The 57,671-nt window shown below is 72.5% G+C and carries 51 protein-coding genes (1 of these 51 running past the window's edge); 23 read left to right on the top strand and 28 right to left on the bottom strand.

Annotated features, from left to right (window positions below; all coding sequences use genetic code 11):
* Both BL253_RS19915 and BL253_RS19910 read left to right on the top strand, forming a co-directional pair.
* Positions 1-302, top strand: the final stretch of a protein-coding gene (locus tag BL253_RS19915; RefSeq protein ID WP_076818641.1) for an NYN domain-containing protein. 1,009 nt of this gene lie to the left of the window's left edge; the window shows 302 of its 1,311 coding nt (coding positions 1,010-1,311); its start codon lies off the left edge, out of view; the stop codon is at positions 300-302.
* An 83-nt stretch (positions 303-385) separates the two neighbouring features.
* On the top strand, positions 386-733 hold the full coding sequence (locus BL253_RS19910) for a hypothetical protein (protein ID WP_076818688.1): 348 nt from the start codon (positions 386-388) through the stop codon (positions 731-733).
* 54 nt (positions 734-787) lie between these two features.
* Here BL253_RS19910 and BL253_RS19905 read toward each other — a convergent pair whose 3' ends face one another.
* Positions 788-1,183: an HIT family protein gene (locus BL253_RS19905; protein WP_076818640.1), complete on the bottom strand. Its 396-nt coding sequence runs from the start codon at positions 1,181-1,183 to the stop codon at positions 788-790.
* 119 nt (positions 1,184-1,302) lie between these two features.
* Here BL253_RS19905 and BL253_RS19900 point away from each other — a divergent pair, with 119 nt between their 5' ends.
* The gene (locus BL253_RS19900; protein ID WP_076818639.1) at positions 1,303-1,716 is read left to right on the top strand and encodes a VOC family protein; all 414 of its coding nucleotides are present in this window, start codon (positions 1,303-1,305) and stop codon (positions 1,714-1,716) included.
* 60 nt (positions 1,717-1,776) lie between these two features.
* On the opposite strand, the gene BL253_RS19895 is transcribed toward BL253_RS19900, so the two are convergent.
* Positions 1,777-2,820 carry a DUF3592 domain-containing protein gene (locus BL253_RS19895; RefSeq protein WP_076818638.1) on the bottom strand — a complete coding sequence of 348 codons (1,044 nt, stop codon included), beginning with the start codon at positions 2,818-2,820 and terminating at the stop codon, positions 1,777-1,779.
* 216 nt (positions 2,821-3,036) lie between these two features.
* On the opposite strand from BL253_RS19895, the gene BL253_RS19890 reads away from it, so the two are divergent.
* A complete protein-coding gene (locus BL253_RS19890) occupies positions 3,037-4,854 on the top strand; it encodes a DEDD exonuclease domain-containing protein (protein WP_076818637.1) in 1,818 nt (605 codons plus the stop codon).
* 65 nt (positions 4,855-4,919) lie between these two features.
* Here the strand turns inward: BL253_RS19890 and BL253_RS19885 are convergent, their stop codons facing one another.
* The gene (locus BL253_RS19885) at positions 4,920-5,411 is read right to left on the bottom strand and encodes a hypothetical protein (RefSeq protein WP_076818636.1); all 492 of its coding nucleotides are present in this window, start codon (positions 5,409-5,411) and stop codon (positions 4,920-4,922) included.
* A gap of 399 nt (positions 5,412-5,810) precedes the next feature.
* On the opposite strand from BL253_RS19885, the gene BL253_RS19880 reads away from it, so the two are divergent.
* Positions 5,811-6,638: a hypothetical protein gene (locus tag BL253_RS19880; RefSeq protein WP_081438475.1), complete on the top strand. Its 828-nt coding sequence runs from the start codon at positions 5,811-5,813 to the stop codon at positions 6,636-6,638.
* Positions 6,639-6,890: 252 nt separating this feature from the next.
* On the opposite strand, the gene qcrB is transcribed toward BL253_RS19880, so the two are convergent.
* The 7 genes from qcrB to BL253_RS19845 form a co-directional block, all read right to left on the bottom strand.
* Positions 6,891-8,522 carry a cytochrome bc1 complex cytochrome b subunit gene (qcrB, locus tag BL253_RS19875; protein WP_076818635.1) on the bottom strand — a complete coding sequence of 544 codons (1,632 nt, stop codon included), beginning with the start codon at positions 8,520-8,522 and terminating at the stop codon, positions 6,891-6,893.
* The gene (qcrA, locus tag BL253_RS19870; RefSeq protein WP_076818634.1) at positions 8,519-9,664 is read right to left on the bottom strand and encodes a cytochrome bc1 complex Rieske iron-sulfur subunit; all 1,146 of its coding nucleotides are present in this window, start codon (positions 9,662-9,664) and stop codon (positions 8,519-8,521) included. The genes qcrB and qcrA overlap by 4 nt, the downstream gene beginning before the upstream one ends.
* Positions 9,661-10,752 (bottom strand): cytochrome bc1 complex diheme cytochrome c subunit, encoded by a 1,092-nt coding sequence (gene qcrC / locus BL253_RS19865; protein ID WP_420801691.1) that lies wholly within the window; start codon positions 10,750-10,752, stop codon positions 9,661-9,663. Before qcrC ends, qcrA begins: the two co-directional genes overlap by 4 nt.
* Positions 10,753-10,757: 5 nt before the next feature.
* Positions 10,758-11,342 carry an aa3-type cytochrome oxidase subunit III gene (ctaE, locus tag BL253_RS19860; protein ID WP_338013730.1) on the bottom strand — a complete coding sequence of 195 codons (585 nt, stop codon included), beginning with the start codon at positions 11,340-11,342 and terminating at the stop codon, positions 10,758-10,760.
* A 1,015-nt stretch (positions 11,343-12,357) separates the two neighbouring features.
* On the bottom strand, positions 12,358-12,954 hold the full coding sequence (locus tag BL253_RS19855; RefSeq protein WP_076818631.1) for a DUF3501 family protein: 597 nt from the start codon (positions 12,952-12,954) through the stop codon (positions 12,358-12,360).
* Positions 12,955-13,223: 269 nt separating this feature from the next.
* Positions 13,224-13,658, bottom strand: coding sequence for a rubrerythrin family protein (locus tag BL253_RS19850; RefSeq protein ID WP_076818630.1), 435 nt, complete (start codon positions 13,656-13,658; stop codon positions 13,224-13,226).
* A gap of 66 nt (positions 13,659-13,724) precedes the next feature.
* Positions 13,725-14,165 carry a Fur family transcriptional regulator gene (locus BL253_RS19845; RefSeq protein WP_076818629.1) on the bottom strand — a complete coding sequence of 147 codons (441 nt, stop codon included), beginning with the start codon at positions 14,163-14,165 and terminating at the stop codon, positions 13,725-13,727.
* A 407-nt stretch (positions 14,166-14,572) separates the two neighbouring features.
* Here BL253_RS19845 and BL253_RS19840 point away from each other — a divergent pair, with 407 nt between their 5' ends.
* The 3 genes from BL253_RS19840 to BL253_RS19830 are packed head-to-tail and all read left to right on the top strand — an operon-like array spanning position 14,573 to position 16,504.
* The gene (locus BL253_RS19840; RefSeq protein ID WP_076818628.1) at positions 14,573-15,010 is read left to right on the top strand and encodes a response regulator; all 438 of its coding nucleotides are present in this window, start codon (positions 14,573-14,575) and stop codon (positions 15,008-15,010) included.
* The gene (gene trpD / locus BL253_RS19835) at positions 15,007-16,098 is read left to right on the top strand and encodes an anthranilate phosphoribosyltransferase (protein ID WP_076818627.1); all 1,092 of its coding nucleotides are present in this window, start codon (positions 15,007-15,009) and stop codon (positions 16,096-16,098) included. Before BL253_RS19840 ends, trpD begins: the two co-directional genes overlap by 4 nt.
* A gap of 10 nt (positions 16,099-16,108) precedes the next feature.
* Positions 16,109-16,504, top strand: a complete 396-nt coding sequence (locus BL253_RS19830; protein WP_076818626.1) for a type II toxin-antitoxin system PemK/MazF family toxin — start codon at positions 16,109-16,111, stop codon at positions 16,502-16,504.
* Positions 16,505-16,696: 192 nt separating this feature from the next.
* Here the strand turns inward: BL253_RS19830 and BL253_RS19825 are convergent, their stop codons facing one another.
* Genes BL253_RS19825 through ctaC form a run of 3 tightly spaced genes read right to left on the bottom strand, consistent with a single transcriptional unit; the run spans position 16,697 to position 19,905 of the window.
* Complete coding sequence (locus tag BL253_RS19825) at positions 16,697-17,098, bottom strand: cytochrome c oxidase subunit 4 (protein WP_076818625.1); 402 nt, start codon at positions 17,096-17,098, stop codon at positions 16,697-16,699.
* A gap of 12 nt (positions 17,099-17,110) precedes the next feature.
* Entirely contained in the window at positions 17,111-18,808 is a 1,698-nt protein-coding gene (gene ctaD / locus BL253_RS19820) for an aa3-type cytochrome oxidase subunit I (protein WP_076818624.1), read from the bottom strand.
* Positions 18,805-19,905, bottom strand: coding sequence for an aa3-type cytochrome oxidase subunit II (ctaC, locus tag BL253_RS19815; RefSeq protein ID WP_076818623.1), 1,101 nt, complete (start codon positions 19,903-19,905; stop codon positions 18,805-18,807). The genes ctaD and ctaC overlap by 4 nt, the downstream gene beginning before the upstream one ends.
* 379 nt (positions 19,906-20,284) lie before the next feature.
* Here ctaC and BL253_RS19810 point away from each other — a divergent pair, with 379 nt between their 5' ends.
* Positions 20,285-21,484 (top strand): cysteine desulfurase family protein, encoded by a 1,200-nt coding sequence (locus BL253_RS19810; protein WP_076818622.1) that lies wholly within the window; start codon positions 20,285-20,287, stop codon positions 21,482-21,484.
* Between the two features lie 139 nt (positions 21,485-21,623).
* Positions 21,624-21,884, top strand: coding sequence for a sulfurtransferase TusA family protein (locus tag BL253_RS19805; protein ID WP_076818621.1), 261 nt, complete (start codon positions 21,624-21,626; stop codon positions 21,882-21,884).
* Between the two features lie 160 nt (positions 21,885-22,044).
* Here the strand turns inward: BL253_RS19805 and BL253_RS19800 are convergent, their stop codons facing one another.
* Together BL253_RS19800 and erpA are read right to left on the bottom strand one after the other, a co-directional pair.
* A complete protein-coding gene (locus tag BL253_RS19800) occupies positions 22,045-23,028 on the bottom strand; it encodes a carbohydrate kinase family protein (protein ID WP_076818620.1) in 984 nt (327 codons plus the stop codon).
* A 386-nt stretch (positions 23,029-23,414) separates the two neighbouring features.
* Positions 23,415-23,780 carry an iron-sulfur cluster insertion protein ErpA gene (gene erpA, locus BL253_RS19795; protein WP_076818619.1) on the bottom strand — a complete coding sequence of 122 codons (366 nt, stop codon included), beginning with the start codon at positions 23,778-23,780 and terminating at the stop codon, positions 23,415-23,417.
* A 750-nt stretch (positions 23,781-24,530) separates the two neighbouring features.
* On the opposite strand from erpA, the gene nadA reads away from it, so the two are divergent.
* The 3 genes from nadA (at position 24,531) to BL253_RS19780 (ending at position 27,448) form a co-directional block, all read left to right on the top strand.
* On the top strand, positions 24,531-25,721 hold the full coding sequence (gene nadA, locus BL253_RS19790) for a quinolinate synthase NadA (protein ID WP_076818618.1): 1,191 nt from the start codon (positions 24,531-24,533) through the stop codon (positions 25,719-25,721).
* Positions 25,721-26,347, top strand: a complete 627-nt coding sequence (locus tag BL253_RS19785; protein ID WP_076818617.1) for a DUF3043 domain-containing protein — start codon at positions 25,721-25,723, stop codon at positions 26,345-26,347. The genes nadA and BL253_RS19785 overlap by 1 nt, the downstream gene beginning before the upstream one ends.
* Before the next feature lie 138 nt (positions 26,348-26,485).
* Positions 26,486-27,448, top strand: a complete 963-nt coding sequence (locus BL253_RS19780) for an aldo/keto reductase family protein (RefSeq protein WP_076818616.1) — start codon at positions 26,486-26,488, stop codon at positions 27,446-27,448.
* Between the two features lie 148 nt (positions 27,449-27,596).
* Here the strand turns inward: BL253_RS19780 and BL253_RS19775 are convergent, their stop codons facing one another.
* From BL253_RS19775 to BL253_RS19765, 3 genes are all read right to left on the bottom strand, one after another.
* Positions 27,597-28,166: a TetR/AcrR family transcriptional regulator gene (locus BL253_RS19775; RefSeq protein WP_076818615.1), complete on the bottom strand. Its 570-nt coding sequence runs from the start codon at positions 28,164-28,166 to the stop codon at positions 27,597-27,599.
* A gap of 35 nt (positions 28,167-28,201) precedes the next feature.
* On the bottom strand, positions 28,202-28,750 hold the full coding sequence (locus BL253_RS19770; RefSeq protein ID WP_076818614.1) for a nitroreductase/quinone reductase family protein: 549 nt from the start codon (positions 28,748-28,750) through the stop codon (positions 28,202-28,204).
* Positions 28,751-28,908: 158 nt separating this feature from the next.
* Positions 28,909-29,121, bottom strand: coding sequence for a hypothetical protein (locus tag BL253_RS19765; protein ID WP_076818613.1), 213 nt, complete (start codon positions 29,119-29,121; stop codon positions 28,909-28,911).
* Between the two features lie 348 nt (positions 29,122-29,469).
* On the opposite strand from BL253_RS19765, the gene BL253_RS42955 reads away from it, so the two are divergent.
* The 3 genes from BL253_RS42955 to BL253_RS19750 all read left to right on the top strand — a co-directional run bounded on the left by BL253_RS42955 (position 29,470) and on the right by BL253_RS19750 (position 31,038).
* Entirely contained in the window at positions 29,470-29,622 is a 153-nt protein-coding gene (locus BL253_RS42955; protein WP_198543247.1) for a hypothetical protein, read from the top strand.
* A 166-nt stretch (positions 29,623-29,788) separates the two neighbouring features.
* Positions 29,789-30,400, top strand: a complete 612-nt coding sequence (locus BL253_RS19760; RefSeq protein WP_338013729.1) for an MBL fold metallo-hydrolase — start codon at positions 29,789-29,791, stop codon at positions 30,398-30,400.
* A 413-nt stretch (positions 30,401-30,813) separates the two neighbouring features.
* Positions 30,814-31,038, top strand: a complete 225-nt coding sequence (locus BL253_RS19750) for a hypothetical protein (RefSeq protein WP_076818610.1) — start codon at positions 30,814-30,816, stop codon at positions 31,036-31,038.
* A gap of 17 nt (positions 31,039-31,055) precedes the next feature.
* Here the strand turns inward: BL253_RS19750 and BL253_RS19745 are convergent, their stop codons facing one another.
* Positions 31,056-35,735, bottom strand: coding sequence for an NB-ARC domain-containing protein (locus BL253_RS19745; protein ID WP_076818609.1), 4,680 nt, complete (start codon positions 35,733-35,735; stop codon positions 31,056-31,058).
* Positions 35,736-35,904: 169 nt separating this feature from the next.
* Between BL253_RS19745 and BL253_RS19740 the strand changes: the two genes are divergently transcribed.
* Both BL253_RS19740 and BL253_RS19735 read left to right on the top strand, forming a co-directional pair.
* A complete protein-coding gene (locus BL253_RS19740; RefSeq protein WP_076818608.1) occupies positions 35,905-37,113 on the top strand; it encodes a nicotinate-nucleotide--dimethylbenzimidazole phosphoribosyltransferase in 1,209 nt (402 codons plus the stop codon).
* Between the two features lie 10 nt (positions 37,114-37,123).
* The gene (locus tag BL253_RS19735) at positions 37,124-38,041 is read left to right on the top strand and encodes an adenosylcobinamide-GDP ribazoletransferase (protein ID WP_076818607.1); all 918 of its coding nucleotides are present in this window, start codon (positions 37,124-37,126) and stop codon (positions 38,039-38,041) included.
* Between the two features lie 51 nt (positions 38,042-38,092).
* On the opposite strand, the gene BL253_RS19730 is transcribed toward BL253_RS19735, so the two are convergent.
* Positions 38,093-39,643, bottom strand: coding sequence for a leucyl aminopeptidase (locus tag BL253_RS19730; protein ID WP_076818606.1), 1,551 nt, complete (start codon positions 39,641-39,643; stop codon positions 38,093-38,095).
* Between the two features lie 76 nt (positions 39,644-39,719).
* Here BL253_RS19730 and gcvT point away from each other — a divergent pair, with 76 nt between their 5' ends.
* The 3 genes from gcvT (at position 39,720) to BL253_RS19715 (ending at position 44,322) form a co-directional block, all read left to right on the top strand.
* On the top strand, positions 39,720-40,862 hold the full coding sequence (gcvT, locus tag BL253_RS19725) for a glycine cleavage system aminomethyltransferase GcvT (protein WP_076818605.1): 1,143 nt from the start codon (positions 39,720-39,722) through the stop codon (positions 40,860-40,862).
* 285 nt (positions 40,863-41,147) lie between these two features.
* A complete protein-coding gene (lpdA, locus tag BL253_RS19720; RefSeq protein WP_076818604.1) occupies positions 41,148-42,536 on the top strand; it encodes a dihydrolipoyl dehydrogenase in 1,389 nt (462 codons plus the stop codon).
* A gap of 301 nt (positions 42,537-42,837) precedes the next feature.
* Complete coding sequence (locus BL253_RS19715) at positions 42,838-44,322, top strand: 2-oxo acid dehydrogenase subunit E2 (protein WP_076818603.1); 1,485 nt, start codon at positions 42,838-42,840, stop codon at positions 44,320-44,322.
* 120 nt (positions 44,323-44,442) lie between these two features.
* Here BL253_RS19715 and BL253_RS19710 read toward each other — a convergent pair whose 3' ends face one another.
* The 8 genes from BL253_RS19710 to BL253_RS19675 all read right to left on the bottom strand — a co-directional run bounded on the left by BL253_RS19710 (position 44,443) and on the right by BL253_RS19675 (position 53,356).
* Positions 44,443-44,940: a hypothetical protein gene (locus BL253_RS19710; protein WP_076818602.1), complete on the bottom strand. Its 498-nt coding sequence runs from the start codon at positions 44,938-44,940 to the stop codon at positions 44,443-44,445.
* Positions 44,941-44,947: 7 nt separating this feature from the next.
* Complete coding sequence (locus tag BL253_RS19705; protein WP_476644116.1) at positions 44,948-45,700, bottom strand: ABC transporter ATP-binding protein; 753 nt, start codon at positions 45,698-45,700, stop codon at positions 44,948-44,950.
* Positions 45,697-46,440: an ABC transporter ATP-binding protein gene (locus BL253_RS19700; protein ID WP_076818601.1), complete on the bottom strand. Its 744-nt coding sequence runs from the start codon at positions 46,438-46,440 to the stop codon at positions 45,697-45,699. Before BL253_RS19700 ends, BL253_RS19705 begins: the two co-directional genes overlap by 4 nt.
* The gene (locus tag BL253_RS19695; RefSeq protein WP_076818600.1) at positions 46,427-48,754 is read right to left on the bottom strand and encodes a branched-chain amino acid ABC transporter permease; all 2,328 of its coding nucleotides are present in this window, start codon (positions 48,752-48,754) and stop codon (positions 46,427-46,429) included. Before BL253_RS19695 ends, BL253_RS19700 begins: the two co-directional genes overlap by 14 nt.
* Before the next feature lie 103 nt (positions 48,755-48,857).
* A complete protein-coding gene (locus tag BL253_RS19690; protein WP_076818599.1) occupies positions 48,858-50,276 on the bottom strand; it encodes an ABC transporter substrate-binding protein in 1,419 nt (472 codons plus the stop codon).
* Positions 50,277-50,865: 589 nt separating this feature from the next.
* Positions 50,866-51,822 carry a lipoyl synthase gene (gene lipA / locus BL253_RS19685; protein ID WP_076818598.1) on the bottom strand — a complete coding sequence of 319 codons (957 nt, stop codon included), beginning with the start codon at positions 51,820-51,822 and terminating at the stop codon, positions 50,866-50,868.
* The gene (gene lipB / locus BL253_RS19680; protein WP_241834955.1) at positions 51,819-52,496 is read right to left on the bottom strand and encodes a lipoyl(octanoyl) transferase LipB; all 678 of its coding nucleotides are present in this window, start codon (positions 52,494-52,496) and stop codon (positions 51,819-51,821) included. The genes lipA and lipB overlap by 4 nt, the downstream gene beginning before the upstream one ends.
* A gap of 128 nt (positions 52,497-52,624) precedes the next feature.
* On the bottom strand, positions 52,625-53,356 hold the full coding sequence (locus BL253_RS19675) for a Type 1 glutamine amidotransferase-like domain-containing protein (protein ID WP_096336045.1): 732 nt from the start codon (positions 53,354-53,356) through the stop codon (positions 52,625-52,627).
* 321 nt (positions 53,357-53,677) lie between these two features.
* Between BL253_RS19675 and BL253_RS19670 the strand changes: the two genes are divergently transcribed.
* Together BL253_RS19670 and BL253_RS19665 are read left to right on the top strand one after the other, a co-directional pair.
* On the top strand, positions 53,678-55,654 hold the full coding sequence (locus BL253_RS19670) for a protein kinase family protein (protein WP_158230381.1): 1,977 nt from the start codon (positions 53,678-53,680) through the stop codon (positions 55,652-55,654).
* Positions 55,655-56,679: 1,025 nt separating this feature from the next.
* A partial coding sequence (locus BL253_RS19665) for a sigma-70 family RNA polymerase sigma factor (protein WP_076818595.1) occupies positions 56,680-57,671 on the top strand: 992 nt, incomplete at its 3' end.

Genomic DNA, 57,671 nt, shown 5'->3' with positions numbered 1-57,671 from the left:
GGCTGCTGTCCGGCCTCGGCCCGCTCGCCGGCCGGGCGTCGGATGCCGAGGTCACCGTGGTCTTCGACGCGACGGCGGTCGCCAGCCGCCCGGTCGGGGTGACGGCGCCACGCGGGGTACGGGTGCTGTTCAGCCGGCTGGGCGAGCTCGCCGACGAGGAGATCGTCCGGCTGGTCCGCGCCGAGCCCTCCGGCCGTCCCGTGGTCGTCGTGACCTCGGACCGTGAGGTCGCCGAGACCTGCGCCGCCGCCGGTGCCCGCGCGGTTCCCTCCGCCGCCCTCCTCGCCCGCCTGGAGCGCTGAGCCGACACCCACGGCGCGAAAAACTGTCGGACCACGCGTCTACGGTCAGCGATGACACAGTGTGAGCGACAGAGGTGAGCGCGATGCTGATCGACTGTGATTCGTGCGTGGCGCGTGGGGACGCGTGTAAGGACTGTGTGCTGTCGGTGCTGCTGGCACCGCCGCCGGTCGTGGAGTGGGACGAGGACGAGCGCCGAGCGCTCGCGCTGCTGGCCGACGCGGGCCTGTTGCCGAGGCTCCGGCTGGTGACACCGCTGGACGTCGTGCCGGCTGACGGCGGCACGGCGCCGGATGTCCCGACGGCACAGCAGCCGGCGCAGCCGATGATTCCGCTGCCCGAGCCGTTCGCGGTCGGCCCGCGCCAGCGATCCCGCCCGGCGCGCCGCCCCGATGCCGCCGGCCCCCGCCGCCGCTCCCGCAGGGCCGGCTGACCGCTCCTCGCGTCGCCGCGTTTCTGGCGGCGCCGTGGACGTAGGCGCCGCGGGTCAGGCGAGCGCGGCCCTGATCCGTTCGGCGGCCTCGTCCAGCGCCTCGGGCGTCGGGCTGGAATCCGCGAGGCCGAAGTCCAGCTGCTTCTCGCTGTCGATCGGGATCAGGTGCACGTGCACATGCGGCACCTCCAGCCCCGCGATGATCGCCGCGACCCGACGAGGCTGGAAGGCGTCCTGGATCGCCCGGCCCACCTTGGCCGCCGCGCTCCACAGTTCCCGCTGTTCCGCGTCCGGCAGGTCGATCCAGTGGTCGATCTCGAGGCGCGGCACGACGAGCGTGTGGCCCGGCCGGATCGGGGAGATGGTCAGGAACGCGACCGTGTGCTCGTCCTCATAGACGAACCGACCCGGCAGCTCTCCGTTGATGATCCGGGTGAAGATAGTCGGCATGGCCAGGACCCTACCGACCCAGGTAGGCCACGAGATCCAGCGGGACGCGGCCCGCCGGCAGGCTCGGACCAGTGACCGTTTCACAACACGCCGGCCACCGATGAACCAAGGCACCCGCAATGCGGCATCATGCGCGAGTGGCCAGGTTTGAGACGCACGGGCTGAGGGTAGCCCGGGTCGGGGTTGATTGTGTGGATGTCGACCGAATGATCCGGTTCTGGTCCAGAGCGCTGGGTTATGAGGTAACCCTTCGCGGCGCTGAGACCGCCGAGCTGCGTCACCCGGCGAGCGCGGGGCCGAAGCTGCTGCTGCGCCAGGTCCGCAAGCTCGGGCCAGCTCGCAACCGCCTCCAGCTCGATCTCTACGCGGTCGACGCCGAGCGCGTCGCCAGCTGGCTTGCCACCCTGGGCGCCCGGCGAGTACGCCGCCTGGAGGCCGTCGGCGAGGCCGGCTACCTCCTCGCCGATCCCGAGGGCAACGAGTTCCGCGTCATCACCGCCGGCCCCGCGGCCTTCACCCGCCCGTTCGCGTAGCCGCGGCCGCGGCCCCGGCGTAGCCGCACCCACGCCAGCCGGACGGCGCGGACCGACCTTCTAAGGCCAGGGCGGCGCACCGCCGTGACCGGCCCAGATGTTGACGACAAAGGCACCCCCCACGACCCCGAACGCCAGCGCGCCGGCGGCGATGACGCCGATGGAACAGCCCGCGGCGACGGCAGTCATCGTCGCGAACGTGGCGCATACGGCGGCGCCGACGAAAGCGAAGAAGGCCGCTCGATTCCACCGGGCCGACCAGGTGCGCGTCGTCGCCGGCTCGAGCACGAAGGACTCGGGCAACCGGGAACGTGTCGGCCCGAGAGGCACGAGGCGGGTGCCGTCGGCCAGCTGGACCACGACGGGCCCGATCAGCCAGCCAGATCTCGTCAGGTCACCAAACATGATCACAGGGGAACCAGGCGACAGGCTGGCGGCGGCCGGATGCCACATCACCCGCTGCCAGCTGACCGCCCGCTCCGTCATGTCGTACTGGTTGACGACCGGCCCGACCAACTGGATCCAGAGCTCCACTCCAGCGGGAATGAAGAACCGATGGAACTCGACTCGTGTGAAGAAGGACCAGTCAAGATCCCGCTGGCCCACGTACGCGGCCGCGGCCATGGGTCTCGGGGACTGGCGGGACACGATGAGGAACCGCGCGCCGATCACGGTCCACCAGCCGAGAACGGGAACCAGGCCGACGAGAGCAAGGAACCGGAGGTGACCGTTCGCCGTGGCGGACTCCCCCGGTAGCGCGGGATAGGCCCGCGCGTTCGGTCGCCGCGGGTCGTACAGGACAGGGAAGCGGTCGCCCGGGTGGTACTCGGCGCGCGTCGAGAAGTTCTGTACATGCGTGTCGCCGTCGGTGTCGGACCAGCGAACCCGGGCGGACAACTCTTTCCCATGATGGTGAGCGTCGATGACGGTCCCCTCGGCGAGCGTCACCGCGCGGGCGCGCTGGTCCCGCTCCCCGTGGTACCCCCAGGTCATCAGGCAGAAGATGACCGTGACGGCGTAGAGCGCGCTGGCGAGTGCCACGAGCGCGGCGATCGCCTCGGGCTGCTCACGGTCGGCCCGGGAGTCCATGAAGGTGGCTGGCATCCGTGCCTCCCGGCGCTGGGCGTCGTGATCGGACCGCCGACCAGCCTTCCCGGCACACCACGCATCAAGGTAGCCACCCCGCCGATCCGGGACAACGGGCGATGTGCCGTGCGACGCGGGAGCACAGCGGCGTGCGACCCGACCGATGCAGGGCCCGGAGTGTCGGACCTGGTCACCGGTTCGTGGAGTGTCGGACCTGGTGACTAGGTTCGCGGTGTGTCACCTGAGCCTTCGGCGCCAGCCCCGGCCGGCGGGCGGCAGGGCARCTTCGACGAGCTGGGCCGGCCGCTGCGGGACGTCACGTTCGTCGTGTTCGACCTGGAGACGACCGGTACCGGGCCGGCGGACTCCGAGATCACCGAGTTCGGCGCGGTGAAGGTCCGCGGCGGCGAGGTGATCGCCGAGTTCGCCACACTGGTGCGCACGTCGAACGCGGTGCCGCCGCTGATCACCGTGCTGACCGGGATCACCGACGCGATGCTCGCGACGGCGCCCGCGCTGGCCGAGGTGCTGCCCGCGTTCCTGGAGTTCATCCGCGGCTCGGTGCTCGTCGCGCACAACGCCGGCTTCGACCTGAGCTTCCTCAAGGCGGCCTGCGAACGCGTCGGCTACCCCGTCCCCGCCTGGGAGCACCTGGACACCGTCAGGCTGGCCCGCCGGGTCATCACCCGCGACGAGAGCCCCGACAACAAGCTGTCCTCGCTCGCACGGCTCTTCGGCGCCCGCCACGAGCCGTGCCACCGCGCGCTCGCCGACGCCCGCGCCACGGTGGACGTCCTGCACGGCCTGTTCGAGCGGCTCGGCAACCTCGGCGTACGGACGCTGGAGGACGTCCACGAGTACAGCAGCCGTGTCTCCCCCGCCCAGCGGCGCAAGCGCACGCTCGCCGACGACCTCCCGACCGGCCCCGGGGTGTACCTGTTCCGCGACGGCACCGGCCGGGTGCTCTACGTCGGCAAGTCGGCCTCGATACGCGCCCGGGTGCGCACTTACTTCACCGCGAGCGAGACGCGCACCCGGATGGCCGAGATGGTCGCCGCCGCGGAGCGGGTGGACGCGATCGAGTGCGCGCACACGCTGGAGGCGGAGGTACGCGAGCTGCGCCTGATCGCCCAGCACAAACCGCCCTACAACCGCCGCTCCCGGTTCCCGGAACGCGCGGTGTTCCTGCGCCTCACCGACGAGCCGTTCCCCCGGCTGTCCAGAGTGCGCCAGGTGCGCGCCGACGGCGGGACCTACCTCGGCCCCTTCGCCGGCTCCGGCGGAGCGGAGCTCGCCGCCGACGGCCTGCTGGAGGCGGTCGCGCTGCGCCGCTGCGGTGGGCGCCTCTCGCCGCGCCAGACGAGCCCCGCCTGCGCGCTCGCCGACCTGGGCAAGTGCGGCGCGCCCTGCGACGGGCGCCAGTCCCTGGAGGAGTACGCCGCGGTCGTGGCCGACGCCAGGGAGGCGATGGCGGGCGACCCGACGGTCGTCGCCGCCGCCGCGCGGGCACGGATCTCCGTGCTCGCCGCGCAGACCCGGTTCGAGGAGGCGGCCGTGGCCAGAGACCGGATGGTCGCGTTCGTCCGGGCCTCCGCCCGTCAGCAGCGGCTGACAGCGTTGGGTGTCGTGCCTGAGCTGGTGGGCGCCGTGCCCACCGCCGACCGTGGCTGGGACCTGGCCGTCATCCGGTACGGCCGGCTCGCCGCGGCCGCGACCGTCGCGCGAGGCGTCGACCCGCGCCCCTGGGTGGACGCGGTCGTCGCCACCGCCGAGACCGTCCGCCCCGGCCCCGGCCCGACCCCGGCGGCGAGCGCTGAGGAGATGGAGCGGATCGAGCGCTGGCTCGCCACCCCAGGCGCCCGGCTCGTCCAGCTCACCGGCACCTGGGCCTGGCCCGCCGCCGGCGCCGCCAGGGCCGCCGCCGAGCTCCCCCAGCCGCCGCGGACCGACCGCGGGGAGGCCGCCCAGCGCACCGCCCACCGCCCAGGCGAGCCCCGCCGCCCCAGCGAGCCCCACCGCGCTGCGCGCGCACCCGCCCCCGAAGACGGCTGAGAGGCGTCTCTCGAGTGGTCGCCACGGTTCGGCGTCCACCGCCCCCTTCCGAGACGTCACCAGATTCAGGACTCATCGGGCCCGATGTCTTCCAGGATCAGACGGCCACGTCGCCTCTCGCGATCGCCACGAGCCGCGAAGCGCCAAATCGCCCCGATCGCTTCCGCGCGGGCTGAACCAGTGACGAAGGTCAGAACCGCGTCAAGCACATCGACAGCAAGGAAGTCGACAGCCCGCTCGACGGGGCTGTCAACGCGCGCGCTCACCGCGGATATGACATCCCGCAGCGCGTCCTGAGTCGCTTCGACCACCGCGGGGTCCGCGAATGTAGGAGGTGAAGCACCCGCGGCCAGTTGGGATAGAAGTTCCCACGACTCCCGCACGCCGGCCCCCGAGGCGGTGAGAAGCCCGTCGACGACACGTTCGACCAAGATCGCGGCCCCGCTCTGAAGAACCTGGTTCGGCAGGAACCGCGCCTCCAGCAGCAGGCGCAGCCGGCCGGCCTCGCCTGCTGATCGAGCGCGCTGCATCCGCGCGATGAGATCTTCCATGGTCATCCCAGCCCTCCGAGGTCATCCGGCCAGTCCTCTGAGCTCATCCGTTTGGAACCTCAGCGGGGAATCCGTCCTTCATGTGGAGAGATACCAGTTGTCCACAGGGAGGTGGCCCTGCGTGGACGGGACGATCAACTGGAACGATCGTCTCGGTGTGCCCAGAAGATCAGCTCAACCAGTCTCGGCGGCGATGGGGCTCGTCGGGCGGGTGGCTAAGGGGCAGAGCGGGATGGTGACCCACGCGCAAGCGATGAGACAGGTCTGACTCGGCGGGAGATCCGGACATTCGTTCGCCGGGGCTGGTGGGAGCGTCCGGTACGCGGCGCCTACGTAGTCAGGTCGATCGCCGACCGGCTCGATCCGCCCGGCCATCCCAGCCAGTGCGCCTGGCTGCGTCCACGGGTGCTGGCCGCCCTCGCCACCCACCCGGATGCCATCGTCTGTGGCATCACGGCTGCTCGGCTGCTCGGCTTCGGCTCGGTCGTCGACGCGGCCGACGACGAGCCAGTACACCTGCTGGTCCCTGACCGCGGGAGCCGGCGTTCGGCGCGCGGAGTTGTCCTCAAGCCACGGCGCGGCGCGCTGTCGCCCGACGACATTGTCGTCATGTCAGACATACCGATGACCTCGCCGGCCCTGACGCTGGCGGATCTGGTCCTCGCCGCTGACACCCGGGAGGACGCGGTGAGCCTCATGGACGCGGCCCTGCGGTCCGGGACCCTGACCGACGTGACGCTGGCACGCGCCGCGAGCGCGTGGCGACCCGGATGTCGGCGGGTCGGCGCCTGGTGGGCCTTGGCCGACGGACGGTCGGAGTCCGTGCTGGAGACGCTCACCCGGCTTCTGCTGGTCGATCACGACCTCGCACCCGAGGAGCTGCAATATCTGGTCCGGGACGACGACAACAGGTTTGTAGCTCGGGTGGACCTTGCATACCCAAGCGACCGGGTCGCCGTAGAAGCGGATGGGGCACGATTCCACGGCCACGCCACGAGAGTTCGTTCATCCGGCTCGATTCCACCCCGCTCTGGAACAGCCCAGGGCAGCGTTCCCCATGATCCGGAGCCGCTCTTCCGCGACCGCCGCCGCCAGAACGCGCTCACCAGGCTCGGCTGGAAGATCGTGCGCGTCACCTGGGCCGACGTGACAGACCGGCCACCAGAGGTGGTCCACGACGTCCAAGGCGCCCTCCGAACCCTGCCCCCTGGCCCCGGCCAGGCGCTGCAGTGATTCCTGTCAGACGTCCGGGGCACCACGAGCACCCTTCCGCGCCCCGGACGTCTGACAGGACGCGGGAGAGCGGGATACGCGTGGCTGGGGCGGCGGGGGCACAGACCGGAAGAGGGCAGGGGCGAGGTCAGGAAGAGGAGTCGAGGTGGGGAAGGGCTTGAGGTTGAGGCAGGGGGTGGGGGTAGGTGGGAAAGCTGAAGGGGACGCGCTCGGGTGAGCGCGTCCCCTTCAGGGTGGGTCAGGTTCGGCCGGTCAGTGGCGAGGGCCGCCTACCGGTTCCTCGCCGCTCTCGGCCTTCTCCTCGGTGAAGAAGCCGGTGACGGCCTTGCGGGCGCGGGTGGTGATGCCACCCTTCGCGTGCCCGTTGCCGTTGCCGTTGCCGTGACCTGGGGCCGGCAGCTCGAAGCGGTGCGTCGGCACCAGCGGGTAGTCGGGCACCGGGTCCGGCTTGGGCCGGTGGTCCTCGACGAACTCGCCGGTCGGCAGCTGCCGGATGATGCCTGTCTCGATGCCGTGGTGGGCGATGTCGTGGTCCCGTTTGTTGAGCGCGATGCAGATCATCTTGGTGACCTTGTACGCGATCGGCGGGACGATGATGATCCCGACTCGGCCGGCCCAGGTCATCGCGTTCAGCGAGATGCTGAACGTCTTCGCGATGACGTCGTTACCACCCGAGATCAGCAGCACCACGTAGAAGCTGATCGACATGGCGCCGATCGCGGTGCGGGTCGGCGCCTCTCTCGGCCGCTGCAGCAGGTTGTGCGACTCGCGGTCCCCGGTGAACTTCGACTCCAGCCAGGGCCACAGCGCCAGCAGCGTGAACAGGATGCCGGGGAGGATCACCGTTGGCCAGAACACGGYGGCCACCGTGTGCCCGAGCCCGCGGAACTCCCAGGGCGGCATGAGACGGGTCGAGCCGTCCAGGAAGCCGATGTAGAAGTCCGGCTGGGACGCCGAGCTGACCTTCGACGGGTCGTACGGGCCGAACACCCAGATCGGGTTGATCTGCGCGAGGCCGCCCAGCAGCGCCAGCATCGCGAAGACCATCATGAAGAACCCGCCGGACTTCACCGCGAACACCGGGAACACCCGGTGGCCGATGACGTTGTCCTCGGTCTTGCCCGGGCCGGGGAAGTCGGTGTGCTTCTGGTACCAGAGGATGCCCAGGTGCGCGCCGACGAGCGCGAGCAGGAGCCCGGGTATCAGCAGGATGTGCGCGACGTAGAGCCGCGGCAGGAAGTCCGTGCCCGGCCACTCGCCGTTGAACACGAGGAACGACGCCCAGGTGCCGGCCACCGGGATCGACTGGGCGATCGACGAGGCGATCCGCAGACCGGTGCCGGACAGCAGGTCGTCCGGCAGCGAGTAGCCGGCGAAACCCTCGAAGATGCCCATGACCAGCAGGCCGACGCCGATCAGCCAGTTGACCTCGCGCGGCTTGYGGTAGGCGCCGGTGAAGAACACCCGGAACAGGTGGACCATCATCGCCGCGACGAACAGCAGCGCCGCCCAGTGGTGGATCTGGCGRAACACCAGCCCGGCCCGGGTGTCGAAGCTGATGTCCAGCGTCGACGCGTACGCCCGGCTCATCTCCACGCCCTTGAGCGGGACGTACGAGCCGTTGTAGATGACCTCGGTGTTGCTCGGGTCGAAGAACAGCGTCAGGTAGATCCCGGTCAGCAGCAGGATGATGAAGCTGTAGAGCGCGATCTCACCGATCATGAAGGACCAGTGGTCAGGGAAGACCTTGTTCAGGTTCTCCCGCAGCGCTCGCTGGGTGTGGAACCGCTCGTCCGCCGCCCGGTTGAGCTTGCGGACCGGGCTCGGCCGCTTCTCGAACTTCGGGGCGGCCGCGGGCGAACCGTCCGGCCCGGTAGTCGTCATGAGCGCTCCCAGAACGCGGGCCCGATCGGCTCAGTGTAGTCGCCGTTCTTGGCGATGAGGTAGCCCTCACCGTCGACGCCGAGCGCGAGCTGCGGCAGCGACCGGCTGGCCGGGCCGAAGATGGCGCGGCAGCCGTCCGGCACGTCGAAAACCGACTGGTGGCACGGGCAGAGCAGGTGATGGGTCTGCTGCTCGTAGAGGCTGACCGGGCAGCCGGCGTGCGAGCAGATCTTCGAGTAGGCGACCAGGCCCGCCAGGTCCCAGTTCTCCCGGCCCGGCCGGGGCTTGTTGATGCCCGGCTCGAGGCGGACAAGGATCGTGGCGCTGTCGGCCTTGGCGTGCAGGTCAAGCTGGGGCTCGAACCGGGTGGTGCCCCCGGCGTCCTTGACGGGCACCGCCGGGAAGACGGTCTCGATGCCGCCGATGGAGACGTCGCCGAGCTTGACGAACCGTCCCTCGCCGGTGACCATCCGCGCGCCCTTCACCCAGTGGGTGTGGTCGAGCTTCTTGYCCGGCTTGGCGTTCGTGAGGTTGAGCAGCGGCACCACCGCGAGGCCGCCGAGCACGGCGCCGGCGCCGAGCAGGCTGCGGCGCACCAGCTTGAACCGGCCGAGGCCCATGGCGTCGAAGCCGAGCGCCACCTCCTCCTCGAGGACCGCCGTCTCCTCGTCGGTGCTCTTGAAGGAGTGCCGGTCCTGGACGGCCTGCTCGTGCGGCATCAGCCGCTTGGCCCAGAGGATCATGCCGACGCCGAGGCCTCCGACGGCGAGCGCGATCCCGAGGCCCAGGCACGGGGTGTAGTACGCCTTGTGCTTGTCGCCCACGAAGTTCGCGACGATGAAGCCGAGCGTGCCGATCACCGAGACGGTGAACCAGAGGGCAATCAACCGCTCGGCGCGCCGCTCGGCGCGCCGGTCGACGTCCTCGGCCCGCGGTGGCCGGTGCGCGACGCCCGCGTGCCGCCAGGAGGTGTGCTCCTCCAACTGGGTGGAGTCGGTCGGAGCCGGCGGGGTGCCCAGCACCTCGGGGCCCTCCGGGGCCCCGGCGCCGCCGCTCCCCTCGGCCGGCCCGCCTCCGGCCGGGCGCTTCACCCGATCGAAGACGCTCCCACCCCCGGTGGGGGTGTCGTCCTGCTCGCTCATACCTTCTGCCTCGCTCCGATCCACAGACACACGCCGAGCAGTCCGCCGATACCGATCAGCCAGGCGAGCAGGCCCTCCGGGACGGGGCCGTAGCCGCCCAGCTTGTGGCCACCGGGGCTCGGGGTGTCGCGGTTCATCAGGATGTAGGCCGCGATCGCCTTCGCGCCCTCGTCGTCGATCTGGCCGGAACCGAACACCGGCATCGACTCGGGACCGACGCGCATGGCCTCGACGATCTGCTCTGGCGTCGCGTTCGTCAGCGCCGGGGCGTACTTGCCGTAGGTCAGCGGGGCGCCCTGGCCCGCGGCCTGGTGGCACTGCTGGCAGTTCGCCCGGTAAAGCTCGCCGCCGTACGTCAGGTCCGCGTCGGCGAGGTCGTCCTTGCTGATCTCCGGCTTGGTGGTGCCGCCGCCGAGCGTCTGGATGTAGGCCGCGAGCTGGTCGATCTGCGTCTCCGAGTAGCTCGGCTCCTTGGCCTCCGCCTGGGCGCCCGGGTGCGCGAGCGGCATGCGCCCGGTGGACACCTGGAAGTCGACCGCGGCGGAGCCGACGCCGATCAGGCTCGGGCCGGAGACGGTGCCGGCCGCGTTGAGCCCGTGGCAGGTCGAGCAGCCCTGCAGGTAGAGGGCGCGGCCCGCCTTGACCGCGGCGTTGTCGGTCGAGTCCGCCGCGCTGCCGCTGGGTGCCAGCACCGACCACAGCACGCCCGTGGCCATCAGGGCGAGCGAGAGGACGAGCGTGGACGAGCGGCGCCGGCGGCGCGCGCTGGCGGGGCCGCGGGACCGGCGGGAGGTCCTGGTGACCAGCCGGCCGCGCACGTCCGCGAGGGGCGCCGACGCCGGCGTCTCCCGCTCCTCGGCGTCCTGCGCCTGGGCCTCCGGCTCCGTCGGCCCGGCCTCCGCCTCGGTCTCCTCGGCCACGTCGCCCGCCTCGGCCATCTCCACCGCTTCGGCCACGTCGTTCACCTCCGCCGCCTCGGTCACGTCGGTCGCCTCGGTCACGTCGGTCGCCTCGGTCACCGCGGGCGCCTCGTCGGCGGGACCGGTGGGCGCGGCCGTGTCCTTCTCGTTGCCGGTGGATGCAGTCATGTCGCTCACTGGAGGAGGTAGATGGTCGCGAACAGGCCGATCCAGACGACGTCGACGAAGTGCCAGTAGTACGACACGACGATCGCCGAGGTCGCCTTCTCCGGCGTGAAGCGCCCGAAGGTCGACCTGGCCAGGACCATGATGAAGGCGATCAGACCGCCGATCACGTGCAGACCGTGGAAGCCGCTGGTCAGGTAGTACACCGAGCCGTAGGCGTGCGAGTTCAGTCCGAACTCGTTCTCCCGGAAGAACTCGTTGGCCTGCCCGAGGACGAAGACCAGGCCCATGACGAACGAGATCGTGTACCAGCGGCGCAGCCCGAACACGTCGCCACGCTCCGCGGCGAACACGCCCAGCTGACAGGTCACGCTGGACAGCACCAGGATGATCGTGAAGACCAGCGCGTAGGCGACGTGTAGGTGCACCGGGCCGATGTCGGAACCAGCCGGGTCACCGGTCGTAGGCGGCCAGTTGCCGCTGTTGACCGAACGGATCGTGTAGTACATCGCGAAGAGCGCCGCGAAGAACATCAGCTCCGACGACAGCCACACCACGGTGCCAACCGAGACCATCGACGGACGGTTAGCCATGGGGTGTGGTGGCGGAGCCTTCTCGAGAACAGGTGCCGTGGCCACGTCGGTCATTCTGGCACGCGCTGGCGCAAGCGCCACCGAAGGTTCGACGTTCGGTAGGACTACGGCCCGTCGAGGGCCCGCGAACCCACCTTCTACGACTAGTAGAAGACCGTCCGGTAGCCCTTCCGGGCCAGGCCACACGCCACCCGGCCAACGCCTCCGCCCGCCGGCGCGCACCGGACACACTGCGGCAAAAGTCTCCCAAAACCCATGCCCTACCAGCGGCGCACACCCGCCGAACCCGTCACACCCGCCGCCCCGGCCGACTCCTGACCGCCGACCGACCGGACCACATCGCGGATGTGCTGCGACTCACGACGCCGGGGACCGGGGCCGACCGTCCGGGTCGGGCGGGAAGGTTGTTTCTGGTTCGCTCCGTCCGGGCGGCGCGCTCCGGCCCCTTGCTCGCTTCGCTCCAGGCGGATGGGTAGGCGGAGTCGGGCGGGAAGGTTGTCATGGTTCGCTCCGTGCGGGCGCGGCGCTCCGCGGCCGTCCTCGCCTAGCGGCTCGGACGACCACTCCGCGCCGCGTCCTCCTGCGCTCACGGGCCCTCCGGCGACCTCGCTGCGGCCCGGTCCACGTCGCTGCGCTCGTGGACCGGGCCTCCGCGAGGTGCGCCTCCGGGCCCAGCCCGGTCACCTTGAGTTGGAGCGTCGCCACTCCAGGACCGGCCCCTACCCGGAGTTAGAGCCGTACAGAGCCACCGACCGACCGCGCCCCACACGAGCGAAGCGGAGTGCCCCTGCGGTCCAGCCTCAAGCCGGGTTCCGCAACGCTCCAGCGCAAGGCGACCGTGCTGGGCGCGGAGGTCCCGTGGGAGCGAAGCGAGTACGGGGCCGTAGCGCCGTGTCCTCACGGAGCGAACCAGCAACAACCTTCCCGACCAACCCAGCCTGAGTCTCTGCCCTGCCCCAGATCGAACTCCCAGGCCGTAGCGCCGTGTCCGGACGGAGCGAACCAGAGACAGAGCTCAGGGGCGCAGGGTCAGGTCGGCTATGAGGCTGCGGCGGGTCGCGCCGTCGATGAGGGTGGAGTCGTTGTAGGCCTCGTGGTCGACGACCAGCTCGACGGGGACCTCGGGGTCGCGGAATTTGTCACGCTGCTCGTCGGTCAGCGGGAACCGGAACATGTGCACCGAGACGGTCTCGCTCGGCGTGTCCAGGTCCTCGTCGGTGCCGCGGATCTCCTCGGCGGGCGCCCTCTCGCCGTCGATCTCCAGGGAGATCGCCCGCTGCAGGCCGTCGAGATGCGCCAGCTCGTCACGGACGGACTCGGTGGCCCTGAGCTCGACGAACATCGTCGCCGTCAGCGCGTGACTGGACGGCATCAGGCGCCCGTACACCTCGACCTCGTGCGCGACGTCCGACCGCTCGGTCAGCCGCTCGGTGTAGACCATCTCCTGCACCTGGTAGCGCAGCGTGTCCAGGTTCTCGAACTCGAACGCGACGATGTCGCCGACGCGGACCCGCCGCTCGGCGCGCACCGGGATCATGCGCTTGCGCGTCTCGGCGCGGGTGGCAGCGTAGGCCTGGTGGTCGATGTTGATGTCATCGACGGTCAGCATCATCGGTAACCCCCTGGGTGCGAGCGGCACGGTGCCCGGTCCGCGCTCCGGTTCCGGCTCAGGGACCCGATCCTGGCTCAGGGATACGTGCCACGGGTGAGCCGTCCGCACGCGTGCGCGAACCCGAGCGGGCGCCGGTGCCGGCCCGGCTTCGGGCTGGCACCGGTCGTGAAAAGCGCTGGACCGGGGCCCGGGCGGTGACGACGATGTCGCCCCGCCCGAGGTCCCGGCCCAGATGGTTCTCGTGTGCGCCAGTCGGCCTGGGCCGAAGGTCAGGCGTTCTCCTCGGCCAGCACGGCGTCGAGGGCCTTCTTGAAGCGGCCGGCGTGGGTCTTCTCCGCCCGGGCCAGCGTGGCGAACCAGTCCGCGATCTCCTCGAAGCCCTCCTCGCGGGCGTCCTTGGCGAAGCCGGGGTACATCGCGGTGAACTCGTAGGTCTCACCGGCGACGGCCGAGGCCAGGTTCTTGGAGGTGTCGCCGACCGGCTCGTTGGTCGCCGGGTCGCCGACCTCGGCCAGGAAGTCCATGTGGCCGAAGGCGTGGCCGGTCTCACCCTCCGCGGTGTCGCGGAACAGCGAGGCCGCGTCGGTCAGGCCCTCGATGTCGGCACGGCGCGCGAAGTACAGGTAGCGGCGGTTGGCCTGGCTCTCGCCGGCGAACGCCTCCTTGAGGTTCGCGTGCGTCTTGGTGCCCTCGAGCTTCGGCATACGTGCTCCTTCGATGTCGTTTCGAGCTGAGATGGATCCGTCGACGCCCTCGGTCCCGCGTGGGCCTCAGGCTCCGTTGTCCGCACTCGGGCCGGCCGCGGCGCCCGCTGGCGCCGCGCACTCCGGACACAGGCCACGGAACTGCAGGTCGTAGCCGGTGATGGAGAAGCCCGAGTTCCGAGCGATCTCCGCCACCATCCCGCTGGGGATGGGGTGGTCGATGTCGACCGCGCGTCCGCAGCGGTCACAGACCGCGTGGTCATGGCGGTCGGTGTTGGCGTCATAGCGGGCGGCGGCCCCGGCGCCCAGGTTCAGTTCCAGGGCATGCCCGGTCGCGACCAGCAACGCGAGCGAGCGGTAGACGGTCGCGCTCCCGATGCCCGGCGCGACCGCGCGTACCCGCTCGTACACCTCCGCCGCGGTCGGATGATCGTGCGCCGCCCGCAGCACCGTCAGCACGGCGGCACGCTGAGGAGTCAGCCGCAGTTCCTGCTCCCTGCTCGGCACGCGCCACCTCCTTCACGCCATGGCGGCCGGTCGGCGGTTTCTCCTGCCGGCCGACCGTCACTGAGAACGAGTCTCAGTATCGATTCCACCACTGACGGGGGACAAACGGGGGGATGGTGAGCTGGGTCTCATGGCCTGGGCCGCCGTGGGTCGCCAGGCTGGGCAGACCGTATCGCGCCTGGTCCGGTACCCTCGCACCGGATTCCTTGTCGTCGTGGGGTTCGCCACGCCCAGGCCGGCGCCGCCGGCGTCGCGGGTGTCGCGGGCTCCGGCAGGCGCGGTGAGCGGACAGGCCGGGCTGGCACGCCAGCGCGGCCGGCGCCGGCGCCCGCGGCCGGCCGCGACGGCCGGGACGCCGCCCCGCCGCCTACCGCGGCGGTACCTCGGAGCGAAAGGCCGCGCAGGACATGAGCACAGTCCTGGTGTACGCCGACCGGGCTGACGTGCGCGAGCGCGTCAAGGCGGCCATCGGCACCGTCCCCGATCAACAGCTCGGCGAGATCGAGTTCGTCGACGTGACCGACGGCCGCGTTCTCGTGGCCGCCGTCGACCACGGCGAGGTCGACCTCTGTGTCCTCGACGCGGAGGCGACTCCCGAGGGCGGGATGGGCCTGTCCCGCCAGCTGAAGAACGAGATCACCGACTGCCCGCCCACCATCCTGCTGGTGGCGCGGCAGGACGACCGGTGGCTCGCGACCTGGTCGCTGGCCGACGCGGTGGTGACCCACCCGGTCGACCCGGACGAGCTGACGGCCGCCGTCGTCGGCCTCCTGCGGGCCCGGGCCTCGGGCGCGCCCGTCCGCCGGCCGGTCACCTACGCCGCGCACGGAACGTCCGAGCCGTGACGCCCTCGGCGCCGGYGCGGGCGCCGGGCGAGCAGACCTGGCCCGACCTGCTGCACGCGCTGCTGTCCCGGGAGGACCTCGCGGCGGAGCAGGCCGGCTGGGCGATGAACCAGATCATGTCCGGGACGGCGAGCCCGGCGCGGGTCGCCGCGTTCGTCACCGCGCTGCGCGCCAAGGGCGAGACCGCGGCCGAGATCGGCGGCATGGTCGCCTCGATGCTCGACTTCGCCCTGCCCGTGCACGCCGACGCCTCGTTGCTCGCCGCCGCCGTCGACACCTGCGGCACCGGCGGGGACCGGTCCCACACCGTCAACCTGTCGACGATGGCGGCGATCGTCGCCGCCGCCGCCGGCATCCCGGTCGTCAAGCACGGCAACCGGGCGTCGTCGTCGTCGTGCGGCTCGGCCGACCTGCTGGAGGAGCTCGGCGTCGTCATCGAGCTGTCGCCGGCGGGGGTCGCGTCGACGCTCGCCGAAGTGGGGATCGCCTTCTGCTTCGCCCGGGCGTTCCACCCCGCCATGCGCCACGTGGGGGCGGTGCGCGCCGAGCTGGGGGTGCCGACGGCGTTCAACATTCTCGGGCCGCTGACGAACCCGGCCAGGCCCGGCGCGCAGTCGCTCGGCGTCGCCGACGCCCGGCTCGCGCCGGTGATGGCGCGGGTGCTCGCGGACCGGGGCACCCGGGCGCTGGTGTTCCGCGGCGACGACGGGCTCGATGAGCTCTCCCCGTCCGCCACCTCGACGATCTGGGTGACCGGCGGTGACGGTGAGCTGCGCGCGGAGCGCTTCGACCCGCGCGACGTCGGCATCGACGTGCCGGATCTCGAGGCGCTGCGCGGCGCCGACGCGTCCTTCAACGCCGGGGTCACCCGCGCGGTGCTCGCCGGCAAGCCGGGCCCGGTGCGTGACGCGGTGCTGCTCGCCGCCGCCGCCGCGATCGTCGCGGCCGAGGGCCCGACCGAGCGGCCCGTGACCGAGCAGATCCGCGCCCAGCTCGAGCGCGCCTCCGCCGCCGTCGACTCTGGCGCGGCCGCCGTCGTCCTCGAGCGCTGGGCCGCCGCGAGCCAGGCCGCCGCCGGGCTCCACTAGGCTCAGCACCATGATCGACGACGTGCGGGACCAGATCGTCTACGAGCCCAGGCGCGACGGGCGCCCTGACCCGGGCGAGGTCGTGTGGGCGTGGGTGCCCTTCGAGGACGACCCGAGCCAGGGCAAGGACCGGCCCGTGCTGCTGATCGGCACCCGCGGCAGCCGGCTTCTCGGCCTGATGCTCACCAGCAAGGACCACGACCGGGACGCCGAGCAGGAAGCGCGCTACGGCCGGCACTGGATGGACGTCGGCACCGGCGGATGGGACCGCGAGGGCCGGCCGAGCGAGGTCCGGCTCGACCGGCTGCTCGTCCTCGACCCGGCGGAGGTCCGCCGCGAGGGTGCGGCGCTGCGCGAGGGCGTCTTCGACGAGGTGGTCGCCGCCGCCCGCGGGCTGCACGACTGACGTCACCAGCTGGCCAGCGCGGCCACGCCGCCCTGACGCGGCCCGGTTCGGCTTGGTTCGGTTCGGTTCGGGGTTCGGTTCGGTTCGGTTCGGCTTGGGCGTCACACGCGGCAGCACAAAGGCCTGGCGGTGAACCACGAGGTCTCCGTGGTTCACCGCCAGGCCTTTGCCATACCCGGTATCAGGGTCTCGCTAGTCCTCCGGGACCGGAGGGTGCCAGAAGTTCTCGAAGACCAGGCAGGTCACGAAGAACACGGTCATCAGGGCGCCGATAAGGACGAGCCAGATGCCGAAGACGAACCCCGAGACAGCGACGGTGGCGCTGGCGGCGATGAAGAACGGGTAGTAGCTGCCCGGCGTGAAATGCCCGAGCTCGCCCGCGCCGTCCGCGACCTCCGCGTCGGGAAGATCCTGCGGGCGCATCCCGATCCGCCGCCCGGTGAACAGCAGGTAGAAGCCCACCAGGAAGCCCATGCCCGCGGTCAGGGCCAGTGCCGCGGTGCCCGTCGGGTCGTGCGAGTAGATCCAGTAGATAATGTCAACGATCACGGCGAAGACGCCGATGATGCTGAAGACGTAGCCTTCTACCCTCATGCCACGGCCGCCTTAGCTGCTCAGTTCCGGAGTGGCGCGCTGCTCTATCGCCCCRCCCGTGGCGTACGCCGGGTGGTGCAGGTCGAACGCGGGACGCTCGGAGCGGATCCGCGGCAGCGACAGGAAGTTGTGCCGCGGTGGCGGGCAGGACGTGGCCCACTCCAGCGAGTTGCCGAAGCCCCAGGGGTCGTCGACCTTGACGATCCGGCCCTTCTTGTACGAATGCCACAGGTTGTACATGAACGGCAGGGTCGAYAGCGCCAGGAGGAACGCGCCCGCCGTCGAGACGGTGTTGAGCGTGGTGAAGCCGTCGTCCGGGCCGTAGTCGGCGTACCGGCGCGGCATGCCCTTGATACCCAGCCAGTGCTGCACCAGGAAGGTCAGGTGGAAGCCGAAGAACAGCGTCCAGAAATGGACCTTCCCGATGCGTTCGTCCATCAGCCGGCCGGTGACCTTCGGGAACCAGAAGTAGACGCCGGAGTAGGCGGCGAACACGACCGACCCGAACACCACGTAGTGGAAGTGGGCCACGACGAAGTAGCTGTCGGAGACAYGGAAGTCGATCGGGGGGCTGGCGAGCAGCACACCGGTCAGGCCGCCGAACAGGAAGGTCACCAGGAAGCCGAGGGCGAACAGCATCGGCGTCTCGAAGGTGAGCGAGCCGCGCCACATCGTGCCGATCCAGTTGAAGAACTTGACCCCGGTGGGCACCGCGATCAGGAACGACAGGAAGGCGAAGAACGGCAGCAGCACCGCGCCGGTGACGAACATGTGGTGGGCCCACACCGAGATCGACAGCGCGCCGATGCCGATGGTCGCGAAGACCAGGCCCTTGTAACCGAACAGCGGTTTACGGGAGAAGACCGGCAGAACCTCGGTGATGATCCCGAAGAACGGCAGGGCGATGATGTAGACCTCGGGATGCCCGAAGAACCAGAACAGGTGCTGCCAGAGGATCGCGCCGCCGTTGGCGGCGTCGAAGATGTGCGCGCCGAACCGGCGGTCGGCCTCCAGCGCCAGCAGCGCCGCCGCCAGCGGCGGGAAGGCGACCAGCACCAGGATCGACGTCACCAGGAAGTTCCAGCAGAAGATCGGCATCCGGAACATCGTCATGCCGGGCGCGCGCAGGCACAGGATCGTGGTGATCATGTTGACGCCGCCGAGGATGGTTCCCATACCGGAGGTCGCCAGGCCCAGCACCCACAGGTCACCGCCGACGCCCGGCGAGTACGTGGCGCTGTTCAGCGGCGCGTAGGCGAACCAGCCGAACGCGGCGGCGCCGTCCGGGGTGAGGAAGCCGGCGATCACCGTCAGGCTGCCGAACAGGAACAGCCAGTACGACAGCGCGTTCAGCCGCGGGAACGCGACGTCCGGCGAGCCGATCTGCAGCGGGATCAGGTAGTTCGCGAACGCGAAGGCCAGCGGTGTCGCGAACATCAGCAGCATCAGCGTGCCGTGGATCGTGAACAGCTGGTTGTACTGCTCGTTCGACAGGAACTGCAGGCCCGGCCGGGCGAGCTCGGCCCGCATGAACATGGCCAGGATGCCGGCGAAGGCGAAGAACGCGAACGAGGTCAGGAAGTACATGAGGGCGATGTCCTTGTGGGACGTCGTCCGCAGGTATCCCAGGAGGCTGTTAACCGCCTTGGGCGGCGCCTCGTCGGCCGGCGGGCCAGCGTGCCCGACCGGCGGCTCGTGCACAAGCGTCACTGTCCGCTCCCGGAGGTCGTGCCGCTGCCGGCGGTGGTGAGCGCGGGAGTGCCGGCGGCCGTCGCGCCCGCCGCCTCCTGCTCCGCGATGAACTTGTCGTACTGGGCGGCGGGGACGACGTTGACGTAGAAGTTCATCTTGTCGTGGTCCGCGCCGCACAGCTCGGCGCAGCGGCCGATGAACGTGCCGGTCTTGGTCGGCGTGACCTCGAAGGTGTTGATCCGGCCCGGCACGACGTCCCGCTTGAACAGGAACTCCGGCACCCAGAACGAGTGGATGACGTCCGGCGAGGTCAGCACGAACTTCACGGAGCGCCCCTCGGGCAGCACCAGCACCGCGGGCTGGCCGGGCTGGCCGGTCACCTCGACGACGTTGCCGCCGCTCTGGCCGGTGTCCGTGTAACGGAACTGCCAGTTCCAGCGGAAGCCGACCACGTTCACCGTGACGTCCGGCTTGGCCGAGACCTTGTCGATCTCGATCTCGTCCCGGGCGGTGTAGTAGAACAGCCCGGCCACGACCACGAGCGGCACCACCGTGTACAGCACCTCGACGGGGAGGTTGTACCGGACCTGGCGGGGCAGGACGTCCGACCGCTTCCGGAACGCGATGATCGCGTAGAAGATCAGGCCCCAGACCAGCACACCGACGGCGAGTGCCGCGATGGCCGAGCCCTTCCACAGGTTCAGGATGCGGGGGGTCTGGTTGGTCACCCCGTCCGGGAACCCGAAGTTCGGCACACCACACGCCGTAGCGGTCAGCGCGAGCACAGCGAGGCCAGCGCCGAGTCGCGTCACGCGGCCGGCACGCCCGCGGCGGTGACCGTTACGGACTACGCCGGCGTCGGGCCCACCACCCTCACGGGCTGGCTCGCCCGCGGCGCCGGCGGCCTCCCGGAGCATCGGCGMGGTGCCCGGGATCCCCGCCGGAACGGCGAAGCCGATCCGGGAGGTCTGCCCGCCACCTCCGCCGACCCCGGACGAGGCCAAGCCATCGTCATAGGATTCGGCCTCAGCCCCGGGCCGCGCGAGCGGGCGCGCAGCGCCCGCCTCACTCGCGTCCGCGCGCGCCGGCCGGATCCGACCGAAGGAACTCCTCACCAGGTCCTGCCTCCCACGACTACGTCGGCCCGGGACACGCGAGGTTGGGTCACCTGGGCCGGCGCACGGTCTTCGACACGCTGTAGATGCTGCGACGGGAGCGTATCCCAGCCGACGTCACGGTTCTCGCCAGAGGCCCTCCCGCGCCGGGCTTCACACGAATCGATCCGGCGGAACAAAACACAGCGTAACGATCGTTTACGATCAGTCGCCGAACCGGGGCCTCCGCCGCCGCCAGGGGGCCCTGCGGGACCACTAATGTGACCCAGCCGACGACGCGGGCCTGGCCCGGTCAGCATCCGCGGTCTGGCCCGATCGACGCCTCCGGCCTGGCCCCGCCGGGAAGGTCGCGGCGTCGGGAAGGTCGTAGCGTCGAGGTGTGCCGGCCTACCTCGACCATGCCTCGACGACCCCGCTGCACCCGGCCGCCCGCGCGGCGCTGCTGGCGGCGCTTGACGACGGCTGGGCCGACCCGGCCCGGCTCTACCGGGAGGGCCGCCGCGCCCGCATGCTGCTGGACGCGGCGCGCGAGACCGTCGCCGGGGTCCTCGGAGCGCGGGCCGACGAGGTCTCCTTCTGCTCCAGCGGCGCGACCGCCGCGCACCTGGCCGTGCTGGGCACGGCGGCGGCGCGCAGACGCGCCGGCGACCTGGTGCTGGTCAGCGCGGTCGAGCATTCGAGCGTGCTGCACGCGGCCGAACGCCACGAACGGGCCGGCGGCCGCACGCGCTCCCTGGACGTGGACCGTCACGGCCGCGTGGACCCGGCGAGCTGCGTACCCCCGCCCGGCACCGCGCTGGTCTCGGTGCAGCACGCCAACCACGAGGTCGGCACCATCCAGCCGGTGGCGGAGGTGGCCGAGGCGGTGCACGCGGTCGCCGGTTCCCAGGACGCCAGCGGTTCAGCGGGCGCCGGACGTCCGGCGGGCGGAGTCCCCCTCCACACGGACGCCGCGATGACCGTCGGGCGCATCCCGGTGGACGTCGCCGCGCTGGGCGCCGACCTGCTGACGGCCAGCGCGCACAAGTTCGGCGGGCCCGCGGGTGTCGGGATCCTGGTCGTGCGGTCCGGCACCCGCTGGACGAACCCGATGCCGGCCGACGAGCGCGAGGCGGGCCGGGCGGCCGGTTTCCCGAACCTGCCAGCGGTCGTGGCGACCGCGGCGGCGCTGCACGCGAGGGCCGGCGAGCTCGCCGGCGAGCGCGAACGGCTGGGGGAGCTCACCGCCCAGCTGCGCGCCCGGCTGCCGGCGCTGGTCGACGACGTCGAGCTGCTTGGCGACCCGGACCCGGCCGGCCGRCTGCCGAACCTGGTCGCCTTCTCCTGCCTCTACGTCGCGGGCGAGGCGCTGCTCGGCGAGCTGGACCGGGCGGGGATCGCGGTCAGCAGCGGGTCCAGCTGCACGTCGGACTCCCTGACACCAAGCCACGTGCTGGTCGCGATGGGCGCCCTGTCCCACGGCAACGTGCGGGTCTCGCTCGGCCGCGACTCCACCGCCGCGGACCTGACGGCCCTGTTGGATGTCCTGCCGGGCGCCGTCGCCGCGATCCGTGAACGAGCCGGCGCGGTGGGTCTGTAGCGGCGATGATGCCCGCGGCACAGACGCCCGAAGACAGCCGGAAGGGGCGCAAGCCGCCGAAGACGCCAGAAAGGCGAGCGACAGAAGAAGCCGGAAAGACCGAAACGCCGAGAAAGGCGGAGGAGGGTAGGCGACGGCCATGAGCGACGCGGATCCTGACCCGGGGCTGGAAGCCCCGGACGTGGTGGTGGATGCGCTGGGCCGGCTCTGCCCACTGCCGATCATCGACCTGGCCCGGCGCTTCGGCGAGGTGCCGGTCGACGGCACGGTCGCGCTGTTGGCCGACGACCCGGCCGCCGCCGCCGACGTGCCCGCCTGGTGCCGCCTGCGCGGCCAGCGGTTTCTCGGCGCCCGCGACCTGCCCACCGGCCGGGCGTACCTCATCCGCCGGACGCGCTGACGCCGCGGACTGGTGTCAGCCCGTGGTCAGCGGCGCCGCGGGCGGCGGTGAACCCGAACTCGGTCACCGCCGCCACGCCACGCCACACCGCGCCCGTGGACGCCAGGCCTGAGAACCCCGGAACGCCTGTCGCCGCAGGAGCTCGACGAACTCGTGGAGCTCAGGACCGCGGGAGGTAGTCCTTGATCTCGGTGGCCGCCTCGGCGCCGTACGCCTCGGTGAGCCGCTTGACCAGCTCGGCCTCGTCGGCCTCGTAGTCCTGTGGGCCTACGGTCTCGAGCACCAGTGTCGCCAGGAGGCAGCCAAGCTGCGCGGAGCGCTCCAGCGACAGGTCCCAGGAGCGCCCGGCGAGGAAACCGGCGCGGAACGCGTCGCCGACGCCGGTCGGGTCCGGGGTGTCGCGGGCCGGAACCACCGGTACCTGGATCGCGGTCGCGTCCGCGGCTCGCTCGATCCGCACCCCGTTCGCGCCCAGCGTGGTGATCCGGGTGTCGACCCGGGCGAGCACGTCGGCGTCCGACCAGCCGGTCTTCTGCTCCAGCAGTGCCTTCTCGTACTCGTTGCAGAACAGGTAGGCGGCGCCGTCGACGAGCCGGCGGACGTCCTCACCATCCATCCGGGCGAGCTGCTGGGACGGGTCCGCGGCGAACGGGTAGGCACGCTCGCGGCACTCGTCGGTGTGCCGCCGCATCGCCTCGGGGTCGTTCGGGCTGATGAGCACGAGGTCGAGGCCGCCGAACCGGTCGGCGACCGGGGCGAGCTCGATGTTGCGTGCCTCCGACATGGCGCCCGGGTAGAACGAGGCGATCTGGCAGAGGTCGTCGTCGGTCGTGCAGACGAAGCGCGCGGTGTGCGCGAGATCACTCACCCGCACCGACGCCGTGTCGACGCCGTGCCGGTCGAGCCAGGAGCGGTAGTCGGCGAAGTCCTCACCGACCGCGCCGACCAGGACCGGGTGCAGGCCGAGCCGGCCCAGCCCGTAGCTGATGTTGGCCGCGACGCCACCGCGCCGAATGACCAGCTCGTCGACGAGGAAGGACAGCGACACCCGTTCGAGCTGCTCGGCGATCAGCTGATCGGCGAAGCGGCCGGGGAAACGCATGAGGTGATCGGTCGCGATGGACCCGGTGACGGCAATACGCACGATGCCTGAGCCTAGCCTCTGGCTCGCTCCGTCCGGGCGGCGCACTCCGGCCCCGTACTCACGACCTCCGAAATCGGCTTCGCCGATTCCGCAGGGACCCCGTCGCTCCCACGGGACCCTCCGCGAGGCGCGCCTTCGCGCCCAGCGCGCTTACGTGCCGCTGCACGTCACCAAATGACGGGTCGGCTCCGAACATGCCGAGGGCCTGGTGGGACGAATCAATCTTCGTTCCCACCAGGCCCTCAGAAGCCATCACGCCTAGCTGCTCAGCTCGCCCACCCGGTCGAGCGAAGCTCGACATCGGGGGTCCGGGGGTCGCCCCCGGAGCAGACATTACGAGTGCAACTCCCGGGGAAGCTGCCCGCAGGGCAGCGAACAGGGTTCGCCTAGTGGAACGAGTCGCCGCAGGCGCAGGAGCCCTGGGCGTTGGGGTTGTCGATCGTGAAGCCCTGCTTCTCGATGGTGTCGACGAAGTCGATGGTGGCGCCGCCCAGGTACGGGGAGCTCATCCGGTCGACCGTGACCTTGACGCCGGAGAAGTCGAGCACGGTGTCCCCGTCGAGCTGGCGCTCGTCGAAGAACAGCTGGTAGCGCATGCCGGAGCAGCCACCGGGCTGTACGGCGATACGCAGGGCCAGGTCGTCGCGGCCCTCCTGCTCGAGCAGAGACTTCACCTTGCTCGCGGCCAGGTCGGTGAGGGTGACCTGGCTAGGCCGGGTCTGGGTGTCCGTCGTCGTGTCCTGGACGGTCATAGGGGCTGCTCCTGCCCTTCGGAAGGTGCCTACAAGGGTGCGCCGCTGGGGATCCGTGCGACTCAGGCCGCGTCGGCGCCCTCCACACGGCCCAATCGGTGCCACGCACGGCACCACTGCCGCCGCGTGGAGCGGCCGAGGTGTGACGCACGCCGTGCCGACGCACACCGTGTCACCGGTGTCCGTCTCCAGCGCCCAACAACCGCGGCCCGGTTCCGCTTCCCATCGTAGCCACCAGCGGGTGGGCCGGCCACGACGTCGGCCTAGCTCCCGGTGCGCTCCCCCACACACAGGCACGCAATGCCAGGGCCGATGGGGCAGGTGTTCCCGGCCAGCCCACCCGGCCCCCACCCCCCAGTGACCCATCTCACTCGGGCCRAACGCCCCGTCCACCGCGGGCCGCCAGACCCGGCCGGGCCCGCGCGGCCGCGAGCGAATGGGCTGGCGGCAGGGCGCCACGGCCCTCGACGACTGCCGGGCGGCCCGCCACGACTGTCGGGAGGGTGACCAGAGAGCGACGCTCGGACAAACCACGCATGGCCCACGGACCGCAGTTAGTGTCTCTTCGACCATTAATGAGTTAGAGTCTCTTCGACCATATGTCGACCGGCCTCCCCGCAGATCGCCACAGCCAGCCCGGCGACGCCGGCGGTCCCGAAGCCATCGGAACCGTCCGGAGTCGTCCCGGATCCGGCCAGGGCCGACCAGTGGGGCGGTCCTCGCACAGCGCGCCGCCCAAGGGGGCCTGCCATGACGACCAACCCGACCCTGGAACGCATAGGCGTTACCCCGTCGCCACTGGCCCTGCTGCTGCTCGGCCGGGAGACGGACGCCGGCAGCGAGCGCGGCGTCGAGTGCCCAGGAGAACTGCCCCCGGCCGCTGATCCCGCGCTGGCCGAGCGCGCCGCCGCGGCCAAGGCGGCGCTGGGCGGGAAGGTCTTCATCCTGGGGCACCACTACCAGCGCGACGACGTGATCGCCTTCGCGGACGTCACCGGTGACTCGTTCAGGCTCGCCCAGCAGGCCGCGGCCCGGCCCGAGGCCGAGCACATCGTGTTCTGCGGCGTGCACTTCATGGCCGAGAGCGCGGACATCCTGACCGCGCCGCACCAGGGGGTGATCCTCCCGGACCTGGCCGCGGGCTGCTCGATGGCCGACATGGCCACCGCCGAACAGGTCGAGCAGGCCTGGGACGACCTGCTCGACGCGGGCGCGGCCGAGGGCACGGTGCCGGTGACCTACATGAACTCCTCGGCCGCGATCAAGGCGTTCACCGGCCGGCACGACGGCACCGTCTGTACGTCCTCCAACGCGCAGCGCGCGCTCGAGTGGGCGTTCGGCCCGGAGCGCGGCGGGCAGCGCGTGCTGTTCATGCCCGACCAGCACCTGGGCCGCAACACCGCGATCGGCGAGCTGGGGATGACCGAGGCCGACTGCGTCGTCTACGACCCGCACCGCCCGAACGGYGGGCTCACCCCCGCCCAGCTGCGGGACGCGAAGATGATCCTCTGGCKGGGGCACTGCTCGGTGCACGGCCGGTTCAGCCGGAACTGCGTCGACGAGGTGCGGGYGCGGGTTCCCGGGGTAACTGTCCTGGTACACCCTGAGTGCAAGCGTGAGGTGGTGACCGCCGCCGACCTGGTCGGATCGACGGAGTACATCATCAAGGTGGTGGACGCGGCCCCGGCCGGTTCGTCGTTCGCGATCGGCACCGAGCTCAACCTCGTGCAGCGGCTCGCGAACCGCCACCCCGACAAGAACATCGTCTTCCTGGACCGGACCGTCTGTTTCTGCTCCACAATGAACCGCATCGACATGCCACACCTAGTGTGGGCGCTGGAGTCCCTCGTCCGCGGCGAGCCGGTCAAYCGGATCACAGTCGCGCCGGACGTGGCCGCATACGCCCGAAAGGCCCTCGACCAGATGTTGGCTCTCCCGTAATGGCCACGATCGGCCTCAGAAAGCGGTCGCGCGACGCCGAGCCGGAGAACTCCGKCGCGGACGTCGACGTGGACGAGTTCGCCTCCACGACGGACGCGCGGATGACGGCCAAGAAGGGCCGGCCGACGCCGAAGCGCTCGCAGGCGCGCGCGGCCCGCTCGACGGTCAGCACCTTCGGCCCGTCGGCGAACACCAAGGAAGGCCGCCAGCGCGACAAGGGTGAGCGCCGCCGCGCGATGGCCGAGCAGCGGGCCGCGCTGCGTTCCGGCGACCTGTCGAAGATGCCCGCCCGGGAGCGGGTACCGGAGCGGGTGCTGGCCCGCGACGTCGTGGACAGCCGGATCAACGCCGGCTCGCTGTTCCTGTTCGCGATCGTCGTCTACTTCATCGGCGGGCTCGTGCCAAACGGCTACGTGCGGCTGGTCGCCGTCTACGTGATGATCCTCGGCATCGCCGCGGTGGTCATCGACGGCTTCTTCCTGGCCCGCAAGGTCGGCAAGGCGGTCCAGGAGCGCTACCCGGACTCGCGGGTCAAGGTCCGCGCCTATGCGGTGCAGCGCTCGCTCGTCCCGCGCCGCTGGCGCATGCCACCGCCCCGCGTCGCCCGCGGAGGGGCGGGGCGCTGACCATCACAGTCAGCACCTGAGGTGACGGCACAGGGGCGGAGCTGGGGTGGAGCGCCCCGGCCCGCCTGGTGCCGGACGGCCCACGCGGGACGGGAACCTCGACGTTCGGTCCTCGGTAGAAGTCCTAGAGTCGGCGGTGTGGAGTATCGACGCCTAGGGCGCAGCGGCCTGACCGTCAGCCAGATCGCATACGGGAACTGGATCACCCATGGTGACCAGATCGAGGCCGAGCAGGCGATCGCCTGCGTGCGCGCCGCCTTCGACGAGGGAATCACCACCTTCGACACCGCCGACGTCTACGCCGGCGGGCGGGCCGAGGCCGTGCTGGGTGAGGCACTTTCCGGCGTCCGGCGCGAGTCCTACGAGCTCGCGACCAAGGTCTTCTGGCCGACGGGCCCCGGCCCGAACGACAGGGGCCTGGGCCGCAAGCACATCATCGAGTCGATGAACGCGTCGTTGAAGCGGCTGCGCACCGACTACGTCGACCTGTACCAGGCGCACCGCTACGACCCGACGGTGCCGCTCGAGGAGACCCTCCGCGCGTTCGACGACCTGGTGCGCACCGGCAAGACGCTCTACATCGGCGTTTCCGAGTGGTCCGCCGAGCAGATCACCGAGGCGGTGCGGCTGGCCGGCGAGCTGGGCCTGGACCGGATCATCTCCAACCAGCCGCAGTACTCGGCGCTCGTACGCACGATCGAGGCCGAGATCGTGCCGGCGTCCGCGAAGGTCGGTGTCTCGCAGATCGTCTGGTCGCCGATCGCGCAGGGTGTGCTGACCGGGAAGTACCTCCCGGGGCAGCCTCCGCCGCCCGGCAGCCGCGCCACCGGCGCCACCGGCTCCGGGTTCATCCAGCGCCTGATGGGTGACGACGTGCTGACCGCCGTGCAGAACCTGCGCCCGATCGCCGACGAGGCGGGGCTCTCGCTCGCCCAGCTGGCCGTCGCGTGGGTACTGCGGAACGACAACGTCGCGTCCGCGATCATCGGCGCGTCCCGGCCCGAGCAGGTCCGCGAGAACGTCAAGGCCGTCGGCGTCACCCTCGCCCCGGAGGTTCTCGCCCGTATCGACGAGACGCTGAGCGCCGTCGTCGAGTCCTAGCCAGTCACGAACTGTGGCGGCTGGCCCCGTCCATAGGCTTGCCCATCCAACACACATCCACAGCAGTGTTTGGAGGTGTGTTGGATGGGCGTGTCCATGCGGTTGGCCATCCGCCACAGTTCGAACTGACGCTGGTGGTGGGCGGCGGTCAGGTGGTGAAGGCCCTGGCGAGTGCGCGCCAGGTCGCATCCAGGTCGGACATGTCGGAGTAGGCGCTGTCCATCTCCAGGATCACGGCCCCGTGGGCGGCGGCGAACAGCGCCTGGGCGACCCAGGGGTCGCCGGTCGCCCGGTAGAACGGCTCGCCGGACCAGCCGTCGAGACCGGGGGTCAGCAGGCTCCGGTCGATGCGGCCGGAGGTCGCGAGCCGGTAGAGGTTGGCGCTCATGAGCGCGAACCGCCGGTACTCGGCCAACAGCGCGGCGACGACGTCCGCTGGCCCCGCCGCGTCGACGACGGCGTGCAGCGCGTCGCCCATCTCGAACAGGCCGGTCTCGACGAGCGCCGCCTCCAGCGCCGGCTTCCCGGGCAGGTGCTTGTAGAGCGACGCCGCCCTGATACCGATCTCGTCACCGAGACGGCGCATCGTCAACGCGTCCGCGCCCTCCGCCGCCAGCAGCGCGAGCCCGGCGGCGACGATCTCGCGCACCCGCTCCGACCGTCCCGCCGGCTCCGGCCGCGCCGCGATCCGCGCCAGCGGCAGCCCGGCCCGCGCCACGTCGACGCCCTCCCCCGCCGTGGTGGCGTGGGCGGTCAGTTGGTCCGCTCCAGGACGAAGGCCGGGTGGCGGGGAGCGATCGCGGCGAGCTCCTCGTCGGACGAGTCAGGCCCCACACCGCCGAAGAAGACGCCGACCTCGGCCTTCCACCGCTTGAGGTAGGCGCGCAGCACCTGGACCTTCTCCTCGTCGACCAGCTCCGTGGCCCGGTAGTGAGCTCGGGACCGGCCGAGCAGCAGGTACAGCTCGCCGTCGGCCGCCCGCACGTTGCGCACCCACTGGCCGTGGCCACGAGGCGACACGAGGTACTCCCGGCCGTCGAGGACGAGCAGGTTGACCGGCGTACGCCGCGGCTCGCCGCTGGTCCGGCCACGCACCTCCAGCACTCGACTGCCGAGCACGCTCACCCCGCGCCGGGTGAGGGCCGCGACCAGACGGTTGAAGACCTTCCGGGTGAACGCGCCCGGCGCCCGGTAGTGCGCCGCCGCGCCCGGCGCGGCGGAACCAGCGGCCTCGGCCGGCCCGGCGGGCCCGGCGGAAGCAGTGGACTCATGGGACTCGGCGGCCGGCAGGGTCTCGTTCATGACGACTCCCGAAGAGGTAGCTAACAGCGTTAGCCCCACTATGGCTAACGCTGTTAGCTACGTCAACCCTTTCGGCTAACGTCGTTAGCCACGGTGACCTGGATCTCAGTCAACCGCCGTGCCCGCCGCGTGCCCGCCGGGCCACTCGCGCTCGCGGCTCAGGTCGTCGGGCGCAGGCTCATCGGGCCGTAGACCTTGCGACCCGCCTCGCACAGCGTGACCTGCGCGACGCCGCCGTCAAGCAGCTCGGACCAGGTCTCCCCGATCCAGGTCTCCGCGTCGCCCTGGCTCGGGAACGACTCGGACCCGGACGCCCCGGCCACCGTCACCAGTGCCCCGTCCTCGGCCTCATACCGCCAGGTCCAGCTCACCCGCGTACCTCCTCGTGAACCCACCACGACCGTCGGCGGCAGCCCGCCGTCCACCCCATCCAACCGTCACTGGCCTCCGGCGGGGCGGTGAGGCCAGGATGTGCCCTACGTCGGTAACGCCTGCTGCCAGTGACGTCGGCATGGATTCGCCACCGATTGGCTACCGTAGGCGCGACGCCCCGCCTCGCGCCCGGTGGCCGGCCGGTGGACGTCGGCGCGCGGGCAGGTCGGCAGACCCGGATCTGCCGGGACGAACGGGCCGGGCGGCCCAGCGGCCCGGCAGGACCCGGCATGTCGGCACCGGCACCGGCACGCGCAGGCCAGCATCAGAAGCGGAGGAATGTCCACGTGGTCACACAGCTCGCCGAGGCGGCCCAGCACAGCGACAGCGGGTTCGCCCCCTGGGTCGTGGCGGCGCTCACATTCGGCTCGATCATCCTGCTCGGCATCGTGCTGACGCTCATGACCCTCGCGGAGCGCAAGCGCCACCCGCACGTCTGAGCATCCGCCCGAGGCCCCGCGGCCGTCCCCGGCAGAGAGCAGGGCAGGAGAAGTGCGCGTCACCCTGCTGGGCACGGGTTCGGCCGACGGCTGGCCGAACCCGTGGTGCGCGTGTCCGTCTTGCGCCTGGGCACGCGACACCGGTAACGCCCGCGCGCAGACGGGCGTGCTGCTCGACGACGCCATGCTCGTCGACCTCGGGCCGGACGTGCCGCGCGCGGCGGCCCGGTTCGGCGTCGACCTGGGTCGCCTGCGCCACCTCGTGATCGGGCATGCCCATCCGGACCACCTCGGGCCGGAGGCGCTGATGTGGCGGTCGTGGAGCACCGTGGCCGACCGCCCGCTCGACGTCGTCGGCCCGCGGGCGGTGCTCGACGCCGTCGCGGCCTTCCTGACCCGCTGGGAGCGACGGGCACCCGGCGAGGCCGGCTCGCCGCTGCACCCCCGGCTGGCCCTCGCCGGCAGTCCCATCCGGCTGGGCGGTCCCGGGCCGGACGGGGGCGGCTACCTGGTGGTCCCGGTCGCGGCGGCGCACGGGGACGCCTCGGTCGGGCCGGCCGTGCTCTACGACATCACCGCCCCGGACGGTGCCCGGCTGCTCTACGCCTGCGACACCGGTCCACTGCCCGCGGCCACCGTCGAGGCGCTGGCCGGCCGGGAGTTCGACGTGGCACTGGTCGAGGAGAACAACGGCGACCGTCCCGGTTTCGGCGACCATCTGGACCTCGCGACGTTCACCGCCGACGTCGGTCAGGGCTCCGCGCGCGCGGAGCCCTGACCGACACCTCGACGGTCGTCGCCGTCCACCTGAGCCACCGCAACCCGCCGGGTCCGCGGCTCGCCGAGCGCCTGGCCGCGATCGGCGTCGACCTGCTTCCGGACGGCGCGGTCCTCGAGGCCGCCCCCGGCAGGCGCGCCACCGTCACGCTTCCCGCGCCGGGCTGAGGCCGGCGCCGCCCGGGCCCCAGGCACCCGCCGCCCAGCCCAGGCGCCGGCAACCGGCACCGGCACCGGCACCGGCACCGGTGAAGGCTCCACGAACGGGACAACCCGGGCGGGTCCTTCCGCCCGCTCCGCCGGGGCACGGCGTCCGGATCTGTCACTGTGGGTACTTCCCCTGCCGTGACGTGTCAGACGGGCCACAGTGTCCGTGGCCGCGGCGTTCGCACGGGACGCGCCCTGGCTGTGCTCATGGGTCTGTGGGCGGGCCTCGGCTGGGTTCCGGCGGATGGCGTCTCCGGCCGGCTGGCGGCGCTGGTGAGCGTCGTCGCGCTGGTGGTCGTCGTCACCGGCCGTTCCGCGCGGGCCCGCCCGCCGGCCGGGCGAGGCAGGCTGGACGCCGTCTCGGCCCTCGCGCTCATGCTCGTGGTCGTCGCCTCGGCCGCCGCCGCCCTCACACCACCCAACATCAGTTGACGCCGGCGAAGGGTGGGTCAGTCGAGGCGCAGCTCGTAGAGGTAGAGGCCGCCGGAGGCGGCCACGGCCAGGCCGCGCGAGTCGGGCAGCCAGGCGCAGTCCCTGGCCGCGCCGTCGAACCGCATCAGCGTGACGCACCGCCAGCGCGCCGTCTCCCAGATCCGCACCGAGCCGTCGCCGCCGGCGCTGGCGAGGAACGCCCCGTCGGGGCTGACCGCCGCGCCCCGGACCGTGTGGGTGTGCCCGGTCAGCACCGGGCCCGCCCGCCAGCCGTCGGTCCACCAGACCCTCAGCGTGTGGTCGGCGCCCGCGGAGACCAGGAAACGGCCGTCCGGCGCGACGGTGAGGCCCAGCACCTCGCCGGTGTGCCCGGTGAGCAGGTCCAGGGGCTCCAGCGTGGCGACGTCCCAGATCCGGATCTCCTGGTCCGCGCCGCCCGCGGCCACCCAGGTGCCGTCCGGGGCGACGACGCAGGTGTGCCCGGCGCCACCGCCACCGGTCACCGGTTCGGTGTTGAAAGCCTCGATGTCGTAGGGATCTTCGGGGTATGGAGGACCGGTCGGGTACAGGTCGGCGTCGTTCGGGTTCCGGGCCCGTCGGCCCGTGGTCGACGGCTGGCTGGTCGACGGCTGGCTGCTGTAGGCGCGTGACGGCTCGGCCGGCCGGCGGCTGCCGGCGCCGTAGGGCCCGCCGGCGCCGCCGCCGCCGGCCTTGCGGCCGGCGAACGAGGCGAGCCACTCGCCGCTCTGGGTGTCCCACATCCGCACGGCACCGTCCGCGCACGCGCCCACCAGCCAGGACCCGTCAGGCGACGCGGCGAAGCCGCGGACCTCGCTCGGCGAGCTGAGGACGGCCCGGACCGTGCCAGTCGCGGGCTCCCACAGCCGCACGCCGCCGTCCCGGCCGGGCAGCGCCACCCAGCTGTCGTCGGGGGCCACCGCGCCGCCACGGACGGGGTTGAGCCGCTCCCCCACCAGCGCCGCCCCCTGCTCGGCCGTGGCGACGTCCCACTGGACCGCGGTGGCGTCCTCGGAGACGGAGACGACCCAGCGCCCGTCCGAGCTCGCGACGCAGGCGCGCATCCCCTCATCCCGGCCGCTCGCCGCGATGCCCGGGTCGGCGAGCCCCACATCCCAGATCCGCAGCGCACCGTGCCGGCCGGCGGAGACCAGCCAGCTCCCGTCCGGGGCGATCGCGCAGACCGCCGCCGTCCCGCTCGGACCGACCAGCTGGCGGCGCGCGCCGGTCGCCGTGTCCCACAGCCGCACGACGCCGTCGGCCGCGGTCGCGGCCACGGCCGCGCCGTCCGCGGTGACCGCGCAGCCGCGCGCCGCCGCGCCCACGTCATAGCGCGCGACGGCCATGCGGGCCGCCGGGTCCCACCGCCGAACCGTGCCGTCCTCCCCGGCGGAGACCAGCCAGGCCGGCCCGTGGCAGCTGGCGAGCCGGCGCACCGGGCCTCGGTGGCCGCGCAGCTCCCCGATCGGGGCGCCGCCCTGGCGGGTGTCGAACAGCCGGATCACCCCGTCCTCGCACGCCACCGCGAGCAGCGAGCCGTCGGGTGAGATCGCGCAGTCGCGCAGGCGGCGGCCCGGCGTCACCACGATCATCGGGCCGGGCAGGCCGCTGCGGGCGCGCCAGCAGCGGACGATGCCGTCGTCGCCACAGGTCGCGAACCAGGCGCCCGACGGCGCGACGGCGGCGCCGCGCACCTCCCCGGAATGGCCGCGCAGCTCGAACCGGGCCGGGCCGCCGCGGGCGTCCCAGACCCGGACCACCCGGTCCGCGCCGCCTGACACCAGGAAGCGGCCGTCCGGCGCGATCACGCAGGTGTGCACGGCGCCCGTATGGCCGGTCAGCACCCCGCGGGCGGCGGAGGCGTCCGCGTCCCAGATCTGGACGGTGCCGTCGTCGCCGGCGCACGCCAGCCAGTCACCCGCCGGGGCCACCGCGCAGGCGTTGACCGACGGGCGATGGGCCTGGAGCACCCGGACGAGCCCGGGGTGCGGCTGATCGGGCAGGCTCCAGCGGTTGACCAGCCGCGGCCCGCGCACGGTGGCGGCGAGCTGGGCGCGGGCGCCGGCCAGCGCCGGGATGCCGTCGAGCCGGCTCGCCAGCACCGCGCCCAGGGCGCCCGGCGGGTCGGTGGGGCCGAACAGGTGTGCGGTCTGGCGCAGCACGCGGCGCAACGCCCTGGGCGCCGCGTCCGCGGGGTCCAGCTCGGTGACCAGCGCCAGGTCGGCGTCGAGGGCGACCAGGCCGAGGCTGGGCCGGGTGAGCTTGGCGACGGTCCAGCGCAGGTCCCGCAGCAGCGCGAGGGCCTCGCCGACCCGGCCGGCGCCGGCGAGGTGCGCGACCAGGTTCGTCCACACGTAGCCGGCCCGGCTCGGCAGCTCCCACCAGGCCGCGGGCTCGACAGCGTCCGCGAGGCCCGCGCCGGGGTGCTCGGTGTCGCCCGCGGCGTCGCCGCCGTAGCCGTCGGCGTCCCCGGGGTCGTAGCTGTAGCCCCCGGTGTCGTCGGTGTCCGGGAGGCCCCCCGCGCGTGACCGGCCCGGCACGAGCAGCCGGGCCCGCAGCGCGTCGCACAGCACCCCGTGCAGCTCACGCAGCCGCCGCGGGCCGACGCGGACGCGCAGGTAGGAACGCAGCACGTCCTGCATCAGCAACGCCGGCGGGTAACGGCGGTAGGCGAGCACCAGCGACAGGTCGAGGAGCTCCTGGCACAGGTCGTCGACCTCGTCGGGAGTGAGCTCCCCGGTGGCGCCCCAGTAGGCGTCGAGGACATAGCGGGGGATCTCGACGTCCTCGGGGAAGACGGCGAGCTCCAGGTAGCGGTCCAGCTCGTCGCCGGTGAGCAGGCCGACGCTCGCCGACAGGGTGGCGCCGACAGCCTGGTTGCGGTCCTCGAGCCGGGTGACGTCGAACGCCGTCGGGCCGCGGCGGGCCAGCCGGGCGAGCACCCGGTCGGCGGCGCGCGGCGGGGGGACGCCGTCGCGCACCAGCCGGACGAGCGCCCGGTTGACCAGCCGCAGCAGCACGGGCCAACGCCCGGTCGCGTCCAGCAGCCGCCGCGCCCGGTCGGCCGGCAGCACCTGGCCCAGCGCGAGCTCCGGGTCGGCGGTCTCGGCCGCGCCGCCTGCATCGGTCCGGCCGGGGGCGCCGCCGTTGGTATCAGTGCCCCTGGCGGGTGTCTCCCACTGCCCCGGAGCGAGGTCGAGGGTGAGCAGTCGGGCGGCCTCCGCGTCGGACATCGCCAGTACCTCGACCGTGTCGGCGGCGGCGAGGTCCGACCGCAGGTCCCGCATCCGGGTGGTGACCAGCCGAACGCAGCCCGGGCCGCCCTGCAGGAACGGCGCGAGCTGCGCCCGCGTCCACACGTCGTCGACGACGAGCAGCCGCCGAGGCGTGCCGAGCAGCTCACCGAGGCGGAACCCGGCCTGCTCGGGGTCCGCGAGCGCCGGTCGGGCGCCGGAGAGGGCCTCGCTCAGGTCGTTGATCTTGTCGGCGAGGTTCGCGCCGGTCACCGACTCGCCGACGGTCACCCACAGCACTCCGCCGGGGAACGCGCCGGCGATCTCCGGGCGCCGGCACACCTCGGCGGCGAGCGTCGTCTTGCCGAAACCGCCCACTCCGCGCAGCACCACCGTCCGTGGCGGGACCGCGCCCCGGGGCGGCTCCGCCGGCGCAGCGCCGCCGGGGACGACCGGAAAGCCGCCCGTCCCGCCGGCGCCGCCCGCCGGCGGCGCAGCCGGCAGTCGCGACGCGGAGGTCGCGGCCGGGTCGCCGGATGACGGCGTCGCCGCCGTCTGGGTGAGCTGCCGGGGGACGCGGGAAGGCGGCAGGGCGGGCAGGGTGATCTCGTCGGCGGTGTCCGCGTCCATGTCCGCGGCGGGTGTTCCCGGGCCGATGGGCCGCGTGGCGGCGCCGGTGATGCCGGTGACGTGGTCCAGCAGCCGGACGAGGACCGCCTCGGTGAGCTCCGGACGGGCGACGACCTTGCCGTGCGGCGACGGCACCATCCACGGCCGCCGCGGCCCGGTGCCCACCAACGCCGCGTCCGGGTTGACCGTGCCGACGCCGACGATGACCACGGCCGGGCCAGGCATCAGGGTGTGGCCGTTCGCCAGGCCGGCGGACGTCTCCTCCAGCTCACGGCGCTCGCGCTCACGCAGCTTGACCAGGGCGTCGAGGACGGCCGTCTCAAGGTCGGCGGGCGTCCGGAAGCTCGTGGTGATGAGACCGGCGTCGTTCAGCCGCTCACGGAAACGGCGCTGGCGGTCGCCGTGGACGATGTCCGAGAACTCCTGGAACGGGACGRGCGCGTCCTGGGCGAGCAGGAACACCAGCCGCGGAATGCCGGCCTCGGTGGCCGCCTCGAACTCGACCTCGGTGTAGGACAGGTGCGGCCGCTCGCGCACCGGCGAGCCGTAACGGAAGCCGATCAGGCCGACGTAGACGTCGCTCTCGCGGACCTGCCGGGCGCAGAAGTCGGCCGGCGGGTCGTCGCGGGCGCCGAAGTACGCCATGTCGACGGCGAGGTCGTCCGCCCGTGCCACGGCACGCTCCGCCGCGGCGACGAACGACAGGTCGCGCGGGTAGGCCCGGAGCTCGGACGTGTGGCTGAGGAACACCCGCCGCCGGTCGCCCGCCCCCGACCTGCGCGGGACGACTCCCCGCCGATCCGGAACCAGCGACACATGTGGAAACTACCGCCTTCGGCCCGCCCTGATCGCCTTCCTTGCCCGCCGGTTGTGTCGCTCGCACGATTCATGCTGTTCGCGCCATCTGGCCCCACCCTCCGCGGCTGACGGGCCAGTCACGGGGGCGCGCGGCCCGGGGCGTGGGCAATCAGGTAGTAAGGACCTCGTGGAGAACCCGCTGACCGCCGCGACCGGGGCGTCCTCGGACGGAGAGCCGACGGCTGAGGTGTCGCCCGCGGCGACGGCCAGCTGGGCGTCCGGCTCGGCCGGCATCGGCGAGGTGCCCGAGCCGGACGCGGCCGCGGCCGCCGTCGAGCAGGCCGCCGCCCACCGCCGGGCGCTCGCGCTCAACCTGCCCCGGGGCTCACTCGGCAAGCTCTCCGAGGTGGCCGCCTGGCTCGCCGCGGTCCAGGGCGTCTCGCCGCCGCGGCCGATCGCCCGGCCCCGTGCCATCGTTCTGGCCGCCGATCACGGCATCGCCGACGCGGGCCTGTATCCCTGGCCGCCCGGCGCCACCGCCCGCCGGCTGGCCGCCGTCATCGCGGGCGCCTCGCCACTCGCCGTCCTGGCCCGCCGCGCCGGTGTCGGGCTGCGTCTCGTCGACATCGCTGTCGGCACCACGGTCGACGGCGCGCCGGTCGGCGACGACGCGGGAACGGGCCCGTCGGACGAGGAGGACCGCCGGATACGGACAGGCAACGGGCGGATCGACCAGGACGACGCGCTCACCGTCGCCGAGGCCGAGCGGGCGTTCGTGACCGGCCGGCGGCTCGCGGACGAGGAGATCGACGCGGGTGCGGACCTGCTGATCCCGGGCGCGCTGGGCGTCGGGGCCGACACCGCCGCCGCGGTCGTCGTCGCGGCGCTGCGCGATCACGAACCGATCGACGTCGTGGACCGTGGCGACGGTGCCGACGACGCTCGCTGGATGCTGCGCACCGCGGCGATCCGGGACGCGCTGCGCCGGACCCGCCCGTTCGCCCCCGACGCCCGCTCGGTGCTCCGGGTCGCCGGCGGCGCGGACCTCGCGGCCATCGCCGGCGTGCTCGTCCAGGCCGCCATCCGGCGCACCCCGGTCATCATCGACGGCCCGGCGGCCTGCGCCGCGGCGCTCGCCGCCGAGCGGCTGGCGCCGGGCTCGCGCGCCTGGTGGCTGGTGGGCAGCGACTGTCCCGACCCGGCGGCGCGCCACGCGGTCGAGGCGCTCGGCCTGTCACCGCTGGTCGATCTGAAGATCCGCGTCGACGACGCGACCGGCGCGTTCGCCGCGGCCGTGCTGGTGACGGCCGCGGTGGAGACCGCCGCCGACCTCGACGCCGCCGCGGCGGAGGCCGGCGGGGCCGAGGCCGACGTCGACGCGGCGGACATCACCTGATGGTTGGTCGATGAGCCTTCGCGCCATGCTCGCCGTGCTCGTCGCCGCGCCGGTACGCCCGACCGAGCCGGTCAGCCGGACGGCGGCGAGCCGGCTGACGGCGCTCGCCCCGCTGGGCGGCCTGCTGCTCGGCCTGGTCACGGCCGTGATCGTCGTCACCATCCGGGTGTGGGCGCAGCTGCCCGGCGGCCAGCCCCAGTCGCTGCTGCCGGCCGCCGGCGGCCTGGCGCTGCTCGCCCTGGCGACCGGGGCACGTCACCTGACCGGCCTCGCCGCGGTGGCGGACGCGCTCGCCCATGACCGCGCGGGGCGGGACGCCCCGGACTGGGACGCGCCGGCGGAGAGCCCCGGCGGCGCGCTGGGCGCGGTCGGGGCGGTCACGGTGCTGTTCACCGTGCTGATCCAGGTCTTCGCGCTGAGCACGGCGATCCTCGCCCATCGCGGCACGGTCAGCATCCTCGTCGCCTGCCTGGCCAGCCGCCTGGCCGTGACCCTGGCCGGCGCCCGGGCCTCGGGGGAGCCCGAGGCGGGCGAGGTACCCACCACCCGTCTCTCCGCCCGGGCCGGCGCCCCGGCTGGCACAGCGGCCAGCACAACGGCCAGCGCGGCCACGTCCAGGCGACGGATCGTGGTCGGCCGGGTCTCGGCGTCCGGCGCGGCGCTCGCGACGGCGCTGTCGTTCGCGCTGGCCGCGATCGCCGGCCGCCTCGACTACGACGGGGGCGACCCCAGCCGAGCCCTGCGCGCCGTCGTCGCCCTCGCGCTCGCGACCGCCGCCGGCCTGCTGCTGCGCCGGTTCCTGACCCGCCGTTCCGGTGGCGTCCCCGCACCGGTCCTCGGTGCCGTCATCGAGCTGACCGTCACGGTCGCCCTCATCACGATGGCCTTCACGGTCCCCGACCGCATCCAGGACGCCATCGGCGGCTGATCCTCCCGCCCGGGCGCGAGACCTGGACGGGGGATCGGCGGCGTGCTCGGATCAGCTGGCGGAGGCGCGGTCCTCGGCGAGCTGGATGAGGGTGCGAGTGATGGCGCCGGTGGCGGCCTTGGGGGTGTGGCCGTAGGACTCGCCACCGTTCCAGGACGGGCCGGCGATGTCCAGGTGAGCCCAGGGGACGTCGGCGGGCGCGAAGGCGGCCAGGAAGTGGGCGGCGACGAGCATGCCGCCGTCGCGGCTGCCGTTGGTCGGCACGTTGGCGATGTCGGCGACCGTCGAGTCCAGGCCCTTGCGCAGCTCCGGCGGCATCGGCATCGGCCAGACGGCCTCGCCGGTGGCCTTCGCCGCCGTGGCGACCGCGTCGACGGCGCCGTCGCGGCCGAGCAGGCCGGTGGTGCGCTGGCCGAGCGCGACGATCTGCGCGCCGGTGAGCGTCGCGACGTCGACGATCATCGCCGGCTTCTCCTCGCCCGCCCGCACCAGCGCGTCACCGAGGACCAGCCGGCCCTCGGCGTCGGTGTTGAGCACCTCGACCCGGGTGCCACCGCGCAGCGTGAGCACGTCCGACGGGCGGATCGCCGTCCCGCTCGGCATGTTCTCCGCGCAGGCGAGCCAGCCGACCACCCGGGCCGGCAGCCGCAGCCGCGCGGCCGCGACGAGGGCCGCCAGCACGGACGCGGCTCCCGCCATGTCGGTCTTCATCCACTCCATCGACGTCGGCGGCTTGAGCGAGAGGCCGCCCGAGTCGAACGTGATGCCCTTGCCGACGAGGGCCAGCGCCACCGGGGCCGGCTCGGCGCCGTCGGCGGCGCCCGCGCCCGGCCACTCCAGGCGCACCAGCCGGGGCGGGTTCGTGGAGCCCTGCCCGACGCCGAGCAGGCCGCCGTACCCGCCGTCCGCGAGCTCCTTCTCGTCCAGGACCTCGACGAGCAGTCCGGCCGCGGTCGCCTCCTGCTCGGCGATCTCGGCGAGCCGCGCCGGGGGCAGGTGCCCGGGCGGGGTGTTCACCAGGTCACGCACCAGCCTGACCGCGTCGGTCACGGTCAGCGCGTGCTCGACCGCGCCGGCGGCCATCTCCGCGTCCGCCTCGCCGACGAGCACGACGACCTCCTCGGCCGGGACCGGGCGGCCCTTCGCCGACGTCGTCCGGAACACGTCGAAGCTGTACGCGCCGAGCAGCGCGCCCTCGGCGACCGACCGCACCGACTCGGGGGTGGCCGCGCCGCCCGCGAGCGCGAGCGTGGTCGCGACCCTGGCGGTGCCGGCGAGCGCCCGCGTCGCCGCCCCCGCGGCGCGGCGCAGCGCCTCGTGCTCGAGCTCCCCCACCCCGCCGGCCGGCAGCGGCCCGACCCCGACGGCGACGACGCTGCCCGCCTGGATCGCCCCGAGCGTCGCGAACCGGACCACGTCGCCGGCCCGGCCGGTCGCGCCGACATCGGCGAGCACCTTGGCCAGCCGGCCGCCGAGCGCCGCGTCAAGCTCGGCGGAGCCGCCGAGCGGTATCGGGCCGTCGTCGCCGGCGGCGGTACCGATCACCACCGCGTCCACGTCAAGGGTCTTGAGGGCTGCGGCTGCGGCGACGGCGGAGGTCATGCCCAAAGCCTAGTGCTTCCAAGCAGAAGTGCCTGCTCGCGTCCGACCAGGCGGAAGCGGTCTACGCTGCGGTGACATGGCCGAGACTCCCGGGAACACCGAGACCACCGAGACCTCCGGTGGCGCCGCGCTGCTGCGCACACCGCTGTTCGAGCGGCACGTCGAGGCGGGCGCCAAGCTCGCCTCGTTCAGTGGCTGGGAGATGCCGATCGAGTACGCCGGCGGCGGGGTGCTCGCCGAGCACAAGGCCGTCCGCGAGGCCGTGGGCGTCTTCGACGTGAGCCACCTGGGCAAGGCGAGGGTGGCCGGCCCCGGCGCCGCCGCCTTCGTCAACGCCACCCTCACCAACGACCTCGGCCGCGTCAGCCCAGGGCAGGCGCAGTACACGCTGTGCTGCGACGAGTCCGGCGGCGTCGTCGACGACCTGATCGCCTATCTCTACGGCGACGACGACGTCTTCCTGGTGCCGAACGCGGCCAACACCGCGGAGGTGGTGCGCCGGCTCGCCGCCGCCGCGCCGCCCGGCCTCACGGTCACCAACCTGCACGAGGCCTACGGCGTGCTCGCCGTCCAGGGCCCGCGCGCGCCCGAGGTGCTCGCGGCGCTGGGGCTGCCGACCGAGGGCGACTACATGTCGTTCCGCGACGCCGAGTGGAAGGGCCGGCCGGTCGTCGTCTGCCGATCCGGCTACACCGGCGAGCGCGGCTACGAGCTGCTGCCCCGCTGGGGCGACGCGGTCGAGCTGTGGGACGCGCTGGTCGCCGCCGCCGCGGGCCTCGGCGGGCGGCCCTGCGGCCTGGGCGCGCGGGACACGCTGCGCACCGAGATGGGCTATCCGCTGCACGGCCAGGACCTGTCGCTGTCGATCAGTCCGGTGCGGGCGCGATCCGGCTGGGCCGTCGGCTGGGGCAAGGAGGCGTTCTGGGGCCGGGAGGCACTGCTCGCCGAGCGGGCGGCGGGGGCGACGCACCTGCTGTGGGGCCTGAAGGCCACCGACCGCGGGATCCCCCGCCCGCACATGCGCGTCCTCGACGCCGCCGGYGCCGATGTGGGCGAGGTCACGAGCGGCACGTTCTCACCGACCCTGCGGCTCGGTATCGGCCTGGCGCTGCTCGACCGCTCCGTGAGCGAGGGCGACGAGGTCGGCGTGGACGTCCGCGGACGACGGTCGACGATGACGGTGGTCCGCCCACCCTTCGTGCCCTCTTCGCCCAAGTAGGGACGCGGCGGGCCGCCATGCCGGGCGCTGACGGTCGGGCCGATTGACGGGGCATACCCGGCTCCCACCACCCGTTCCCTATTTAGTTGCCCTGACAACAGTTGCTGATCAGAGCAACGTGACCGGTCGCACGGCCTGACAACCTGCCCGAGCGGTAGGCATGCCGTGAAAGACTGGGCAGCCGGGACCATCGGCGGTCCCGCGGGGGCGGCAGGGCACGCGGATCAGCATGATCGCGGCCCGCGCGGCCCCGCCGGCTACGAGTAACGAGAAGGGGCCCTTGGCGTGGCAGAATCTGCGGCCGGTCCCGTCGACCTTGTCATCCTCGGTGGCGGCAGCGGCGGATACGCCGCCGCGCTGCGCGCCGCCGAGCTCGGACTGAGCGTTGTCCTGGTCGAGAAGGACAAGCTTGGCGGCACGTGCCTCCACCGCGGGTGCATCCCGACGAAGGCGCTGCTGCACTCGGCGGAGATCGTGGACAACATCCACGAGAGCGAGACCTTCGGCGTCCTGTCGACCTTCAACGGTGTCGACATGGCCAAGGTCAACGCGTACAAGGAGTCGGTCGTCGGAGGCCTGTTCAAGGGCCTGACGGGGCTCATCAAGGCGCGCGGCATCGAGGTCGTCACGGGTGAGGGCCGGCTGGTCTCCCCGACCGCGGTCGCCGTCGACGGCCGGGTCATCGAGGGCCGGCACGTGATCCTGGCCACGGGTTCCTACTCGCGGTCCCTTCCCGGCCTGGAGATCGACCACGAGAAGGTCATCACCAGCGAGGACGCGCTGGGGCTGGACCGGGTACCCGGCTCGGTCGTCGTGCTCGGCGGCGGCGTGATCGGCTGTGAGTTCGCGTCGGTGTGGCGCTCCTACGGCGCCGACGTCACGATCGTCGAGGCCCTGCCGCACCTGGTGCCGCTGGAGGACGAGTCCAGCTCGAAGCTGCTGGAACGCGGCTTCCGCCGCCGTGGCATCAAGTTCAAGCTGAAGACCCGTTTCTCCGGGGTGAAGACCACCGACCACGGCGTCACGGTCTCGCTCGAGGACGGCTCGACGCTGGACGCCGAGCTGCTGCTCGTCGCGGTCGGCCGCGGCCCGGTCTCCGCGGGTCTCGGCTACGAGGAGGTCGGCGTGGCGATGGAGCGCGGCTTCGTGCTCGTCGACCGCGACCTGCGGACCAACATCCCGACGATCTCGGCGATCGGCGACCTGCGTCCGGGCCTGCAGCTCGCGCACGTCGGCTTCGCCGAGGGCATCCTCGTCGCCGAGCAGCTCGCTGGGCTCAACCCGGTGCCGGTCGACTACGACAACGTCCCCCGGGTCACGTACTCCTCCCCGGAGGTGGCCTCGGTCGGCGTGACGCTGGCCGTGGCGAAGGAACGGTTCGGCGCGGACGCGGTCACCTCGGTGACCTACAACCTCGCGGGCAACGGGAAGTCCCAGATCCTGAAGACCTCCGGCGCGGTCACGGTCATCGCCGTCAAGGACGGGCCGGTGGTCGGCGTGCACATGGTCGGTGACCGGGTCGGCGAGCTGATCGCCGAGGCGCAGCTGATCACGAACTGGGAGGCGTACCCGTCGGACGTCGCCCAGCTGATCCACCCCCACCCGACCATGTCGGAGGCGCTCGGCGAGGCCCACCTCGCCCTGGCCGGCAAGCCGCTGCACCTGCACGACTGAACGGCTGGCGCCGGGTGCATCCCCGCTCACGCGGGACCCCGGCGCCGCGCCGCCGCACCGCACCGCACCGCACCGCAACCAGCCAGGCACGGCACCTGGCCTCGGCCAGTGCCGGCACGCGTCCCGCCAGGCGTATCGCCGCCCCGTGGACGCCCGCCCGGCGCCGCGGCACCGTGCCGCCCGTCTGCCCACCGGCCACCGCACGCTCGGTCGGCGGCAGGCGGGCGGGGCGATGCCGAGACGCCGGACGGGCGGCGCGGCGGTGGACGCCCCGCGGGCACCATGAAGGAGTCCCGCAGCAATGTCTGTATCCGTCACGATGCCCCGCCTGGGCGAGAGCGTGTCCGAGGGCACGGTCACCCGGTGGCTCAAGCAGGAGGGTGAGCGCGTCGAGGCCGACGAGCCCCTCCTCGAGGTCAGCACCGACAAGGTCGACACCGAGATCCCGGCGCCGGCCTCCGGCGTGCTCTCCTCGATCAAGGTCGCCGAGGACGAGACCGTCGAGGTCGGCGTCGAGCTCGCGGTGATCGAGGACGGTGCCGGCGGTGCCGCGGCTCCGGCAGCCCCGGCCGCGGCCGCCGAGCCCGAGCCCGCTCCGGCTCCGCCGCCCCCACCGGCACCCACTCCGGCGCCGACGCCCCCGCCGGCACCCGCCCCCGCCCCCGCTCCGGTCGCTGCTACGCCAGCCCCGGCCCCAGCCGCGCCGACGCCGCCGGCTCCCTCCCCGGTCGCCGCCGCCCCGGCTCCCTCCGCCAACGGCGAGGCGCGCTACGTCACCCCGCTGGTCCGCAAGATGGCCGGTGAGCTGGGCGTCGACCTGGGGTCGGTCACCGGTTCGGGCCCCGGCGGCCGCATCAGCAAGCAGGACATCCTGGACGCCGCCCGCTCGGCGGCACCCGCTCCGGCCGAAGCACCGGCCCCGGCTCCCGCCGCCGCGCAGGCCCCCGCAGCCCCGGCTCCGCGGACCTCCCAGATCGGCTCCGCCGATTCGGCGGGAACCCCGGCCACCGCGCCCGCTCCCGCGTCCGCCCGGCCGGCGGCACCGACCGCTCCGGTGCCGGCGCTACGGGGCAGGACCGAGAAGCTGTCCCGGCTGCGCTCGGTCATCGCCCGCCGGATGGTGGAGTCACTGCAGGTCAGCGCCCAGCTGACCACGATCGTCGAKGCCGACGTCACGAAGATCGCCCGGCTGCGTACGCGGGCGAAGGACGCGTTCGCGGCCCGCGAGGGCGTCAAGCTGTCGTTCCTGCCGTTCTTCGCGGTGGCGGCCTGCGAGGCGCTGCGCGAGCACCCGGTGCTCAACTCCAGCGTCGACACCGAGGCCGGCACGATCACCTACTACGACGTCGAGCACCTCGGCATCGCGGTGGACAGCGATCGCGGCCTTCTCGTGCCCGTGATCCACAACGCCGGCGACCTGAACCTCGCCGGCATGGCCCGCAAGATCGACGACCTGGCGAAACGGACCCGGGCGAACCAGGTCTCCCCCGACGAGCTGGGCGGCGGCACCTTCACGCTGACCAACACCGGCAGCCGTGGCGCGCTGATCGACACGCCGATCATCAACCAGCCGCAGGTCGGCATCCTCGGCACCGGCGCCGTCGTCAAGCGCCCGGCCGTCATCGAGGACCCGAACCTCGGCGAGGTGATCGCCGTTCGCTCGACGGTCTACCTGTCGCTGACCTACGACCATCGGGTCGTCGACGGCGCCGACGCCGCCCGATTCCTCAACACGATGAAGGCCCGCCTGGAAGAGGGCGCCTTCGAGGCCGAGCTCGGCCTCTAGCACCCAGACCAGACCAGCCGAGCCCCGCGCGCCGAAGGGCGCGCGGGGCTCGTCGCGTCCTGCCCTGGACGGAGGCACGCGGCTGGCGAAACTCCCCTGGGCCCGTTGGCGCCCCGCGCGTCAGCTGACGCTGGCGACGACGGCGTCGTCGGCGTCGGCGGCGTCGGCGTCGTCGGCGTTCTTGCCCGGCCCCTCCGGCGGCCCGGCCGACGGCCCCGCCGCGGCCGCGGCCGGCGTGCCGGTGTCAGCCGCCGAGGGCGCCGCCTCCGGCTGGCGTGGCTGGTAGGCGGCGACCACCTGGTCGATCTGGCTCCGCGACTCGTAGATCTGGCGCAGCAGCCAGAACCGCAGGAATCTCGCCAACGACGCGTAGAGGAACAGCGCCGCGCCGGCGCCGGCGACCGCGAGGAACGCGACGGCCAGGATGATGTCCGACTGGATGTCACGGGGGTCGTTCAGGTTGCGGGACGACGCGTACACCACCAGGTCGACGACGATGCCGACGGCCATGAGGACGATGCCGACGATCTGCAGGACGCCGTCCCGGCGCGCGTCCCCGGTTCGTACCTTCAACTTGGACACATCGGCCTTGAACTGGTCGATCCGGCCTTGTTCCATCGTTGCTTCACGCTCCCAGGTACGAGGCGGAGAGGATCTCCTCCACCTCTGACGGCGCACCGACGTCGACGATCCGGCCATGAAGCATGAGCGCTACCTGGTCGGCGATGGGCAGGACAGTGCGGGCGAACTGCTCGACGATGAGGATCGACATGCCCTCCGCCGCGAGGCGGCCGACGATCTCGTAGAGCTCGCGGACGACCCGGGGGGCCAGCCCCATCGAGAGCTCGTCCAGCAGCAGGACGGCCGGGGTGGTCCCGAGCGCCCTGGTCAGCGCCAGCATCTGCTGCTGGCCGCCGGAGAGCGTGCCGGCGAGCTGGCCGCGGCGCTCGCCCAGAGCGGGGAACCGCGCGTAGGCGGCCTCCTCGAGGTCCGCCAGCGAGGTACCGGCCTGGGACATCATCCACAGGTTCTCCCGGACGGTGAGGTTCGGGAAGATCCCACGGCGCTCCGGGATCGTGCACATCCCGAGCCGCGCCAGCGCCTCGGCCGACGCTCCGGTGACGTCGCGGCCGGCGAGCCGCAGCTGTCCGCCGGCCGGCTGGTGCAGCCCGCAGCAGATGTTCAGCGTGGTGGTCTTGCCGGCGCCGTTCGGCCCGAGCAGGGCGACCACGGAGCCGGCGGGCACCGCGAGGTCCACCCCGTGCAGGACCTCGATCGGGCCATACCCGGCGCGGACCCCGGTCAGCTCCAGCAGCGGCGGCTCGGAAGCAGAACTGGCACTGGCACCGGCCGCCGGCATGCCGTCCGTCCCGCTCACGCGGCGCCCTCCTCGGCCGAGCCCAGGTACGCGTCGATGACGGCCGGGTCCGCGCGGACCGCCTCCGGCGGCCCCGAGGCGATGACCTTCCCGTAGTCCAGCACGTAGATCATCGAGCACACGTCCATCACCAGGCCCACGTCGTGCTCGACGAGGCAGATCGCGATGCCGTCCCGCGACGCGAGCCGCCGCAGGAGGCGCCCGAACGCCTCGGTCTCCTGCTCGGTCTGACCGGAGGCCGGCTCGTCCAGCAGCAGYACCCCCGGCCCGGTCATCAGCGCGCGGCCGAGCTCGACCAGGCGTGCCTGGCCCGTGGGCAGCTCGGCGACGTCCCGGCCCGCGACGCCGGCGAGACCGACGAGCTCGAGGACCCGGTCGGTTTCCTTGTCGAGGTCGATGCGCCCGGCGCGCCGCCACGCGTTGCGTATCTGGCCGGCGACCCGGACGTTGTCCCGGACGGACAGCGACACGAACGGCTCAAGGCGCTGAAAGGTGCGGGCGAGGCCGCGGTGCGCCCGCTTGTAGGGCGGCAGGCTGGTCACGTCAGCGCCGTCGACGAGCACCCGCCCGTGGGTGGGGGCGAGCAGCCCGGTGACGATGTTGAACAGGGTGGTCTTGCCGGCCCCGTTCGGGCCGATGAGCCCCGTCACCCGGCCAGGCTCGACAGAGATCGAGACGTTGTCCAGCACGACGTTGCCGCCGAACCGGACCGCGACGGCGTCTGTCTCAAGCAAGGCCATGCCGGGCCTCCCATCCTGCTTCGGTCGACGGGGAAGACCCGAGCCGCGCGGCCCGCATGGCCGGCGTGCCGGGCAGGCCCAGCGTTCGGTCCAGCAGCGCGAGATGCTCGGGCGCGAAGGGGACGTCCACGCCGACAAGCTCCAGCGGCACCTCGCCCGAACCGGCGACGGCCAATCCGACCTTCCTGGCCCGCGCGGCGAGAACGAACCGGTCTGTCACCAGCGGGGTGACCCGCGGCCAGATCCCCCACAGCAGGAAGCTCAGTGCGACGAACCACCAGTTGCTGATCGTGTCGGTGTACGCCAGCAGGTACACGACGGCCTGCAGCGCCAGACCGGCGCCGAGCATGGCGCGGGCGCGCCTGAACACCGCGAAGGTCTCGATGATGTCGTTGACGAAGCCGGTCGGATTGCGGGACAGGCCGACACCGATCAACGCCGGCAGCACGGTCGAGAACTGGCCCAGGAACGAGAACAGGCCGTGCAGGGAGCTGTGGTCCGTGCCGACCTTGTCGAACACGTTCTGCAGCGCCACGAAGCCGACGCCGGCGAGCAGGCCGCCGGCGAGAGCCCCGCTGACATGGCCGATGCCCGCGACGACCACCGTCATGACCAGCCCCAGGCTGACGAAGATGGTGAACCGGTCGGGGTTGACGGAGACCAGTGCCGACGACATCAGGGCGCCGCCGAGGCCCGCGATCGCGGCCGAGAGCATGAAGACCGAGAGTTTGAGGCGGACGGGGTTCTGCCCCAGCGTGGCGCAGGCCGCCGGGCTGTCCTTCAGTGCTACCAGGCGGTGCCCGTAGCCGCTGCGGCGCAGCGCGACCATGAGCACGCCGAGCACCGCGAACAGGATGGTGACGACCATCAGGAACGTGCCGCCGTCGGCCAGGTCGATCGCGCCCAGTCTCGGCCGCGGGACGTTGAGGGTCCCGTTCGGGAAGATCGAGAACTTGATGTGCAGCAGTGGCAGCACTCGGGGAACCGTGTCCGCGACGACCATGGTCGAGACGAACACACCGAAGGCCATCGTGGCCAGCGCCAGGTAGAGCCCGCGCAGGCGCAGCGCCGGCAGCGCGACCAGCGCTCCGACCACCGCGCACACCACGGCCGCGAGCAGCAGGCCCCACACGGTCATCCGGGTGTCCGGCCCGCTGCCGGTGATGCCGTAGTGGTAAGCGATGATCGTTCCGATCGCGCCGAAGGACACCGGGGCCAGGTTGATCTCCCCCGCGTAGCCGGTCAGCGGGACCAGCGACAGCGCGACGATCGCGAAGGTCATGCCGGTGACCATCGTGTTGACCACGGTCGGCGCCATGATCTCCTTGAGGAGGAACATCCCCACGACCAGGATCACCGCCCAGCTCAGCGCCATCCGCATGGTCGGGACCCGGAACCGCTCCCGGGCCCTGGTGATCGTCCCGCCGCGCAGCCGGTCCTGCGGCAACCGGAGAAGCACGACGAAGAGCAGGATCATCGGCAGCGAGATGCGGAAGTTCGAGGTCCACGTCCACCGCTCGCTCGGGAAGTACGCCAGCACGTAGTTGTTCGCCAGGCCCAGTACGACGGCGCCGAGGAACGTCAGCGGCACGCTGCGCAGCCGGCCGAAGACGGCGGCGGCGAAGGCGTCGATGACCAGYAGGGTGAGCGCGTTCGGGTCGAGCGAGCCGCCCAGGATCGGTGTGATCAGGATGCCGGCGAGCGCCGCGAGCATGGCGCCGAACGCCCAGGACAACGTCGCCAGCCGCTCCGGGCGCCCCCCGGTCAACCGCAGCAGCGGCGGATCGTCGACGACGGCGCGCATGCCGACGCCCGTGCGGGTCCGGTAGAAGAAGAAGCGCAGCCCGACCGCGATCACCACCGCGGCGGTGAGCGCGAGCAGTTCGTGGTACGTGATGTGGCTGCCGAGGACGTTGACCTGGTGGGTGGGGCCGAAGAAGTAGTCGAACCGTCGAGGGACGGTCGGGTCCCAGATCCAGTTCGCCAGGGCGAGGGAGCCGACGGTCAGAGCGACCGTCACCGTAATCCTCGTGATCTCCGTCGTTTCCCTCAGGCCTCGCATGATCGACAGATGCAGCAGCGCGCCGAGGGCCGGCGCGAACACGCCGAGCACGGCGATGAGCGCCAGTGGGGCCGGCCAGTTCCAGTCGAACCGGATCTGCCAGTAGATGAACGCCGAAAGCATCGCTATCGAGCCATGGCCGAAGTTGAAGATGCCGGAGGTGGTGCATGTCAGGACCAGACCCGAGGCGGCGATTCCGTAGATACCGCCGAGCACCAGGCCGAGGATGGTGTATTGCAGAAACTGCTCCACTGCTGAGCCAACCCGTCTCGAGTGACCCTTCTCCATCGACTGGCCCGCCGCCCGCGAATCGGGGCGGCGGCGGGCCACTCAAGGAAAGTCGCCGCGGACGCGGCTAGGCCTGCGGCTTGATGGCCTTGTCGGTCAGGTAGTTCAAGGCGATCCGGTCGGCGTTGAGCTTCACGGTCACGAAGTCGGCAGGCAGTTTCACGGTGTAACTCGGGGAGCAGTCGAAGCTGCCGGTCTTCTGTGGGTACACCTGGACGTACTTCGTGCCCTGCAACCGCAGCAGCATGCCGCAGGTCGGACCGTGGTTCCCGCCCGGGTCGGTCGCCGCGTGCATGCMGCCACCGGTCCAGTCGTGGATCTTCGCGAGTTCGTTGACCATGCACTGCCTGGTCAGCGTCGACCCGCACTTCTTCGCCGCGGTCGCCCACAGCAGGAAGGACGAGGTCGCCTGCATCCCCAGCTGGCTGGTGTCACCACCGTCGGCCTTGACGACGTCGATGTACTTCTTGACAGCCGGGAACTGGTCGGCCTGCTCCATCGGGATGTAGGCCGTGCGGACGAAGACGTCATCGGCGAGGCCGTTGGTGTTGAAGTCCGCGAAGCCCTTGACGTAGTTGTTGGTCTCAGTGATCCAGAGCGGGTGGAAACCGACCTGGTTGGCGGCCTGCAGGGCGTTGTACAGCTGCGGGCCCGCGGAAAGGGTGAACCAGACGACCTCCGCCCCGCAGTCCTTCAGCTTCTGCATGAACGGCTTGTAGTCGGGCTCGCCGAAGTAGTTGACGGTCTGCGTACAAGGCAGCCAGTTCCAGCCGAACTGCTGGGCCGTGACCACCCCGCGCCTGGTCGAGTAGTTCTCGGTCGCCAGCGTCGTGGTGTACTGAGCAGCCTTCTTGATCTTGTCTGGGTAGAGCTTGGCGAACTGGGCGTAGAACGCCCCGACCGTCTCGTCGGCCGGGCTCGGCACGGCCTCGAACTGCATGGGACCGTTCGCGAACTCCGGGCTCACCGAGTACGTCTCGACCGACGCGAGGTTGCAGTTGACCCGGGTCTGCTCACCGGTGGAGTCGAGCGCCCACCCCTGGCCGACGAGCATGAACGCCGAGGCGCATGCCTCGGTCATCACGTTGTTGGTCTCGGTGATCTTGGCGTCGTAGAACTTGCCCTCGATCTTGCGGCCGTTGATCCCGCCCTGCTCGTTGCACCAACCGATCATCGCCTTCATGGCGTCACCGATCTCGTGCGACAGGCCGGGGCTGCCGGTGAAGCCGCGGTCGTCGCCATAGGCGATGTCGATGGCGGTGTCGGTGACGCCCTGGTCCGTCGCACCCTTCGCGGTTCCCGGGCCGCACGGGCTGGGCAGGTCACCGAAGGTCTGGGAGGCCGGCGCCGCACCGCCCGAGGTGCCGGTGGGCGCGCCGCCGCCCCCTTCGGGATTCGCGCCACGGTTGCCCGACGCACAGGCAGCGGCCAGGACGGCCACCATCGCCAGGACGCCGAGGCATCGTAATCGGGACGGTCTCTCCATGGCACACCCTTCATGAGGGGAACACCGCTGCTGCTACGCGGCCGACCATCACGGACAACCCAACGGCGCCGAGGCGGTGRCCTCACCGGAGCCCACGTCGCCGGCTCCGGTGGACGGGAACCGTATCCACGCTGAATCTGATGGTCAATCATGGATTACGCCGCCGCACGGATCGCGGATCCTGCCTACTGAGGGGCGATCCTCCGTCGATCCCTATATTGATCATCTGATGCGCCATCAGATCAGGGCTGACGCTCCGCCCCCGCCGGTCGCCGGCTCCGGCGACCGGCCGCTCGGTGCAGGCGCCGCGGAGCGGGCCCGGGAAGCGGTTTCGGCCGCGCTCGGTCATCCTGTCGCCGACCGACGACCATCGGGTCGTCTGACGGCGCCGACGCGGCCGCTTCCTCACCCCCATCAAGGCGCGCCTGGAGGAAGGCCGCCTTCGAGGCAAAGCCCGACCCCAGCACCGACACCAAGGTGGCCCGTGCGCTGTGCCGGCGCCGGCCAAGCGGTGACGCGCCGGTCATCCGACGGTGCCGGTTGGCCCCGGCTGAGAGGTCCGAGTGGGCTGTCCCGAGCGGGTGGTCCGTCAGGCGGGCTTGGACACCGCTGCCGGGGACTGGCCGCGGGCCGCGATCGCCTGCTGGTAGAGGCGGCCGGCGCGGTAGGACGAGCGGACGAGCGGGCCGGCGAGCACCCCGGCGAAGCCCAGCTGTTCGCCGCGCCCCGCCCACGCGACGAACTCCTCCGGCCGGACCCAGCGCTCCACCGGGTGGTGACGCGGGGTGGGCCGCAGGTACTGGGTGACGGTCAGCAGGTCGCAGCCGGCGGCGACCAGGTCGGCCATCGCCGTCTCGATCTCGTCGTCGGTCTCCCCGAGCCCGAGGATCAGGTTCGACTTCGTCACCAGCCCCGCCGCGCGGGCGGCGCTGATGACCTCCAGCGAGCGCTCGTAACGGAACGCCGGCCGGATCCGCTTGAAGATCCGGGGAACGGTCTCGACGTTGTGCGCCAGCACCTCGGGGGCGGCCCCGAACACCTCGGCCAGCTGCTCGGGACGGCCGCCGAAGTCGGGGATCAGCACCTCGACCCCGGTGCCAGGCGACAGCTCGTGCACGGCGCGGACCGTCTGGGCGTACAGCCAGGAGCCGCCGTCGGGCAGGTCGTCGCGCGCGACGCCGGTGATGGTCGCGTAGCGCAGGCCCATCGTGCGCACCGACTCGGCCACCCGGCGGGGCTCGTCCCGGTCGAGCGGAGTCGGCCGGCCGGAGTCGATCTGGCAGAAGTCACACCGGCGGGTACAGACATCACCGCCGATGAGGAACGTCGCCTCCCGGTCCTCCCAGCACTCGTAGATGTTGGGGCAGCCGGCCTCCTCGCACACCGTGTGCAGGCCTTCGGCGCGGACCAGGTTCTTGATGTCGGTGTACTCCGGCCCGGTACGCAGCCGGGTGCGGATCCACGGCGGCTTGCGCTCGATCGGCGTCGCCGCGTTGCGCGCCTCCAGCCGCAGCAGTGGGCGCCCCTCCGGCGCGACCGCGGTCACGCGGGCACCGCCGCCGGCTCGGGCGCCGTCCGGACCGCGCCCGCCGGCCTGATCGCGCCGTCCCCTTCCGACGGGCTGCCGCCGGCGAGGAAGTGGCCGAGATGGTGGAGCAGGTGCCGCTCGACGACCGGCCGGACCTCGGCGACGGTGACCGTCCGGCCCAGCTCGCCGGTGAGGCTGCCCGCGCTCGCGTCGGTGATCCCGCAGGGGACGATCCGGCCGAAGGCTCCCAGGTCGGGGCAGCAGTTCAGCGCGACCCCGTGGTAGGTGACGCCCTTGCGGACCCGGATGCCGATGGCGCCGAGCTTTCGCTCGTCGTCCAGCGTCCAGACGCCCGAGCGCCCCTCGACCCGGTGGGTCGGCACACCGAACTCGCCACAGACGGCGATCATCGCGTCCTCCAGTGCCCTGACGTAGGCGACCACGTCGAGCGGCCGGGGCAGCGCCACGATCGGGTAGCCGACCAGCTGACCCGGGCCATGCCAGGTGATCTTGCCGCCTCGGTCGACGTCGACGACCGGGGTGCCGTCGACCGGGCGCTCCCAGGCCTCGGTGCGCCGGCCGGCGGTGTAGACGTCGGGGTGTTCCAGCAGGATCAGCGTGTCCGGCGCGTCCCCCGCGGCTCGCCTCGCCGCCAGGTCACGCTGCAGATCCCACGCCTCGACATACGGCACAACGGACAACCGCAGGACATCCACCCGCCCGAGCCTACCTGCTACCCCGTAGATTTTTGCTGGCGCAAAGATCTACGGGGACCCCTCGCGCCGGGCCCGGCAGAAGCGGAACGGGTGAAGGGCTGCGGCTAGCCGCGCGGGTCGGGGAGGAGGCGGGGCTCGACGGCCGTCTCGACGACCGCGCCGTCCTGCCCGAGCTCGACCCGCCAGGCCTTCGCCTTCGGCCGGTCGGCGACGGCCTCGACCAGCTGCGTGCCGCGGAAGTGCAGGCCGGCCCCGTCGTCGGTGGCCCAGCCCGCGGGCAGCACGCCGTCGCCGACGAGCTTCTGGTAAAGCGGGCGGCGGGCGGCCTCGGAGTCGTAGTGCGGGGTGTTGCTGAACGGCAACAGCGCCAGGCCGTTGGTCACCGGCCGCAGGTCGGGGCCGAAGGAGTCGGTCGTACCGCCGACATGCCAGCACAGCGAGCCGGCCGACACGCCCGCGAGCACCACCCCGGCACGCCACGCCTCGGCCAGGATCTCCGGCAGCCCGTGCGCGCGCCACACCGCGAGCAGGTTCGCGACGCTCCCGCCGCCGACCCAGATGACGTCCTGGCCGAGCAGGTGCGCGCGGATGTCGTCCACGTTCGGCATCGGGAACAGCGCCAGGTGGCTGGCCCGCACGTCGGGACGGTCGCGTGACATCGCCGCGTACCAGCGGGCGTAGGCCGCCGAGTCGTCGCCGAGCGCGGTCTCCAGCAGGCATACCCGCGGCCGGTCACCGGCGTCCGACAGCGCGATCGCGTGCTCGATCAGCGGCCCGATCCGGGCACCGTAACGCCCGTCCGGGCGATAACCGCCGCTCGTCGCGAGGATGTTCACCGCTGCACTCCACTCCAGTCCAGTCCGAGGCCGGACCTGGGCCGGTCCGGCCTCGATCTCCAACCTATCCGGGGGGCTCCCGCTGATCCTCGCGGACCGGCGTAGCCAAGCCGCGCGTCGGCAGGCCAGCCAGCAGGTTCCGCGAGGGAGTCCTGATGGGTGGCCGAGCGACGGATCGGACCGACGCGCCGGTGCCGTGGTGCCGCGCTGGCCCGCCTGGGTGATGGGTGCGGGCGGGATCAGCGCCGCATGGCAGGAAGTTATCCACAACTTGCGCGGAACTCGGGACATCGCTATCCCAATCGGCCAGCGTCGCGGTTTGTGACGTCGACCCACGGTTATGGGACAGAACCTCCCCCGCCCGACGGCCCGGACGAGCTGGGGCCGCCGGGCGGGGCGGAGACGCCCGCGCCGCCGACCGTGCCAGGGGTGACGCTCGGGGGATGGCCGGGCGACGCGGGTGCCGGCGAGGTCTGGGCCGCGACGCTCGACGACGACGCCACCCCGTGCGTGGTCCGGCTGATCCGGCTGCCGGCCGACCCTGTCAGGCGGGGCCGGGCAGCCGCCGCGGGGCGGCGCCTCATCCAGCTGCGCCATGCCCACCTGGTGCCGGTGCTCGCGGTGGAGGAGGTCGACGACGGCCTCGCGGTGGTGATGGCTCGGGTACCGGAGGCCGTGAGCCTGCGCAGGCTGCTCGCCGCGCGTGACCGGCTGGAGCCAGGCGAGGTCGTCACGGTCGGCCTGCCGATCGCGCAGGCGTTGGCGGCCACGCACGAGGCCGGCCTCGCGCACGGCACGCTCACCCCGGCCGACATCCTGCTGGAGCCGAACGGCCGGCCCCAGCTCGCCGGGATCGGCGTCGCGGCGCTGCGCGCGCTCGCGGCCGGCGGGCCCGCGCCGACGGCGGCGGGCGACGTGTACGACGTCGCGGACCTGTTGCTCGACACGATGGCGCGGGCGACCGGGCCGGATGCCGCGGCGGTGGCCGTGGCCGTGGCGACCGCCCTGGTGCCGGACCCGGGCAGACGGCCGACCGCCGCGGAGCTGGCCTCGGCGCTCGCGCACAGCGCCCGTCCCGCTCCCGTCCAGATGATCGACCCTCCCCCACCCGTGCCGCCCCCCAACGAGGAACCTCGGCCCCAGGGCGGCGCCGGCCTTCTGGCCACGGACGACGCCCGGGCGCGGGCCACCGAGGCGGAGCCTGGCGGCCCGGGCGGGGAGGGCGGGCACGACGAGGACGACGGATACGACAGGTACGCCGGCGGCGCCGTCCACGGGACGTTCGGCACCGGCACCGGCACCGGCACCGGCACCGGCACCGGACGCGACGATGACGATGACGACGTCGTCGACGCCGTCATCATCGGCCCAGCCGCCGGGGACGACGAGCCCCCGGCTGGTGGCACGGTCGTCGAGGGGGCCGTCGTCGACCCGGAGGTCGACGTCCTGCCGATACTTCCCCGGCCGGAACCGCCAGGTCCTCGGCTCCCCAGGCCTCCCAGATCGGCACCCCCGGTAGGGGAAGGACGCCCGCGCGGCCGCGGCCCCCGGCCGTTCCCTGGCGGCCGCCCCACGGACGACTCGCCTCTCGACGCCGGGCGGCGGCCCGCGACATCGCCGCGGGCCGGCGGTCCTGGCGCCGAGGTCGAGCCGGGTGCCGGCCGGAACCGAGCTCACACGCCCCGGCGGGGCAGCCGGGAGGCACGCGGGCGCGGCCGGCTGTCACGCCCGATGCTCGTGCTCACGGGGGTCGTCGGACTCGTCGCGGTCGCTGTCGCCGCGGTGCTGCTGAGCACCTCCGGAGGTGGCACGCACGACGAGGTGGGCGCCCCGGTACCCGGGGCGGTCACACCCGGCGGCGTGGGCTCGGCCAGGCCCTCGGCGGCGACCTCCGCGACGGCGAGCCAGCCGCCGGAGAAGGCCTGGGAGACGGTGCTCGCCGGTCTGGACGCGGCCAGGGGCCGCGCCTTCGAGCAGGTCAACGAGTCCGCGCTCGGGGACGTCTACGAGGTTGGCAGCGCGGTCTACGCCGCCGACCTGGCACTCCTGCGCCAGGTCGCCGGCCAGGGCGGCCACGTCTCCGGGTTGTCGTTGCGGGTCCTGGACCTCCAGATCCGCGAGCAGACCCAGGATCGCGCGGTGCTGCGGGTCACCGAGCAGCTGGGCGCCTACGAGATCCTGGACGCGGGCGGCAAGGTGCTCCTGCGCAAGGAGCAGGCCGCGCCCGAGCGCAACGACGTCACACTGGTCCGCACCACGGCCGGCTGGCGGATCTCTCAGCGGGTCATCGCCGCCTGACAACCGGAGCGGGCCCACGAGCGTCTTCCTCGACACCGACGTGTCCGCGTCGGACCAGGACATCGGGGGTAGGCACACCGGAGCACGGGGCTCGAGGTTCCCGCCGTTCGGCGGAACCCGGGTTTCCCATGAGGTCCGGGACCCGCCGCGACGGCGGGCCGGACCGCCGATGACCGGGGCGTTCCGGCGCGCGGCGCTCCCCGGATCATCACTCGACGAGAAAGGCGGCGGTTGTGGTGGCGGAGGCGAGATCGTGCGACCATGGCTGCGCTCCCCTAACGATCACGCCGCCGTCGGGGACTCGGCCTCGCCGGGCCCGGTGACGCCGGCAGGCGAGGAGATGGGCGCTATGGGCGAGTGCGGCCAGGCAGGGCGGAGGGTCCTTGTGCCGTCGTCTCCGCGTGCCGCCGTTCCAGCCGTCGCCCAGGTGCGAAAGTATGCGGGTCAGCCACGCCGACCCGCGAGGATCGGAGCGAGCCGAAGCGTGACATCCGGGAACCCGGGCTGTTCCATCCACCACCGGGAGTTCCAGGGGACCGACCCGCGGTCGGTCATCCGCGCCCGCCCCTGTGCGAAGCGAGATTCGTCGGGCACCAGGCAGGAGATCGGGTGAACGCCTCCCCGGCCGACACGCTCCGGGACCCGGCGGGAATCCGCGCCGCCGCCAGGCGGTCATCAGTCACCGCCCGGGGGCCAGGTGCAGCGAGAACCGCCTCGTCGAACCGGGCCGCCGCCTGGCTACCCACTCACCGCAAGTTGTGTCGTATCCTTGAGGGCGAAACCTCGCCACTATACTACATCACGGTAGTTCGGTCAATACATTGGACGCGCGGCGATGGTGAGCCCGACAACAGTCCGGCGCGACGAAACGACCAGATCGGGCAGGGCGGCCCGACCAAAGGAGGTGCGACCTTGAAAATCGAGCGCGCATCCGCCGGTCCCGGCCGCTTTGGCGATTACTGTGGGTCGGTCGATCACGCCAGATCGGTTCATCATCGTCATTCCGGCAACAGGATTCGGGAGGGGTGGCGTTGACACAGCCCGCGACTCAGCCTGTCACGCAGTCTTCGGGGCAGCCGTCAGCGCAGGAACCCGGCGCCCAGGGCGCGGGGCAGCCAGCGGCGCAGGCCCCTCGGCAGGCCACGAAAGYCCCGTCCCGCCGGGCGGCCGGCCCGGGCGGGGCCTCACGTCGCAAGGCCGACGCTGACAAGACGCCGGCGCCAGCCGAGGCGGCACCGGCCCCGCGCGCGGCGGGCGCTGACGACGAGGACGAGGAGGACGCCGAGTTCGACGCGTCCACCGAGACCGAGGAGCCCGACGAGCCGGAGGCCGACAAGGTGCCGGCGGCGGCGTCGGCCGCCGACCGGATGTCGCACGACAGTGTCCGCCAGTACCTCTCCCAGATCGGCCGGGTCCGGCTGCTGACGGCCGAGGAGGAGGTCGACCTCGCCAAGCGGGTCGAGGCAGGCCTGTTCGCCGCCGAGAAGCTCGCCGCCGACGCCGGCCTCGCGGCCAAGCTGCGCGCCGACCTGTCGTGGGTCGAGCGGGACGGCGAGGTCGCGAAGAGCCGGCTGGTCGAGGCGAACCTGCGGCTGGTGGTCTCCATCGCCCGCCGCTACGTCGGGCGGGGGATGCTGTTCCTGGACCTGATCCAGGAGGGGAACCTGGGCCTGATCCGGGCGGTCGAGAAGTTCGACTACACCAAGGGTTACAAGTTCTCGACGTATGCGACGTGGTGGATCCGGCAGGCGATCACGCGGGCGATCGCGGATCAGGCGCGGACGATCCGGATCCCGGTCCACATGGTCGAGACGATCAACAAGCTGATCCGGATCCAGCGGCAGCTCCTGCAGGACCTGGGCCGTGAGCCCACTCCTGAGGAGATCGSCAAGGAGATGGACCTGACCCCGGACAAGGTCCGGGAGATCCAGAAGGTCGCCCAGGAGCCCATCTCGCTGGAGACGCCGATCGGTGAGGAGGAGGACTCCCACCTCGGTGACTTCATCGAGGACACGGA

Origin of the sequence: Pseudofrankia asymbiotica (assembly GCF_001983105.1) — a bacterium.
Classification (GTDB): domain Bacteria; phylum Actinomycetota; class Actinomycetes; order Frankiales; family Frankiaceae; genus Pseudofrankia; species Pseudofrankia asymbiotica.
This window is presented reverse-complemented; position numbering and strand designations above follow the sequence as displayed.

Excerpts from the sequence above, each read along its gene's own strand:
- BL253_RS19855 (WP_076818631.1), bottom strand. The coding sequence starts at position 12,954 with ATGATGCTGACCGTCGATGACATCAACATCGACCACCAGGCCTACGCT.
- qcrC (WP_420801691.1), bottom strand. The coding sequence starts at position 10,752 with ATGACTGCATCCACCGGCAACGAGAAGGACACGGCCGCGCCCACCGGT.
- erpA (WP_076818619.1), bottom strand. The coding sequence starts at position 23,780 with ATGACCGTCCAGGACACGACGACGGACACCCAGACCCGGCCTAGCCAG.
- BL253_RS19885 (WP_076818636.1), bottom strand. The coding sequence starts at position 5,411 with ATGACCATGGAAGATCTCATCGCGCGGATGCAGCGCGCTCGATCAGCA.
- BL253_RS19910 (WP_076818688.1), top strand. The coding sequence starts at position 386 with ATGCTGATCGACTGTGATTCGTGCGTGGCGCGTGGGGACGCGTGTAAG.
- BL253_RS19730 (WP_076818606.1), bottom strand. The coding sequence starts at position 39,643 with ATGACCTCCGCCGTCGCCGCAGCCGCAGCCCTCAAGACCCTTGACGTG.
- BL253_RS19895 (WP_076818638.1), bottom strand. The coding sequence starts at position 2,820 with ATGCCAGCCACCTTCATGGACTCCCGGGCCGACCGTGAGCAGCCCGAG.
- ctaE (WP_338013730.1), bottom strand. The coding sequence starts at position 11,342 with ATGGCTAACCGTCCGTCGATGGTCTCGGTTGGCACCGTGGTGTGGCTG.
- BL253_RS19825 (WP_076818625.1), bottom strand. The coding sequence starts at position 17,098 with ATGAGGGTAGAAGGCTACGTCTTCAGCATCATCGGCGTCTTCGCCGTG.
- BL253_RS19805 (WP_076818621.1), top strand. The coding sequence starts at position 21,624 with ATGAGCGACGCGGATCCTGACCCGGGGCTGGAAGCCCCGGACGTGGTG.
- BL253_RS19770 (WP_076818614.1), bottom strand. The coding sequence starts at position 28,750 with ATGAACGAGACCCTGCCGGCCGCCGAGTCCCATGAGTCCACTGCTTCC.
- BL253_RS19905 (WP_076818640.1), bottom strand. The coding sequence starts at position 1,183 with ATGCCGACTATCTTCACCCGGATCATCAACGGAGAGCTGCCGGGTCGG.
- BL253_RS19750 (WP_076818610.1), top strand. The coding sequence starts at position 30,814 with ATGGGTCTGTGGGCGGGCCTCGGCTGGGTTCCGGCGGATGGCGTCTCC.
- BL253_RS19900 (WP_076818639.1), top strand. The coding sequence starts at position 1,303 with ATGCGGCATCATGCGCGAGTGGCCAGGTTTGAGACGCACGGGCTGAGG.
- BL253_RS19830 (WP_076818626.1), top strand. The coding sequence starts at position 16,109 with ATGATCGACGACGTGCGGGACCAGATCGTCTACGAGCCCAGGCGCGAC.
- BL253_RS19735 (WP_076818607.1), top strand. The coding sequence starts at position 37,124 with ATGAGCCTTCGCGCCATGCTCGCCGTGCTCGTCGCCGCGCCGGTACGC.
- BL253_RS19710 (WP_076818602.1), bottom strand. The coding sequence starts at position 44,940 with ATGGAACAAGGCCGGATCGACCAGTTCAAGGCCGATGTGTCCAAGTTG.
- BL253_RS19850 (WP_076818630.1), bottom strand. The coding sequence starts at position 13,658 with ATGCCGAAGCTCGAGGGCACCAAGACGCACGCGAACCTCAAGGAGGCG.
- BL253_RS19840 (WP_076818628.1), top strand. The coding sequence starts at position 14,573 with ATGAGCACAGTCCTGGTGTACGCCGACCGGGCTGACGTGCGCGAGCGC.